General features: G+C 50.5%; 58 protein-coding genes, 7 tRNA genes and 1 rRNA gene (1 of these 66 only partly in view). 35 read left to right on the forward strand and 31 right to left on the reverse strand.

Features of this window, described 5'->3' with window-relative positions; genetic code table 11:
• From WCV85_06335 to WCV85_06370, 8 genes are all read left to right on the forward strand, one after another.
• Positions 1-705: ribosomal RNA gene (locus WCV85_06335) — 16S ribosomal RNA — on the forward strand; the annotation flags it as partial.
• A gap of 292 nt (positions 706-997) precedes the next feature.
• Positions 998-1,074 (forward strand) — tRNA-Ile (locus tag WCV85_06340).
• 92 nt (positions 1,075-1,166) lie between these two features.
• Complete coding sequence (locus WCV85_06345; protein MFA6474463.1) at positions 1,167-1,418, forward strand: GIY-YIG nuclease family protein; 252 nt, start codon at positions 1,167-1,169, stop codon at positions 1,416-1,418.
• Positions 1,409-1,485 (forward strand) — tRNA-Val (locus WCV85_06350). The genes WCV85_06345 and WCV85_06350 overlap by 10 nt, the downstream gene beginning before the upstream one ends.
• Before the next feature lie 161 nt (positions 1,486-1,646).
• Positions 1,647-1,721 (forward strand) — tRNA-Phe (locus tag WCV85_06355).
• A gap of 74 nt (positions 1,722-1,795) precedes the next feature.
• Positions 1,796-1,872, forward strand: a tRNA-Pro gene (locus tag WCV85_06360).
• 134 nt (positions 1,873-2,006) lie between these two features.
• Complete coding sequence (locus WCV85_06365) at positions 2,007-2,693, forward strand: class I SAM-dependent methyltransferase (GenBank protein MFA6474464.1); 687 nt, start codon at positions 2,007-2,009, stop codon at positions 2,691-2,693.
• Between the two features lie 13 nt (positions 2,694-2,706).
• On the forward strand, positions 2,707-3,042 hold the full coding sequence (locus tag WCV85_06370; GenBank protein MFA6474465.1) for an RNHCP domain-containing protein: 336 nt from the start codon (positions 2,707-2,709) through the stop codon (positions 3,040-3,042).
• Between the two features lie 58 nt (positions 3,043-3,100).
• Here the strand turns inward: WCV85_06370 and WCV85_06375 are convergent, their stop codons facing one another.
• From WCV85_06375 to WCV85_06390, 4 genes are all read right to left on the reverse strand, one after another.
• Complete coding sequence (locus tag WCV85_06375; protein ID MFA6474466.1) at positions 3,101-3,652, reverse strand: hypothetical protein; 552 nt, start codon at positions 3,650-3,652, stop codon at positions 3,101-3,103.
• A 269-nt stretch (positions 3,653-3,921) separates the two neighbouring features.
• The gene (locus WCV85_06380; protein MFA6474467.1) at positions 3,922-4,356 is read right to left on the reverse strand and encodes a hypothetical protein; all 435 of its coding nucleotides are present in this window, start codon (positions 4,354-4,356) and stop codon (positions 3,922-3,924) included.
• A gap of 116 nt (positions 4,357-4,472) precedes the next feature.
• Positions 4,473-4,916, reverse strand: coding sequence for a hypothetical protein (locus WCV85_06385; protein MFA6474468.1), 444 nt, complete (start codon positions 4,914-4,916; stop codon positions 4,473-4,475).
• A 54-nt stretch (positions 4,917-4,970) separates the two neighbouring features.
• Positions 4,971-6,581, reverse strand: a complete 1,611-nt coding sequence (locus tag WCV85_06390; GenBank protein ID MFA6474469.1) for a hypothetical protein — start codon at positions 6,579-6,581, stop codon at positions 4,971-4,973.
• Positions 6,582-6,710: 129 nt separating this feature from the next.
• Between WCV85_06390 and WCV85_06395 the strand changes: the two genes are divergently transcribed.
• From WCV85_06395 to WCV85_06410, 4 genes are all read left to right on the forward strand, one after another.
• The gene (locus WCV85_06395; protein ID MFA6474470.1) at positions 6,711-7,133 is read left to right on the forward strand and encodes a PspC domain-containing protein; all 423 of its coding nucleotides are present in this window, start codon (positions 6,711-6,713) and stop codon (positions 7,131-7,133) included.
• Between the two features lies 1 nt (position 7,134).
• A complete protein-coding gene (locus WCV85_06400; protein MFA6474471.1) occupies positions 7,135-8,154 on the forward strand; it encodes a DUF5668 domain-containing protein in 1,020 nt (339 codons plus the stop codon).
• Position 8,155: 1 nt separating this feature from the next.
• The gene (locus tag WCV85_06405) at positions 8,156-8,722 is read left to right on the forward strand and encodes a hypothetical protein (GenBank protein MFA6474472.1); all 567 of its coding nucleotides are present in this window, start codon (positions 8,156-8,158) and stop codon (positions 8,720-8,722) included.
• 153 nt (positions 8,723-8,875) lie between these two features.
• The gene (locus WCV85_06410) at positions 8,876-9,265 is read left to right on the forward strand and encodes a hypothetical protein (protein MFA6474473.1); all 390 of its coding nucleotides are present in this window, start codon (positions 8,876-8,878) and stop codon (positions 9,263-9,265) included.
• 55 nt (positions 9,266-9,320) lie between these two features.
• On the opposite strand, the gene WCV85_06415 is transcribed toward WCV85_06410, so the two are convergent.
• Together WCV85_06415 and WCV85_06420 are read right to left on the reverse strand one after the other, a co-directional pair.
• A complete protein-coding gene (locus WCV85_06415; protein ID MFA6474474.1) occupies positions 9,321-10,091 on the reverse strand; it encodes a histidine phosphatase family protein in 771 nt (256 codons plus the stop codon).
• Positions 10,092-10,373: 282 nt separating this feature from the next.
• On the reverse strand, positions 10,374-10,724 hold the full coding sequence (locus tag WCV85_06420; protein MFA6474475.1) for a hypothetical protein: 351 nt from the start codon (positions 10,722-10,724) through the stop codon (positions 10,374-10,376).
• A gap of 438 nt (positions 10,725-11,162) precedes the next feature.
• Here WCV85_06420 and purL point away from each other — a divergent pair, with 438 nt between their 5' ends.
• From purL to WCV85_06435, 3 genes are all read left to right on the forward strand, one after another.
• Positions 11,163-15,089 carry a phosphoribosylformylglycinamidine synthase gene (gene purL / locus WCV85_06425; protein ID MFA6474476.1) on the forward strand — a complete coding sequence of 1,309 codons (3,927 nt, stop codon included), beginning with the start codon at positions 11,163-11,165 and terminating at the stop codon, positions 15,087-15,089.
• Positions 15,090-15,178: 89 nt separating this feature from the next.
• Positions 15,179-16,921, forward strand: coding sequence for an ABC transporter ATP-binding protein (locus WCV85_06430; protein ID MFA6474477.1), 1,743 nt, complete (start codon positions 15,179-15,181; stop codon positions 16,919-16,921).
• A 100-nt stretch (positions 16,922-17,021) separates the two neighbouring features.
• Positions 17,022-17,975, forward strand: coding sequence for a D-alanine--D-alanine ligase (locus WCV85_06435; protein MFA6474478.1), 954 nt, complete (start codon positions 17,022-17,024; stop codon positions 17,973-17,975).
• A 67-nt stretch (positions 17,976-18,042) separates the two neighbouring features.
• On the opposite strand, the gene WCV85_06440 is transcribed toward WCV85_06435, so the two are convergent.
• A complete protein-coding gene (locus tag WCV85_06440) occupies positions 18,043-19,170 on the reverse strand; it encodes an AIR synthase related protein (protein MFA6474479.1) in 1,128 nt (375 codons plus the stop codon).
• Positions 19,171-19,428: 258 nt separating this feature from the next.
• On the opposite strand from WCV85_06440, the gene WCV85_06445 reads away from it, so the two are divergent.
• The 6 genes from WCV85_06445 (at position 19,429) to WCV85_06470 (ending at position 25,078) form a co-directional block, all read left to right on the forward strand.
• Entirely contained in the window at positions 19,429-19,875 is a 447-nt protein-coding gene (locus WCV85_06445; GenBank protein ID MFA6474480.1) for a hypothetical protein, read from the forward strand.
• 4 nt (positions 19,876-19,879) lie between these two features.
• Entirely contained in the window at positions 19,880-20,605 is a 726-nt protein-coding gene (locus WCV85_06450; GenBank protein ID MFA6474481.1) for a hypothetical protein, read from the forward strand.
• Between the two features lie 75 nt (positions 20,606-20,680).
• Complete coding sequence (locus WCV85_06455) at positions 20,681-23,479, forward strand: FG-GAP-like repeat-containing protein (protein MFA6474482.1); 2,799 nt, start codon at positions 20,681-20,683, stop codon at positions 23,477-23,479.
• A 99-nt stretch (positions 23,480-23,578) separates the two neighbouring features.
• The gene (gene cutA / locus WCV85_06460; protein MFA6474483.1) at positions 23,579-23,914 is read left to right on the forward strand and encodes a divalent cation tolerance protein CutA; all 336 of its coding nucleotides are present in this window, start codon (positions 23,579-23,581) and stop codon (positions 23,912-23,914) included.
• Entirely contained in the window at positions 23,907-24,500 is a 594-nt protein-coding gene (locus tag WCV85_06465) for an alpha/beta fold hydrolase (protein MFA6474484.1), read from the forward strand. Before cutA ends, WCV85_06465 begins: the two co-directional genes overlap by 8 nt.
• Complete coding sequence (locus WCV85_06470) at positions 24,497-25,078, forward strand: RNA methyltransferase (GenBank protein MFA6474485.1); 582 nt, start codon at positions 24,497-24,499, stop codon at positions 25,076-25,078. Before WCV85_06465 ends, WCV85_06470 begins: the two co-directional genes overlap by 4 nt.
• Before the next feature lie 28 nt (positions 25,079-25,106).
• Here WCV85_06470 and WCV85_06475 read toward each other — a convergent pair whose 3' ends face one another.
• Positions 25,107-25,790, reverse strand: coding sequence for a hypothetical protein (locus tag WCV85_06475; protein MFA6474486.1), 684 nt, complete (start codon positions 25,788-25,790; stop codon positions 25,107-25,109).
• A 300-nt stretch (positions 25,791-26,090) separates the two neighbouring features.
• On the opposite strand from WCV85_06475, the gene WCV85_06480 reads away from it, so the two are divergent.
• Entirely contained in the window at positions 26,091-26,954 is an 864-nt protein-coding gene (locus tag WCV85_06480; protein ID MFA6474487.1) for a hypothetical protein, read from the forward strand.
• Between the two features lie 162 nt (positions 26,955-27,116).
• Here the strand turns inward: WCV85_06480 and WCV85_06485 are convergent, their stop codons facing one another.
• The 13 genes from WCV85_06485 to WCV85_06545 all read right to left on the reverse strand — a co-directional run bounded on the left by WCV85_06485 (position 27,117) and on the right by WCV85_06545 (position 37,708).
• The gene (locus WCV85_06485; protein MFA6474488.1) at positions 27,117-28,943 is read right to left on the reverse strand and encodes a transketolase; all 1,827 of its coding nucleotides are present in this window, start codon (positions 28,941-28,943) and stop codon (positions 27,117-27,119) included.
• A 208-nt stretch (positions 28,944-29,151) separates the two neighbouring features.
• The gene (locus tag WCV85_06490) at positions 29,152-29,637 is read right to left on the reverse strand and encodes a hypothetical protein (protein MFA6474489.1); all 486 of its coding nucleotides are present in this window, start codon (positions 29,635-29,637) and stop codon (positions 29,152-29,154) included.
• An 884-nt stretch (positions 29,638-30,521) separates the two neighbouring features.
• Positions 30,522-31,151, reverse strand: coding sequence for a class I SAM-dependent methyltransferase (locus WCV85_06495; GenBank protein ID MFA6474490.1), 630 nt, complete (start codon positions 31,149-31,151; stop codon positions 30,522-30,524).
• A complete protein-coding gene (locus WCV85_06500; GenBank protein MFA6474491.1) occupies positions 31,151-32,428 on the reverse strand; it encodes a Glu/Leu/Phe/Val dehydrogenase in 1,278 nt (425 codons plus the stop codon). Before WCV85_06500 ends, WCV85_06495 begins: the two co-directional genes overlap by 1 nt.
• A gap of 278 nt (positions 32,429-32,706) precedes the next feature.
• On the reverse strand, positions 32,707-33,681 hold the full coding sequence (locus tag WCV85_06505; protein MFA6474492.1) for an NAD(P)/FAD-dependent oxidoreductase: 975 nt from the start codon (positions 33,679-33,681) through the stop codon (positions 32,707-32,709).
• Positions 33,682-33,685: 4 nt separating this feature from the next.
• Positions 33,686-34,009, reverse strand: a complete 324-nt coding sequence (gene trxA, locus WCV85_06510; GenBank protein MFA6474493.1) for a thioredoxin — start codon at positions 34,007-34,009, stop codon at positions 33,686-33,688.
• 12 nt (positions 34,010-34,021) lie between these two features.
• Positions 34,022-34,399 (reverse strand): helix-turn-helix domain-containing protein, encoded by a 378-nt coding sequence (locus WCV85_06515; GenBank protein MFA6474494.1) that lies wholly within the window; start codon positions 34,397-34,399, stop codon positions 34,022-34,024.
• A 527-nt stretch (positions 34,400-34,926) separates the two neighbouring features.
• Positions 34,927-35,136: a hypothetical protein gene (locus WCV85_06520; protein MFA6474495.1), complete on the reverse strand. Its 210-nt coding sequence runs from the start codon at positions 35,134-35,136 to the stop codon at positions 34,927-34,929.
• Between the two features lie 24 nt (positions 35,137-35,160).
• Positions 35,161-35,496: a DUF488 domain-containing protein gene (locus WCV85_06525; protein MFA6474496.1), complete on the reverse strand. Its 336-nt coding sequence runs from the start codon at positions 35,494-35,496 to the stop codon at positions 35,161-35,163.
• Between the two features lie 204 nt (positions 35,497-35,700).
• A complete protein-coding gene (locus WCV85_06530; GenBank protein ID MFA6474497.1) occupies positions 35,701-36,444 on the reverse strand; it encodes a hypothetical protein in 744 nt (247 codons plus the stop codon).
• Positions 36,445-36,972: 528 nt separating this feature from the next.
• A tRNA-Ala gene (locus WCV85_06535) sits at positions 36,973-37,048 on the reverse strand.
• Between the two features lie 202 nt (positions 37,049-37,250).
• Positions 37,251-37,324 (reverse strand) — tRNA-Ala (locus WCV85_06540).
• A gap of 309 nt (positions 37,325-37,633) precedes the next feature.
• Positions 37,634-37,708: transfer RNA gene (locus tag WCV85_06545), tRNA-Arg, on the reverse strand.
• Between the two features lie 310 nt (positions 37,709-38,018).
• Here WCV85_06545 and WCV85_06550 point away from each other — a divergent pair.
• A complete protein-coding gene (locus tag WCV85_06550) occupies positions 38,019-38,381 on the forward strand; it encodes a polymer-forming cytoskeletal protein (GenBank protein MFA6474498.1) in 363 nt (120 codons plus the stop codon).
• A gap of 3 nt (positions 38,382-38,384) precedes the next feature.
• Complete coding sequence (locus WCV85_06555; GenBank protein ID MFA6474499.1) at positions 38,385-39,131, forward strand: diacylglycerol kinase family protein; 747 nt, start codon at positions 38,385-38,387, stop codon at positions 39,129-39,131.
• A 46-nt stretch (positions 39,132-39,177) separates the two neighbouring features.
• On the opposite strand, the gene WCV85_06560 is transcribed toward WCV85_06555, so the two are convergent.
• From WCV85_06560 to WCV85_06570, 3 genes are all read right to left on the reverse strand, one after another.
• The gene (locus WCV85_06560) at positions 39,178-40,278 is read right to left on the reverse strand and encodes an amino acid--tRNA ligase-related protein (protein ID MFA6474500.1); all 1,101 of its coding nucleotides are present in this window, start codon (positions 40,276-40,278) and stop codon (positions 39,178-39,180) included.
• Between the two features lie 522 nt (positions 40,279-40,800).
• Positions 40,801-41,103: a hypothetical protein gene (locus WCV85_06565; GenBank protein MFA6474501.1), complete on the reverse strand. Its 303-nt coding sequence runs from the start codon at positions 41,101-41,103 to the stop codon at positions 40,801-40,803.
• Positions 41,104-41,140: 37 nt separating this feature from the next.
• Positions 41,141-41,575: a hypothetical protein gene (locus WCV85_06570; GenBank protein ID MFA6474502.1), complete on the reverse strand. Its 435-nt coding sequence runs from the start codon at positions 41,573-41,575 to the stop codon at positions 41,141-41,143.
• Positions 41,576-41,731: 156 nt separating this feature from the next.
• Between WCV85_06570 and WCV85_06575 the strand changes: the two genes are divergently transcribed.
• The 3 genes from WCV85_06575 to rbfA all read left to right on the forward strand — a co-directional run bounded on the left by WCV85_06575 (position 41,732) and on the right by rbfA (position 45,336).
• A complete protein-coding gene (locus tag WCV85_06575; GenBank protein ID MFA6474503.1) occupies positions 41,732-42,484 on the forward strand; it encodes a helix-turn-helix domain-containing protein in 753 nt (250 codons plus the stop codon).
• A 354-nt stretch (positions 42,485-42,838) separates the two neighbouring features.
• Entirely contained in the window at positions 42,839-44,830 is a 1,992-nt protein-coding gene (infB, locus tag WCV85_06580; GenBank protein MFA6474504.1) for a translation initiation factor IF-2, read from the forward strand.
• Between the two features lie 131 nt (positions 44,831-44,961).
• Complete coding sequence (gene rbfA / locus WCV85_06585; GenBank protein ID MFA6474505.1) at positions 44,962-45,336, forward strand: 30S ribosome-binding factor RbfA; 375 nt, start codon at positions 44,962-44,964, stop codon at positions 45,334-45,336.
• Positions 45,337-45,416: 80 nt separating this feature from the next.
• Here the strand turns inward: rbfA and WCV85_06590 are convergent, their stop codons facing one another.
• The 3 genes from WCV85_06590 to WCV85_06600 all read right to left on the reverse strand — a co-directional run bounded on the left by WCV85_06590 (position 45,417) and on the right by WCV85_06600 (position 47,051).
• The gene (locus WCV85_06590) at positions 45,417-46,010 is read right to left on the reverse strand and encodes a hypothetical protein (GenBank protein MFA6474506.1); all 594 of its coding nucleotides are present in this window, start codon (positions 46,008-46,010) and stop codon (positions 45,417-45,419) included.
• A gap of 510 nt (positions 46,011-46,520) precedes the next feature.
• Positions 46,521-46,841, reverse strand: coding sequence for a hypothetical protein (locus tag WCV85_06595; GenBank protein MFA6474507.1), 321 nt, complete (start codon positions 46,839-46,841; stop codon positions 46,521-46,523).
• A 36-nt stretch (positions 46,842-46,877) separates the two neighbouring features.
• Positions 46,878-47,051: a hypothetical protein gene (locus WCV85_06600; protein MFA6474508.1), complete on the reverse strand. Its 174-nt coding sequence runs from the start codon at positions 47,049-47,051 to the stop codon at positions 46,878-46,880.
• A 178-nt stretch (positions 47,052-47,229) separates the two neighbouring features.
• On the opposite strand from WCV85_06600, the gene WCV85_06605 reads away from it, so the two are divergent.
• Entirely contained in the window at positions 47,230-48,027 is a 798-nt protein-coding gene (locus tag WCV85_06605; GenBank protein ID MFA6474509.1) for a helix-turn-helix domain-containing protein, read from the forward strand.
• A gap of 43 nt (positions 48,028-48,070) precedes the next feature.
• Here the strand turns inward: WCV85_06605 and WCV85_06610 are convergent, their stop codons facing one another.
• Both WCV85_06610 and WCV85_06615 read right to left on the reverse strand, forming a co-directional pair.
• Positions 48,071-48,838 (reverse strand): methyltransferase domain-containing protein, encoded by a 768-nt coding sequence (locus tag WCV85_06610; protein ID MFA6474510.1) that lies wholly within the window; start codon positions 48,836-48,838, stop codon positions 48,071-48,073.
• A 115-nt stretch (positions 48,839-48,953) separates the two neighbouring features.
• Positions 48,954-49,517 (reverse strand): hypothetical protein, encoded by a 564-nt coding sequence (locus WCV85_06615; protein MFA6474511.1) that lies wholly within the window; start codon positions 49,515-49,517, stop codon positions 48,954-48,956.
• Between the two features lie 175 nt (positions 49,518-49,692).
• On the opposite strand from WCV85_06615, the gene WCV85_06620 reads away from it, so the two are divergent.
• The 5 genes from WCV85_06620 to WCV85_06640 all read left to right on the forward strand — a co-directional run bounded on the left by WCV85_06620 (position 49,693) and on the right by WCV85_06640 (position 53,666).
• The gene (locus tag WCV85_06620; protein MFA6474512.1) at positions 49,693-50,466 is read left to right on the forward strand and encodes a helix-turn-helix domain-containing protein; all 774 of its coding nucleotides are present in this window, start codon (positions 49,693-49,695) and stop codon (positions 50,464-50,466) included.
• Between the two features lie 60 nt (positions 50,467-50,526).
• Positions 50,527-51,108: an isochorismatase family cysteine hydrolase gene (locus WCV85_06625; protein MFA6474513.1), complete on the forward strand. Its 582-nt coding sequence runs from the start codon at positions 50,527-50,529 to the stop codon at positions 51,106-51,108.
• Positions 51,105-51,935 carry a class I SAM-dependent methyltransferase gene (locus WCV85_06630; protein MFA6474514.1) on the forward strand — a complete coding sequence of 277 codons (831 nt, stop codon included), beginning with the start codon at positions 51,105-51,107 and terminating at the stop codon, positions 51,933-51,935. Before WCV85_06625 ends, WCV85_06630 begins: the two co-directional genes overlap by 4 nt.
• A 65-nt stretch (positions 51,936-52,000) precedes the next feature.
• Positions 52,001-52,978 (forward strand): DHH family phosphoesterase, encoded by a 978-nt coding sequence (locus WCV85_06635; protein ID MFA6474515.1) that lies wholly within the window; start codon positions 52,001-52,003, stop codon positions 52,976-52,978.
• Positions 52,979-53,363: 385 nt separating this feature from the next.
• On the forward strand, positions 53,364-53,666 hold the full coding sequence (locus tag WCV85_06640; GenBank protein ID MFA6474516.1) for a hypothetical protein: 303 nt from the start codon (positions 53,364-53,366) through the stop codon (positions 53,664-53,666).
• 35 nt (positions 53,667-53,701) lie between these two features.
• On the opposite strand, the gene WCV85_06645 is transcribed toward WCV85_06640, so the two are convergent.
• Positions 53,702-53,935 (reverse strand): hypothetical protein, encoded by a 234-nt coding sequence (locus WCV85_06645; protein ID MFA6474517.1) that lies wholly within the window; start codon positions 53,933-53,935, stop codon positions 53,702-53,704.
• A gap of 14 nt (positions 53,936-53,949) precedes the next feature.
• Positions 53,950-54,213 (reverse strand): hypothetical protein, encoded by a 264-nt coding sequence (locus WCV85_06650; protein MFA6474518.1) that lies wholly within the window; start codon positions 54,211-54,213, stop codon positions 53,950-53,952.
• 467 nt (positions 54,214-54,680) lie between these two features.
• On the opposite strand from WCV85_06650, the gene clpP reads away from it, so the two are divergent.
• Positions 54,681-55,265: an ATP-dependent Clp endopeptidase proteolytic subunit ClpP gene (clpP, locus tag WCV85_06655; protein ID MFA6474519.1), complete on the forward strand. Its 585-nt coding sequence runs from the start codon at positions 54,681-54,683 to the stop codon at positions 55,263-55,265.
• On the forward strand, positions 55,265-55,551 hold the beginning of the coding sequence (locus WCV85_06660) for a dockerin type I domain-containing protein (GenBank protein MFA6474520.1). The gene runs 1,621 nt beyond the window's last position; 287 of the gene's 1,908 nt are visible here — the first part of the coding sequence; its start codon is at positions 55,265-55,267; its stop codon lies off the right edge, out of view. The genes clpP and WCV85_06660 overlap by 1 nt, the downstream gene beginning before the upstream one ends.

The following is a 55,551-nucleotide window of genomic DNA, read 5'->3' on the forward strand; positions in this document are numbered from 1 at the left end:
ACTAGGCATTGCGGGATTCGACCCCTGCAGTGTCGGTTAGACGAGTTAACACGTTAAGTACCCCGCCTGGGGAGTACGGCCGCAAGGCTAAAACTCAAAGGAATTGACGGGAGCCCGCACAAGCGGTGGAGCATGTGGTTTAATTCGACGATAAACGAGGAACCTTACCAGGTCTTGACATCCCGGGAAGTCTCTAGAAATAGAGATGTGCCGCAAGGAACCCGGAGACAGGTGCTGCATGGCTGTCGTCAGCTCGTGTCGTGAGACGTTGGGTTAAGTCCCCTAACGAGCGCAACCCTCGTGTAATGTTACAATATTCATTACAGACTGCCGGCTTTAAGCCGGAGGAAGGCGAGGATGACGTCAAGTCAGCATGGTCCTCTGACGACCTGGGCTACACACGTGCTACAATGGGGTGCAACAATGGGCCGCCAACCCGCAAGGGGGAGCCAATCCCACCAAACCACCCCCCAGTTCAGATTGAGGGCTGAAACTCGACCTCATGAAGCTGGAATCGCTAGTAACCGCGCATCAGCCATGGCGCGGTGAATACGTTCTCGGGCTTTGTACACACCGCCCGTCACGCCAAGAGAGTCGGAAATGCCTGAAGCCTCCACGTTCGTGGAGACCAAGGCAGGTTCGATGATAGGGGCGAAGTCGTAACAAGGCATCGGTAGCGGAAGCTGTCGATGGATCACCTCCTTTCTAGGGAGATACGGTGTACGCTCTGCATATGCAGGGCACACAAATATCAGTCGTGCTGGACTGTTCACTTTCCTTTCGAGGAGAGACACAGACCAGCAAATTGCCTCGTAGACGAGGCTTGATGTTCCGGCCGATCGGTCGCAAGACCGGTAGGCTGTACTTACCACTCTTTAGTTGTTAACTCGAGCCCAGAGGGTCTGGCCTATTGCGGCCAGACGTTTTCTGTTACAGTGGTGAAGTTCCCAGGCTCATTCCCAACTGAAGGTAAGCGGGTAGGTAACCCCCCTGTGATGGGCGACTAGCTCAGATGGTTAGAGCGCGTCACTGATAATGACGAGGTCTCAGGTTCGATTCCTGAGTCGCCCACCACAGGGGAGCTAGTACGTCTTGGCTTACGGGCGGTTAGCTCAGTTGGTTACCCGCCCGAACGTACCGTTCGGTACGGGCGGGGAGCGCAAATAATGAAATACCCAATGTATATTGTCTATGTTTTACAGGATAGTAATGGTAGATTCTATAAAGGGTTTACTTCAAACTTGCCGAGAAGATTGGTTGAGCATCAAAGTGGAAAGACTCGGACAACGGCAAGAATGGAGAATTTGAAAGTCGTATGGCAAGAACAATATCCAACAGTTGCAGAAGCAAGAAAAAGAGAAAAGTATTTTAAATCAGCGGCCGGCCGGAAGTATTTACAAAAACATTTGGGCGGTTAGCTCAGTTGGTTAGAGCGTCACATTGACATTGTGAAGGTCAGAGGTTCAACTCCTCTACCGCCCACCAGCTCGTTTCGCGCTCAGAACTGCGCGTAGACGTTGCTTCGTCTCCGCTCCGCCCGTCGCACGAAGCCTCGCTTTGCCCCACAAACCCGTGCTCACTTCGTTCCGCTTCGTGTTTGTGGGGACCCCAGAAGAGGCGCATTGAAATTTTAAGTCGCAGATGGAGCCGAGTTAGCTCAGTGGTAGAGCGCAGCCCTGAAGAGGCTGGCGTCGTCAGTTCGATTCTGACACTCGGCACCATCTGCGACTCATCGAGCTTTTGTTGCGAAGTGTGTTGGTGACGGAGAAGTAAGTTAAGTATTGTCAGCAGTGGTCGGGGTGTAGTTCAGTTGGCTAGAACGCTCGCTTTGGGAGCGAGAGGTCCCCGGTTCGAGTCCGGGCACCCCGACCACTGTTCGTAATATATAGTACGTCATGCCTGTAGCATCTGAGCGGTACTCACATTTTTATGATAAACGGGGGTGGTCAACCGCCTATAGTTTTTGGCACAAAATTATAGATCGAGGGGAAAAGCAGGTAAAAATTTTGAGTAGCAATATACGAGAACTGAACAAGTCAAATGTTCGGATTCTTGATGTTGGGTGTGGTGAAGGTGATGAGCTCTATACTGCGCTTTCTTTGCTTCCACAGCAGCAGGTTGCAATAACGGCAAATGATACTTCTTTAGAAGCCTTACAGAAGTACCAACAGCGGTTTGGTACAAAGGTACGCAAAAGCATCGCCGCCCCGCTTGAGAAGCTCGCAGAGCACCTGGATGTAGGTGGGTATGATCTCATTCTGCTTTCACATTGTTTATATGGGATTAAGGATGTTGCGCCGTTGTTACAAAAGTACCTGGAGCATCTTTCAAACAATGGGATACTCTGCATATTCCAAGATGCTGGGGATAGTGATTTGACGAGTGTACAAAAGACTTTTTGGCCCCAAATTCATGGCGTCACTTTTGATGAAACTCGTTCCGATGATATTATGCACCAGCTTCATTTGGCGAATGTACATTATCAAAGTCAAAATTTTCCATATACCATTGATCTACGGAAATTGGAGTTAATGCACCCTAATGGCATAGCTGAACTATTTTTACCTTTCGCACTTCGTGTAGAAAAAATCTCATCAAAAGAACTCCCTCAAATAGAAGCTTTCCTGTCACGACTTGCTCCAGATCAGCAGTTACATAATTGGTTTTCTAGTATCATCCTTCGTAAACCATAAGTACAGAGAAAAAATGAACGTACTGCAGTCAAAGAAGTTCCAACGCCGGAAAGAAGATTTTACCTGTGGCCACTGCGGTGCACAGGTTGTTGGTGATGGCTACACCAACCACTGCCCCCAGTGCTTGTGGAGCATGCACGTGGATATTGATCCGGGTGATCGGCTGGCAACCTGCAATGGGCTGATGCCTCCCATAGATTTACTCACAGTGAAGAATGAGGACATTCTCACCCATAAGTGCCAGGTATGCGGGCACACCAAACGGAACCGCGTGGCAAAGCGGGATAATCGAGAAACGTTATACGCCTTTGCCGTGGCTTTAGCCAAACGACGAGCATCACGGGCGTAAGTCATTTAAAGACGCAAAAAATGCCAGGCGATGTTCGCTGGCATTTTTCTGTTTCAGCTTACTGACTATCGACTGTCCGCACAACTTCTTCTGGGTTGGTTGGCTTGCCCAGCTTGAAGATTTTGATAATGCCCCAGGTGAGAATGATGTACACAAAGGCAGCGACCAGCGTTGACCATTCAAAGAAAGCTGTGGTTTCCACTCCTTTGGCCGTGGAGGCGCTAAAGAGACTGGAGAACGGACTAGAAAATGGCGCACTCAGACCGTACACGAATTTGGAAAATCCCGCTTCAGGGTTTGCGCCCAGGAGTTTGAGGGCGAACCGGAAAGCCAGCACAATTTCAATGAAGCCAAAAATGTACCAGACAATTTGGTAACTATGGAAAAGGGTTTTCTGCTGGCTGTACGTTTTTGTCGCACCGGCGGAAGCGCCCACAGTGCGTTCAGTCTTTACCGAATTACTGGTGGGTGTTGTGGTTGAGGTAGAGATGGTTTGGGCGGATTGGTTTTGGCCGGTTGCCGTACTTTTTCTAATGGTTTGTTCAGAATTTGCATCTGACACCTTGGTCAGTTCATCTTCGGTATGTGAAGGGGGAAGGTTTGGATCCATATGAGTATTCATTAAACGCTGCTGAAATTCGCACTTGTCACTACAAAAAAGGTTGAGTGAATAATTCCTCTCCTCGAACGGTTTCCTGGGTTAGCTACGCACCCGTAGACACGGGCACAACCTAGCGAATACTAGGGTATGTGCAGTATACACCCTTAAGGCGCCAATAGATAGCATGACAAATGGGCAAATAATTACGAATAGGAAAAAATAAAAAAGCTGCCCAGATATCCGTGAGGGATCTGCGCAGCTTCCAAGGTTCGAGTTTCTTATGCCTCGATTGGGTTTGGCGGTGATCCTTCACTGGCAGCTCCTTCTGCGTCTACAATCGGTTCATCTTTCACAAGTACACCATCGTGGATCGTGTACACCCCATGCACATTTCTCCCTTCTACAGAGAACCAGACGAGGACGTCGTACGGCACATCAAGTTGCATACGCTCGGGTCCGTACATGTCCACGCGCAGACAGTCAGGCAGGAGTTGCAGGTTTGTAACCAAACCGGCGTAGATGCCGCGACGTGTGTCGAGGAATCTTGCCAGGCAAAGGCCATTCCCATTCGGTGCACCAAAGGTTGGTGACACAGTAAGTCTGAGGGATTCCAGTCTTCTTTGCAGGATGTGGCCAAATGGCTTGCGGTTCACGTCCGCCATTGCATTCTGCACTTCGACTAGGAAATCAGCAAAAGTCAGCATTTCGCTCATGATTATCACCTCCTCGTGGCGAAAAGGACAGTTTGTATTTGCTCGTGCAGTATGGGCGCAATTTTTGGGATGTCAAGAGCTCAGCGTTGGCTGCTGAGGTTACCCCTGCACCGATACTACCAGCCGAACTGTACGAAGAATATGCCAATGGGTATGGCGAGCCAGTACCCAAGCGGCAAACCCAAAAACCAGCGTGCGTGCCACCAAATATGCTGTGGCCGAAATTTGGTAATGCCAAAATGCGGGTTGCAAACAAACCACAGAAAGTCTTCCAGGGTGAAGTGGAGAATGCAAAAACCCAGCACCAGTGCTTCGCGCTCCCAAGTCCACGGTTGGGCAAAGAGGATTGGCAAGTGTGCCAGTGCCAGCACCGTCGCGGTCATGGTGAGGTGGTATCCAGTCAGCGGCACTCCTAAAATACTCTGCACCAACTTCCCGTCAAACTTTTTAGTTGGCAGCTTTGCCGCCCACCCATCCTTGCCTTCAATCTGAATTTCCATCAGCGCATGTGCTGTGGCTGTGCAAAGCAGGAGAATAAGGAAAGCAGGAATGGAAATCATACTTTCAAGCAGCGCAAGGAAGATGAAAACAGCAAACGATAAAGAACATTCTCTCTATATTCCAGCCTCAATTGGTTCTTCTTTTGGAATGCCGGTTGCTGAATCAATACAATAGGTAGAGGTTTGTCCGCCTTCTGTTTCTGGTTCTAGCAGCGCGCAGATGGTGTAGGCGGTATTCTTATCACGGGTTTCGTAGCTGTACTTTTCATCTAGTTCAGGTGGTGGAGGGAGCCGGGAAAGATACCGGTTTGGACTGTCAACAAGCTCGGTTAGGGACTGTGGGTATTGGTTACGATCATCGTAGAACAAAGCAAGACCGGTACGGATTTGTCCAAGGTCAGATTTTCGTTGGCTGTTCCGAGCTTGGGCACGCGGGCCGCCCAGAAGATCCGAGAGTGCTTCCTCAAGTGAGGTTGCGTTTTTTGGAACCTCAACAACTGGCTCTTCATTAATATGCCCGAGCATGACACCCAGGGAGAGGTTCAGTTGCTGGTCAGCTTGCCCAGAGACTTTTGGTAGAGCAACGAGTGAGGTGAATTGCATTTTCCGCGGCATCGCGCTGCCACCTTCAACCCAGATGCTGAGCGTCGCCCCATGTGCCACAGCAGCGAATTCCGCATTATTCTCAAACGCGAAAAGCTCCTGCAGGCTTTTGGTAATGCTACTCCCTTGCTTCCCGCGTTTCGTCACGTCTGCCACGTACGCTGCCTGAAAGGCGCTCCACTGTTCCGGTACGATCCGCGCGTCAATGCGCGTGGTGGACACATCTGCAATGGTTTCTTTTCCGTTCACCTTCAGGGTGATCGCCTTTTCTTGCAAGCCTACCTTCAGAAAGGTCGCGATTTCTGCTTGTGCATCTTGCAACATGGCATCTGAACCCGTGTTTGCGTTTTTTGCAGTCTGCCCTAACTCTGCAGTGAGGGAATCTAAGAGTGGGTTATTCGTCATCTCAACCACATACCACTTGCCAGCAAATGTTGTGAGATCCACTATTGGAATGTACGGTAAGGTCCCGGCGTAGAGGTACAGCTTGCCATCAAGCATGCGGAGTTCAAGATTGCCACGAAAGGATGATCCGCCCAGCGTTACATCACCCTGGAGTTTTACCACAGCCTTCGCTTGCTTCAGGAGTTCGGGTATATCCGTACCCTCAATCGTTTTGGCAAAGGAGGAAATGCTGGCGTGAACGGCAAAGGGATTTGGCAGGTCTGCTGTGAGTGCATCCTGGGCATCGGCGGGGTAGGTGGCGGCCGCTGGTGTCAGAGGTTCTGTGACTGCATCCACGTAAAAGGTAAATTCTCCGCCCCGGACAGTTTGTAAGGCGGCAAAGGACTTTTCCAGAAGTTGCTCTGGTTTCGTTATGCCGGGTACGGGAATGTAACCTTTCCACGCCCCAAAAGCCACTCCGCCCAAAATGAGCACGCCCAATGTCGCACCCAGAGCGGTGAGCAATGTACGGCGTGAAAAATGCTTCTTTGGGGTCTCGTTCGGTAAGATGGTTTGCACAACTGGCGGCGCAACGGGCGTCTGCGCCTGAAGGAGAGCGGCGGCCTGGTAGTCCTTCCAGCCACTTTCAATAAGTTTTTCCTGAATGGCGGTATCAGAAAGACCGGCTGCACGTGCCTGCGCTATCCATGTAGCTATTGCTTGGTTACCATCCTCCATACATTTTTTATTAAGTAATTTGCTTATATTCTAGCAAAAAAATGTGAGTTTGTCAACTAACTTCTACCTTGTCGGATAAGAATGGGTGGGTATAGAATAGAGCTATTCGCAGGTAAATTGCCTAAAAATATGGAAACCCAGAAAAAACTTTACCGATCAAAAACCAACCGCGTCATTGCTGGTGTGGCCGGTGGTTTAGGCGAGTATTTTGCCATTGATCCGGTCATTTTTCGGGTGCTGTTCGTCGCGCTCGCTTTTGCGGGTGGGTCTGGGCTGCTCCTTTACATCATTGGCATGCTCGTCATCCCCGAAGCGTCAGGCGTGACAACCGCGCAGTCAGAGGTGGTTATTGATAAGGAAGGAAAAGTGCAGAATACCGCCCAAGGCTGGTTGGTTGATCGCCGGAACCTCATTGGCTTGCTCATTGTGGTGGTGGGCATCATTGCCCTTTTGAATCAGGTAGCCCCCCTACACTGGTTCCGCTGGGACTTCTTCTGGCCAATTGTCATCATCATCGTGGGTGCATACCTCATCATGAAAAACCGACGCTAATATGGATATTACGAATCAAGAGTCAAAAACACAGAACCCGGAACCAGAAAAGCAGGAGCCAAAGGTGGAACCCAAACCGAATCCAGAACCGCAAGTTGTGAAAGAAGTGCACCACCATCACTACAAGCGCGGGTTCAATCCTGGTAGCATGTTCTTCGGTCTACTTATCATTGTCGTGGGTGTGGCTTTTTTGGGCCGGAACGCGGGCTGGTTTGACTTCTCCTTTCAAGTAGATTGGAACATCATTTGGCCAGTCATACTCATTTTGGTTGGTCTGTCTTTCTTCAACCGGCGGGGTTGGGTGTCTGGGGTTATCGGCGGCATCATCACAGTTATTGTGGTTGGCTTAGTGGCGTGGGCAGTGTTTGGCGGAACCGCGCACCGGGAAACCACTACAGATACCGTGTCCATTCTGAAACAAGAGAAAGTTGCGGAGAGCGTGGTCAATATCAAGACCGGCGCAGGCAAACTCACCATCAACGGTAGTATCCCAGCCTCAAGTACGTCACTCATTACTGGTACGCACACGACGAACAATCTGAGTCTCACCAAGGAGAGCTCATTAAGTGAAACTACACAGCACACAACCTTGAGCACGAAGTCCAGCGGGAGCTGGGTCTTCAACCATCGTAATGAACTTAGCTTGCAGCTGGCGAAGGATATGCCAACCAGTCTCATTCTGGATACGGGCGCCATGGACATGACCTTGGATCTTTCTGAGATTCAAGCGAAACTAGTGGATGTGGACACGGGCGCTTCTACGCTCAATCTTACCTTAGGTGATCTGCTGGAAACTTCTGAAGTGCGGGTGGATGCCGGAGCGAGCACCATCAACCTGACGTTACCCAAAACCCTGGGGGCAAAATTGTCTTTGGACTCAGGTGCAACGTCGAAGAGCCTCGCAGACTTTACCAAAATTGATGAGCATACCTACGAGTCTACCAACTACAGCTCAACTAGTAAGAAGGTAAACCTGGATTTTGACCTGGGGGCAGCCACCCTGGATATTCGGTGGAAGTAAGATGATTCCTCAGAAACTCCTTGATGAAGTGGTCGCAGTTGCTCGTCAGCAGGCTGTGGATTTTGGCACCCCACCATTTCCGCAAACTGAGTACATTAGTATCCAAGGTCAAAATTTAGTAAAAAAACATGGGGCGAATGGAGAAATTGTCTTGGTTGGAACGTATTTGATGGACGTCATGCTTGGCAAAGCGTTAGCGGAAGGCCAGCGTGAAGAACATATTCAGTGGGGTGAGGATATTGCTACGAAACTCTTTTTGCAATATTCAGAAATGACAATTGATGAAAAAGAGAACATCCTTTTATGTATTCGCCAGCACCATGGCGGCGTACAATTTCAAACAATCGAAGCAGAGATCTGTTGTAATGCAGATTGCTATCGTTTTCTCTCAGTACAAGGAATGCTTATTGGTTTAACGAACAGTCGGAAAATGCCAATTGATGCACTGGTGAAATTGTACAAAGAAAAGGTTGAAGAAAAGTGGCATGCATTGACCTTGCCAGACTGCAAAACTGCATTATTGCCGCAGTATCAGGCAATTGCAGCGATGCTTCGTGCGTTTGTATAGTATTGTAAGAGTCATTTGCAAGAAATTGATTCCTGCGGCATCCTGAAAGGTATGCCGCTTCGCGTCTACCCAAAAAGAAAACAGATGGTTTCAACCCGACGACTTCTTGGCTTTGGGTTTGGTGCTTTCGCAATCGTATTGCTTGGAGTTTCGTTGTACCCTGAGAACAAACCAGTAGCAGTTGAAGCACAATGCGATACGGTTTCCGTAGCGCAGCAGTATGCCGCGGCTGACCTTGTCCTCACCGGCGAAGTTTTTCTGGTTGTGCCGGATGGTGTTGAAAACGCAAAGGTGCTCATTACCCCTAGCCGTTTGTATAAAGGTAAAGTACCAGCAATAGGTATTGCCATTGCCGCCAAAGCAGGAGCCAACAAAGTGGAAAGCGATGTGGCCGGGGAGCTGCACTTTGCTTCAGGCCAACCGCCGTACCTACTCTTTCTCAAGACGGGCGAAAACGGTGTGTACACAACCAGTCGCTGCATGGGGAGCCGGTTGCTAGGCGAGGGACTGACATCTGAAGAACGAAAAGCGTTTGGTATATAGCAAAAGTGTGTCCTGGTAAAAAAAGAGACCTCTATTGCGAGGTCTCGGTGTTTGCTTATGCAAACGAACGGTTGTAGTAGGTCAGATCTAGGCGCCCGTTGCTGCCCTGGTCTGGTATACCAGTGTAGAGCGTAGCTCCGCAGTTGATCGGTTTCTCCTCCTCATCAATTCGGTTGAACTCATGTTCATCCAAGCGCTCCAGATTCGCGCGTAAAGCTAGGATGGTTAAGTGGTGACTGACCACGAGAATTTTTTTCCCGGAAAAGTCGCGCGTAAGGGTGTTCAACCAGGAACGGACTCGTTCCCGTACGTCTGGAACATTCTCTCCCTGCTGCCAGCGAAACCAATACGGGCCTTCCTGTTCGTACAAACGCCGTTGCTCTGGGTAGAAAGCAAAGTATATACGCCAGTCGTTGTAGAGCAGTGATAATCCGTGTTCGAGTTCTCGAATACGTTCTTCCTCAACCATTTTTACGTTTGCAAGTTCTGGCCAACCTTTCTGTAAACCGACTAGCGTGCTCTTCGTTCGTTCGTATGGTGAGCAGAAAATGAGTTCAGGTGCCGCTATTTGGTCTCTTAGGTTTTGACCAGTTATTACCGCACGTTTTGCTTCAGCGTCTGCAAGGGGCGTTCGACAGTCCGCTACTTCCAATTTATACCGAAGATGCAAAAGCATAGCAAGCGCGCGCGTTTCCGGAGATTCAGGATTTTCTTCGTACGCTAGTTTGAAGCGATCATACTCCGGGTCTTGCGCCTTCAATTCCCGTAGTCGGTTGAATTTTGACGTGTCGTGCCGGAGGAACAATATGTAGTTCGGCCATTTCATGTCTTTCTCCTTTTCAAGGTAACTGTGTGTTTCATTGCACCTTATGCTATTCCGTTTTTCTCGTCAAGATAAAAAAATCGGGGACCACAGTGGTGCTCTGAGATTTACCGACGAACCAGGTTTTGCCGAAGTGTTTCTTAGGGAGTAACGCAGCTAGAATTATTTTTGTTTAGCGTAGGGAATGTTACGACGAATAAGTTACAAAGCTTCTTTGGTAATTCTCTTAAAAAGAAAAGCGCCGTACCATATGGTCGTGCGCTGTGTCAATTTTTGTTCACTGTCTTATCGACGTAGATCTCGCATATCTTCAGCGACTGAAGTTTGGTTGGGGAAAGTGATGTCGAATGGAGTGCCGCTACTGTAGAGTGTCCCAGCAAAGCAATCTTTTGCATTTCGCCCAACTTCCCCGAGGACGTACCATTCACCATTTTCGACGCGTAGGGCGCCTCCAATTTTTAGGTGCCCCTCCGGAAGCAACAATGCAGCTTTGATAACGATTTCTAGTTGCTCTGTACGATCGCCACCGGTATGAGCCGTACATACGATAGGCTTCCCATCGGCAAAGGCGTTAAGCATTTCCTTTACCCCGGGTGTTATTAACAGGTTGAGTGTGTCTCGATCGTGGATCTGCATACGTTCCTTTCTTTTTAAGTTACATTGTATTGTTTTAGTTTCCAGATAGTATAAAGCCATTTCATATTTTGTCAAACGGATAAAAAAATCGGGGACCATGTGGTGCCCCGAGATTTGCCAACGAACCAGGTTTTGCCAAAGTGTTGTTTGAGAGTAACGCAGCTAGAACTATTTTCGTAAGCGTAGGAACGTACCTAGCTGAACGTTTGTTCCATCCAGACCCAATGCTGGTAGGAAGATGATGACCTCCAGGCAAAGCTGGTGTCATCACAAAGTGCGATTTTTTCCTGACTCGGTGCAAGGTGAAAATAGCACGTTTTTTTGTCCTTTTTCAAGGGGTCGCTGGTTTTTGACGGCAGGTTTTGTGGGTGGTAAGGTAAGCAACTAATACACAGATCCAAGTAAATATCGAAACTTAACAAATAGAGGAGGTAGCACATGCTATTTCGTTTTTATCGAAGCCCGGCGCTTTCGGCGATGCGCAGCACCGCACTGCTCCAGAAGGCGCAGGCTGAAGTGTCAGCGGATATTACGGCGGTTGAGACCGAGTGGGTCTATACCGTGGCATCAACCCGTACCCTAAAAACGCAGGAGCGATTGATCCTGGAATGGATCCTGCGGGAAACTTTCCAACCCGAACGTTTTGGTTTGCAGAGCAGCATTGTCACAAATGGCCACATTGAAGTTGGGCCGCGGCTGGCAATTGTTTCGCCTTTTTCCACCAACGCCGTGGCCATTTGCCACGCGTGTGGGTTGCAGACCATAACCCGGGTGGAGCGTTCTCGACGTTTCGTTTTCAAACGCGCCGACGGCACAAGCCTTTCTTCAGCAGAGGAAGCGCGCCTGCTCCCCCACCTGTACGATCGGATGACGGAGGAGCGGTACGGACAACCACCCAAAAGTTTTGACCAGGAGGTGAGGCGTCAGCCACTTCCGTTGATCCCTATTCTCGCTGAGGGGAAAGCAGCTTTGATACGTGCAAGCAAGGAGATGGGTTTAGGTTTAGGTGATCAGCTCGTTACCTACGCAGTCGACCACAGCTTGCATACCTTGCAACGGGATTTGAGTGACGTTGAGGTTTTTAAGTTTGGCCAGCTGAATTCCAACCACTGTCGGCATTTGGTTTTTTGTGCCGAGTACACCATTGACGGTGTGATTATGCCGCATCCTCCCATGGAGATGGTACGTTTGAGTTTGGCGGGTAATCTTGGAGATATAATCAGCGCGTTGCGGGATAATGCCGGGGCAATGGCGCCACATTTAGTGCGTGCTTTTGTGCCAAGCAATCCGGGCCAGCCTTCGGCCTACCACCTGGAGGAGGTGGAGTACTGCATTATTTTGAAAGTGGAAACCCATAACCACCCAACGGGTGTTTCGCCCTACGCTGGCGCAGCCACTGGGACGGGCGGAGAAATTCGTGACCGGCAAGCAAATGGTCGGGGTGGGTTACCACAAACTGGTTTGGCGTGCTACTACGTTGGTAACCTTTTCTTGCCTGGGTACCGCCAACCTTGGGAAATGGAAATTGGCCAACGTTCACCTTCCATGGCGCCAGCGTTGGAAATTCTCATTCAAGCCTCAAACGGTGCCTCAGACTATGGCAACTGTTTTGGACAGCCTCTCATTCTCGGGGCGACTCGATCCTTCGAGTTTCTCTTGGATGAGGAGTGGCTGGGGTATGTGAAGCCAGTAATGGTTGCAGGGGGTGTGGGTTTGATGCGTTCGGACCATGTGCAGAAGCAAAAGCCAGAACCCGGCTTCCTGGTTGTGCAAATTGGCGGCGATGCTTACTGCATTGGTCTTGGGGGTGCGGGCCGGTCAAGTGTGGACAGCGGTTCGGCTGCTGACTTGCACCTTGATTTTGCTTCGGTGCAACGCGCGAATCCAGAAATGGAGCAGCGCGTTGATCGGGTCATCCGTGCCTGTGTTGCCTTAGGCCCGCGTAACCCAATTGTGACCATTCAAGATTTGGGTGCGGGCGGAGATTCAGTTGCGGTGCCGGAAATTGTGCACCCAGTAGGTGCGCGGATCCAGCTTCGGGCTATTCCTTCTGGTGATCCAACTATGTCCGTGCTTGAGCTCTGGTGCAACGAGAGCCAAGAACGGTTAGTGTTGATTCTTCGACCAGAAGACCTTGAGCTTTTCATCGCGATCTGCAATCGGGAGCGATGTCCCTTTGCGGTTATTGGTGTGTGTACCGGGGATGGGAAGATTGTCGTGGAAGATGAGGATGGGACGACGCCAGTTAATCTAGGTTTAGATTTTCTTTTGTCCGATTTGCCCCAGAAGCAAATTACGTCTGAGCGTGTTGCTCGGGCATTCCAGCCTTTGGTGCTACCCGACGGTCTGACGGTTCGCGCTGCGTTGGAGCAAGTTTTTGGGTTTGTGGACGTTGGCTCCAAAGCCTTTTTGACGCGGAAGGTTGACCGTTCTGTGGGTGGCTGCGTGGCGCAGCAGCAGACCGTAGGTGCGTTGCAGCTCACTCTTGCTGATCTTGCAGTAACGGCAGATAGTTTTGATAGCCTCACGGGTACTGCTCAAGCCATTGGTGAGCAGCCAATCAAAGGCATTTTGGACAGCGCAGCGGGTGCCCGCATGTCTGTGGCCGAAGCCTTAACGAATCTCATGTTCGCAAAGGTTACCGGCCTGGACAAGGTTAATTTCTCTGCCACCTGGCAGTGGCCGGCGGGTCATCCGGGTGAGGATGCACGGCTGTACGATGCCGTACACGCGGTAACCCTGGGTCTGCAAAAGGATCTCGGGGTACGCATCTTCGTGGGAAAAGACTCACTCTCCATGGCGACACGTGCGGTGCGTGAAGGTGTGGAAACTGTGGTCAAGGCGCCGGGGACTGTTCAGTTTGTGGCGGTTGCACCTATGGCAGATGTGACTCGGAAAGTCACCCCAGCATTGCAATATCCTGGAATCAGCCAGCTGTTGTTCCTGGATTTGTCCGGTGGGCAGCAGCGGCTGGGCGCTTCGACCTTGGCGCGGGCGTATAACCAATTGGGTGATATGACCCCGGATCTTGACGATCCAGACTTGCTTCGCCGGGGCTTCCTGGCGGTGCAAGAGCTGCTACGGCTGGGTTTGATTCACGCCGGGCACGATCGTTCGGACGGTGGACTCATTACCACGCTGCTAGAAATGGCTTTTGCTGGAAACTGTGGGCTTCGCGTGCACTTCACGCACCCAAAATTTGGCACCAATCCATTTTCCCTCCTCTTCAATGAAGAGTTGGGCGTCGTGATGGAGTACCAGCCGTCAAGTTGGCCAATGATTGAAAAAGTTTTGGCCAGCTACGGTTTGCTGGATCAGTGCCAGGACATTGGGCGAACACTGGTGGCCAAAGAGATTACCGTGGTCGGTCCAGATGGCATTATCCTCGCTGAGGATATGCGAGTGTTGCGTGATCTGTGGCAAGCCACATCGTATGAGTTAGATATGCGTCAGACGCATTCCACTTTGGTGGAGTCTGAACGGGAAAGTAATTTTGACCGTTTCGGGCCCACGTACGCTCTCACCTTCCAGCCGACGCATCGTATGAGCAGCGACACGGAGCAAATCCCTGCTCCGAAAGTTGCAATCTTGCGAGAGGCGGGGACGAATGGCGACCAGGAAATGGCCAAGGTGTTTCAGCTGGCCGGGTTTACGTCGTACGATGTCACCATGACTGATTTGGCGGACGGTCGGGTGAGCCTGGCTGATTTCCGAGGTCTGGTACTGTGTGGCGGTTTTTCCAACCGTGACGTGCCAGATGCGGGGAAGGGCTGGGCCGCCACCATTCTGTTCAATGAGCAGGTGCAAGCGCAGTTTAAGGCGTTCTTTGCGCGGCCAGATACGTTCTCTCTGGGAGTGTGCAATGGCTGCCAAGTCATGACGCTCCTGGGTATTGTGCCTTGGCCAGGGATTACGGCGGCGCAGCAGCCGCGTTTCGTGACCAACACTTCCGAAATTTTTGAGTCACGGTTCAGCGCGGTCAGCATCTTACCCAGCCCGTCCATTTTCTTCACGGACATGGCGGGTTCAACCTTGGGCATTTGGGTGGCGCATGGCGAAGGCCGCTTGCACTGTTCCGCCGACATGGTGGCGGAGATTGAGCGGCTGGGTTTAGCGCCTGTGCGGTTTGTGGATGATCAGCGCAGTGTTACGGAACAATACCCGTTCAATCCCAATGGTTCGCCCTTGGGTATCACCGCGTTATGTTCGGTAGATGGTCGCCACTTAGCCATGATGCCGCACGCTGAGCGACTGTTCCTCCCCTGGCAGTGGCCCTACTGGCCGCAGAGTTGGGGTGGGCTCAGGGTCAGTCCGTGGCTCCAAATGTTCCAAAATGCGTACGCCTGGTGCGTCCAGCATTCCTAAGCACTTTTTATAAGCTCGTATGGAAATTCCGTACGAGCTTTTTGTTACCTTGCGTCCACGGGGTTTTTCCCGCACAATACACCCTACGTATGCGCCTGCTTTGGACCTACCTCAAAAAGTTTAAGAAACTCCTGCTTTTTGCCTTGCTCCTGGCCATGATCAACCAGGTGTTCTCCTTATTGGACCCGCAAATTATGCGGCTGCTGGTTGACCGCTACGCTAGCCGGGTGAGTGAACTTAGCCGGGGTGATTTCTTGCACGGCGTCATTGTGCTGGTTCTCCTCTCCATGGGTACGGCCTTGGTCTCCCGCATCGCTAAGAATTTTCAGGATTACTTTGTGAACGTCATTGTACAGCGCATGGGCGCTCGGTTGTACGCGCACAGCGTGAGCCATTCCTTCTCCCTCCCCTACCAGGCATTTGAAGATCAACGGTCGGGTGAGCTCCTGCAAAAGCTGCAGAAGGCACGAACAGATGCGCAAGCTTTGATTACCAGCGCTATCGGCATTCTTTTTTTCTCCCTCGTCGGCATCATTTTCGTTCTCAGCTACGCCTTCACGGTGCACTGGTCCATTGGTCTGGTGTACTTTTGCATGATTCCCATTTTGGGTTTCATCACGTTTTTCATTAGCCGGCAAATTAAAGTTGCGCAGAAGCAGATTGTAGCAGAAATGGCGTCGCTCTCCGGTTCCACCACCGAGACGTTGCGGAATGTGGAGCTGGTGAAGAGTTTGGGTTTAGATCAACAGGAGATCGAGCGCTTGAATGCCACCAACGACCGGATTCTGCAGTTGGAGCTGAAGAAGATCATTCTGATTCGGAAATTCAGTTTTATCCAAGGAACGCTCATCAACACCTTCCGATCCGCTTTGCTCGTGCTCATGTTCTGGCTCATTTTCCAGCAAAGCATTTCTCTGGGTGAGTACTTCACTTTGCTCATTTACTCCTTCTTCATCTTCAGTCCGTTAGCGGAACTTGGCATGGTTGCCCAGAGCTACCAAGAAGCGCGCGCCAGCATGGAGCAACTGGAGAAAGTGTTGCAAACACCCGCTGAAGCGAAACCCGAACACCCTCAGCCAATTGCTGCCCTCACCCGCGTTGCCTTTACTCAAGCTGGGTTTGTGTATGCGACAGCGCCTCGACCAGCAATTGATAATGTCTCCTTGGAAATAACGCAGGGACAAACCGTGGCATTTGTGGGTCCGTCTGGTTCAGGAAAGACAACCCTGGTAAAACTCCTCTCTGGTTTGTACCAACCGACGACTGGGACATTACAGTTCAATGCTGTGGATGCGAAGCAAGTGGATTTCCCCGCCTTCCGGCGCAGGATTGGCTTGGTGGCGCAGGAAACTCAGCTCTTTGCCGGGACTATTCGGGAGAACCTACAGTTTGTGAAACCAAATGCCACGGATCAAGAATGTCTGGCCGCTTTGGAATCCGCTGCAGCTGGAACCATCCTTCGGCGCTCCAGCCAGGGTTTGGATACGAAGATTGGCGAAGGTGGGCTCAAACTCTCTGGTGGCGAACGTCAGCGCTTGGCCATTGCCCGTGCCCTGCTGCGCGACCCAGACCTGATTATTTTTGACGAAGCCACCAGCAGTTTGGACTCACTCACGGAGCAGCAGATCACGGAGACGATCAAGCAGGTGTCCAAGATCAAGCCCAACCTCATGACTGTGCTCATTGCGCACCGGCTTTCCACGGTGAGTCATGCCGACCGGATTTTTGTGCTGGAGCAAGGCAGGATCGCCGAGCAGGGTACACATACCGAGCTCCTCGCAAAGGGTGGGCTGTATTCTGCCATGTGGCGACAGCAGGTGGGGGCGAACTAGATTGAGGGTTTGGGTGTGGCGGTGAGTATAGAGGGAAGGTAGGGGTGAAGAGGCGGCATAGGTAACGACCTGCCATTTTTTGTGAGGTATACTTAGGCATATGCAAACCATTGCCGTGCTTATGGGCGGACCTTCAACAGAGCATGAAGTGTCTCTGGCCTCAGGTGAGAATGTATGTGCCAATCTAGATCGAAAAAAGTACCAAGTGCTTCCAGTGCGTATTTCCAAAAAAGGTTTGTGGACATTTGGAAATGCAGCGCGCCACTACCCATTACTCGCAGGCATTGCTGAGTTGCAGCGGAGGAAAATCGCCGTTGTCTTCATCGCACTGCATGGCGTTTTTGGTGAAGATGGAAAGTTGCAGGCGCTATTGGAAACAGCAAACATTCGGTACACGGGCTCTGGACCCGCAGCCTCAGCGTTGGCAATGGATAAGAAGTTAAGCGGTTTGCTTTTCCAGGCAGCTGGTTTGCGGGTACCAGCCTTCACACTTGTTCGCCAGGGGGAGAAAGGAAGACTGTCAAAATTCCCGGTGATTCTCAAGCCCCGATTTGGCGGTTCCAGTGTGGGTATTACGATTGCAAAAAATCCACAAGCGTATACCCATGGATTACAAAACGCCTGGAGATATGAGCCGGAGGTTGTTGTGCAGAAGTATATTTCTGGCGTTGAGTTAACCTGCGGGGTTATTGAATCAGTCAGTGGCAAACCCCAAGCACTGTTGCCCACGTTGATTCGGCCCGTGACTGCACATTTTTTTGGCTACAAGGCAAAGTACACTCCGGGTATGACGGAAGAAATTACCCCGGCGCCACTGCCCAATGGAGTGTTACGAAAAATCCAAGCGCAGGCTTTGCTGGCACATACGACGTTAGGCTGCCGTGGCTTTTCACGAACCGATTTCATTATCCGGGGACAAACTATGTACGTGTTAGAAACCAATAGTATCCCCGGGTTAACCCAGGAGAGCTTGCTGCCCAAAGCGGCCCGGGCGAGCGGTTTACCTTTCGCACAATTGCTCGACCGGATTATTCGCGCTGGGGTGAGGCGGTAGGAGGTTAGGACGGAGAGGGCTGCAGCATAAAAAAACAGGCAAACATGTGTTTGCCTGTGTGGTGGAATTATTTGCCCGGAGGACGCAAGAACCGATTTTTTTCAGGTCCGAAAATGACCCCGCGTCGCCCTGTAACGACTTTGCCGAGTTCAAACATTTCGTACCCGGAAGCAACGCCTGCATCTATAGCGAGGTTGACCATTTTGCGTGGCACAAAGGCACAGTAGCCAATGCCCCAGTTAAAGGTCTTGAGGCAGGTTTTGAGGTCAACACCGAGTTCACGCATGAAGCGAAAGATGAGTGGGATATCCTTTGGCCAGCCGTCCTTGCTGATGACGTATGTGAATGAGCGCTGATCAAATGCCATTTTGCTTACGCCATCGCCAGTCATGGGAGCCAACGCATGGATGTCAACGCCATATTCCTGCATTTTTTCAACCCAGGCAACATACGATCGGGTCGGTATCAATGTTTCATCACCCAAAGTATTACCGTTCGGCAGTTTGGTTAAGAATTGATCCTGCAAGGTAAGCGCACGTTTGATAATCAACGAAATGCCGTTCGCGTGTACACCGGAAGACGTAGCACCAATAATGACGTCACCCACACGTAAACGTTTTCCGGTAATACGTAGTTTCGGATTCGTGATAATACCAAGTGCACATCCAGAAAGCGACGGCGCGCTCTTGACCGGCGGTTCCGCTTTAATCAGGTAGCGCAGCGATGGCGATTCGCCAGCCGGCAATGCCATCCCCGCTAGCTTGCAGATTTGGTAGAAGCTTTCTGCTAGTACCTTCGCGCGCTTTTTGTCGCTGAACCACTCGCTGTCTCCTGCAGCAACTTCATCGGTATATCCGAAAGGCATAGCGCCTTGGGCAATGAGGTCGTTTACCGCCATGAGCGCAGCATCGATTCCGATGCCTTCATAGTAGGTTCGTCCAGTACCCGCATGTTGGTACATCCATTCGGATATCCAGTTCTTGTTGCCCAATCCCTCAGTGGTCTGGACAAGAATCGACTTGTTCGTCCAACGGCTAAATCGGTACATTGCACCATGCGCGTGCGGGGCATGGACAACAAACACGCCTCGACGATTTGGGAAGCGCAATGTTCGTTTTCCCGTTTCTTGCATCATGTGCTTGAATGGGTCGATTTTTCGGTAATTGACGCCAGCAAGGGCGTATTCGTTTTTCAATGAACACCTCCTACGTAGATGGTTTAGTTTCAGTCCAACCTTACAATATCCTCCTTTTTTGTCAATTTTTCTCGTAGTTCTTTGGAAGTAGCTGGAATCGTGCTAAGTACATTCCCCCTTCCCTCCTGAACTTGCCAGGGGTATACTTTTTATGCCCTTCAGAGTTCTTTAAACCGTGTCTGATTTGGCAAACCGCCTTTCGCAACAGAGTAACTGACTGTACGTGAGGCGGTTACTTTTTTCACCAAAACTCACCCTATGAAGAGACAGTTTACCTATGTGCTCATTGCGATTTTCAGCGCTGCCGGGGCAGCTTTGTCAGGCTACTTATCGTACATTAACCTGTGGGGAACCGGGTGCCAGCAAGCCGCGCTTTCCTGCGGTAATTCGGGTCCGGTGATGATCTTTGGCTTGCCAAACTGCATTTACGGGTTTGGGATGTTCACGGCGGTCTTCGTGCTCAGCATTGCTATTCTGCTCCATACGACAGCAGCAGTGCTGCCGAAAATTGTCTTTTGGTTTAGCGTGGTTGGCACGGCGTTTGCGCTGGGGCTAGTGGTGTACGAGTACGGTTGGTTGAAAGAAACCGGCATCCCAGCTTGTGTCTACGGCCTCATTTTCTACGCCCTGATTTTCATTCTTGCAATCATGCACCGGAAACAAGCGAATGCAGTATCAACTCCGCCCCTATCGCCTAACGCGTAAACGTATGGACACCCAACCAAGCGCCTCACCAATTATTGAGAAGACGTCATCCACAAAACCCACCCATCATCATCGCTGGCTGTGGTGGCTCATTGGGGTTGTGGTTGTGCTGCTCGTTATCATTGGTGGCATTGGGATAGTGCAGGTGCCTGTGGTGTCTGCAGTGCTGGGCGTAGCCAAACCCGTTGACCTAGGTGTGGTTGCCAGCGAGCAAGCATTGACCAGCCTGGAGCAAAAAATTCCTGTGAAGGTTGTTGGTAATCCAACAGATTTTGTGGCGGGTGGTAATGAAACATACACCGGTTCTATTTCAGTGGACACCACAACAACTTCAGAAGAAGTTACTTCTTTCCTACAGCTTTTTCCGCGCGGCAACAACAGCGTCTTTAAAGACACGCAGGTAAAGAAGGTGGAAGGCGGTGTGGAAATTTCCACCATGCTGGAAAAGTACGTGCACGCGCCAGTATACGTCCGCGTCAACATTAGCAAACTGACGAACAAGAGCGTGACCCTGGATATCCAAAGCGCAAAGCTTGGTCGTATCCCGGTTCCCGCAAAGTACCTGCAGCAAGCGGAGGAGTACATCCAAGATTTGGTGAATGACCGCATTGCGCAGGTTGATGGGTTCACCATCGACACGCTGCAGTACCATGATGGGTACACGACTTTTAAGGGAACGTATCCAGCAGAAGTGAAGTCTGCTGCTGGGCGGTGGATCGAGTTGTACTAGTCTGGTTCACATCAATGAGAACGCGAATAGCCTACCCTCGACAGGGTGGGTTTTTTGCGCTATACTGAACCACTCATGATGTTCCAAAAAGCACCGGTAATTTGGCAAAAGTTCACTTCCCCCCACGCTTTCTTGGCGATTGGAGTGTTTGTGTTGGTGGGTACGTTTACGTGGATACTGCCAACTCAGGCGGCTACGTACTACGTGGATAATACAGACGCTAGTTGCAGCGATTCATTCACCACGGCGCAGAACTCCACGACCCAGCCGTGGTGTACCATTACCCGGGCAAATAGCGCGCATGCGGCGGGTGATACGGTTGTGATTAAAAAAGGCACGTACCGCGAGTCTATTATCCCCAAAGCCGGAGTGAGCAATACCCAGCGGACAGTGTACTCGGGTGCCAGCACTGATCCCTCACAAGTTCTTGTGCTGGGCAGTGATGCTGTCACTGGGTGGCAGCAGTACTCGGGAAATATTTATCGGGCGCCGTTTGTGGGTGGCAACCAGTGTCGGGATCCAGGGGACGGCACTACGGTGGTGAACACGAACTGCTGGGTGGACCGGAGCACATGGTTGTTGCGCGGCGCCTTGACGAGTTCTGGCGATAGCCTGTCTGACCTGAATGCAGCGGGTGAGTTTTTCTACGATGCGAACGCCCATTACGTTTACGCCTGGATGCCAAATAGCGACAGCCCGAGTAATCACCTAGTTGAGTGCTCCAGACGGAATGTTTTTGAAACTGGTGCGTACACCCCAAATCCCGAGGTGTACAACTTTACGCTCCAGAATATTACGGTGATGCAAACTCTGGGGCGAGGGCTGACCTTTGGCTCCAATCCGCACCGGCCGGGCAACATAACTATTCAGAATAATGAAATTGCCTTTACCACTGGGAGCAACTTTTGCGCTGACAATCCCGCCGCCATATACCATGGGAATAGCGACGATTACAGCCCAGACATTCCGAACATACAGATTCTGAATAATACGATCCACGATGCTGGGAGTCACGGCGGCCCACCTTCTGATGATCGGATTCCAAATACGCACAAGGGTGCAGGAATCGAATTTTACACGGTGAAAGATAGCTTGATTCAAGGGAATACGATTTACAATACCTACGGGCCCATTGGTATGAAGCGCGGCAATTCTGGCATTACCATTCAAGACAATGTGGTGTGTGACTCGTGGGAAGGGATTTGGGTGGGCCCACCCAATCTAGATGGAACGACCAGTACCGAACTGAATGCAACCGTCGTGGGGAATGTGGTGTACGATTTGAATAATTACGGCGATGCTTGGGGTTTCTACAGTAGTAATGGGAACACGACATTCAAACTCATAAATAATACTTTTGTCAATACGACGGGCATCCACATTTCTACCGATAAAGCTTCGGACAATGACTATCGGAAAGATAATGTGCATGCCACGGTGGCCAATAATGTGGTTTCCAATCTCAAGCGTTTCCCGTATACCCAGCCCGGGTACCGTTTCCTCTCAGTGTATTGGAATGCGGTAGCAAACCTTACGTCACACAACAATCTTTACTACGATCCGACCAACACCAATTTTGGGGCGACGGCCGTTGGGGGTCGTGACACTACGTACACGAATTACACCTCATTGCAGCAATGGCAAACTGCAACAAGTAAAGATGGTCAGAGCATTTTTAGTAATCCCCTATTTGTCAATTTCACTGGCAAGAATTTTCAACTTTCTGCAACGAGTCCAGCGGTGAATCTTGGGTCTGTTATTTCTGGAGTGCACTGCGCGCAATCTGACGACGTGAATCCAACCCAAACCGGGTGTCGACATTGGAAAGGCGCAGCGCCAGATATTGGCGCGCATGAGTATGGCCTGAGCGTCACTACCCCAGCCACGCCAGGTGGTTCCACGCCCACCAGCACCCCTGGAACGGTGAGTGTGCCCACCACGCCGGATACCGCTGCAAGTTTCGTAGTTGCGGTAGACGGCGGGGCTAGTCCGGCAGTGCGCGTCATCACAGGTGGCACGTTCCAGCGTGAATTCTTCGCCTTTGAAAAAACGTTCCGTGGTGGCATGAGTTTAGCGTTTGGCGACCTGGGAACTGACGGCCAGAAGGAAATTGTGGTTGGCGCGGGCATTGGGCGGGTTGGTGAAGTGCGGGTATTTTCTACTACCGGTTCACACGTAGCGACCTTCTTACCCTACGGCAGCGCGTTTCGGAATGGTGTGAACGTGACACTTGCAGACGTGAATGGCGATGGTACCAAAGAAATTATCACCGCCCCCATGCGTGGTGACCAGCGCGTGCGAACTTTTGGGTATCGCAGTGGTCGGTACACCCAGGTGCAGCCTGAATTTGGCAGCGGCTATTTGAGCACGAGCTTGGCAGCCGGTGATTTGAATGCGGATGGTAAAGCTGAAATTGTGGTGATGTCCGAAGCGGCAGGCAGCCCAACCATACTGGCCTACGCGTTGCGTGGCACGCGGTACCAACGCATTGCCGCGCTGCAAGGTGTGTTTAGCACGCGTTACCGAACAGGCTATAGTCTGGCCGTGGGTGACGTGCAGGGGGACGGCATTCAAGATATTGTGGTTACCCGTTCGTCTATCACCGAGCCGGAAGTACGGACGTTTACACTTCGCGGGAGCAGCTTCCGTCAACAGTCAGTGTTCACGGCGCTTGGGAAAACTGCGCGTGGTGGTGGTCGCATTGCTGTTATGGACTACAATGGCGATGGGGCTGACGATATACTGCTTACCCGCAATATTCCCGCCGATCCAAAAGTCTACATCTACAGCATGGTTGGCGGCGTACGGCGCATTGGCACATTGCAGGCATACCCAGCGAACCGTCGCTTTGTGCTGGTGCCGGCGGGAAAGTAAGGAACCTCAGTTTTTACATCACCACCAAGCCGCAGCTTCTCCAAGCTGCGGCGTTTAGGGCTATAGATTGAGCTTTACCACACATGGTACACTACAGCCATGCGCGTAACCTGGGTCATGGTCATGTGTCCAACCAAGGGCGAAGCCGAGACAATCGGCAACGCCTTGCTTCGGGCTAGGCTGGTTGCCTGCTACGATATTTTCCCCCGCTGGAAGGCTGGGTACTTTTGGCCACCGAAGAGTGGGAAAATTGAAACAGCAAAAGGCACCATGCTCGTCCTTGATACGCTGCCAGCAAAAGTTGCAGCGGTTCGAAAATTGGTCAAAAGTGTACATAGCGACATGCTCCCCTTCATTGGGTCTTTTGCCATGACCGTGGAGCCGGCGTACTATCAATGGGTTCGAAAAGAACTAACTGGTAAAAAATATGAGTAGCAAATTTACACGCGCGGTGATTGTTCATGGTTGGGATGGGAGTCCGAATGGTAATTGGTTTCCTTGGGCAAAAGCCGTGCTTGAGCAGCAAGGCATCAGCACGGTGGTGCCGTCCATGCCGCACCCCAGCCAACCTGAAATTGGAACTTGGGTTCCCACCCTAGCCGAAGCTGTGGGAGAGCCATCCAGTGAACTTGTGCTTATTGGCCACAGCATGGGTTGCCAGACGATCATGCGGTACTTGGAAACGCTCCCGGCTGAGCAACATGTGGGTGCTGTCATCCTCGTCGCTGGTTTCTTTCACCTCACAGGTTTGCAAACGGATGAGGAGCGATCCATTGCGCAGCCATGGTTGGTAACACCTTTGGATTTTGCAACAATCCAAGATCGGGCGCAGCATATTACCGTCATTCTCTCTGACAATGATCCATTTGTTCCCGTGGCTGAAAATAAGCATGAGTTTGAAACCAAACTTGGAGCCCGAGTAATAGTGCTACATGGGAAAGGGCATTTGAATGAAGAAGCTGGGATTAGCGAGCTCCCGCTTCTTTTGGAAATCTTAGCCGAATTGCAGCAGGTGCAATGACCAAGGCACGGCAGCAAAAATTGGAAGTTGTGGCCAAGCAACGTCAGGCTGGGTTCATTGTTGTGCTGGAAGACATTCACGACCCGCATAACGCCGCGGCGATTTTGCGTACCTGCGATGCTTTTGGCGTGCAGGATGTCTGGTTCATTTTTGCTAAAGAGAAACGCTACAACCCACGTCGGGTAGGCAAATCCAGTTCGTCATCTGCAAATAAGTGGCTGGACTTCAAGGTGTTCACTTCAGTTGCAGAATGTAGCGCCGCACTGAAAAAATTGAAGTACGAATCCGTGGGCACGGTACTGCATGACAAGGCCAAAGACTTTACCAAAGTGAGACTCACGAACAAGCGGATTGCTCTGTGGGTGGGGAACGAGCACGCTGGATTGTCCGCTGAAGCCGTGAAAGCTTGTGACCGGCTACTGCTCTTGCCCATGCGAGGGTTTGTGGAAAGTTTAAATGTGTCCGTCATGACCGCCATCTGCGTGTACGAAATTTCCCGGCAGCGTGCTGGGCAGAGGGGGTATGAGCGATCTTCATTAGAGGTGAAGAAACTTACAAAGCAATTTGTCCAAAAATAAAAGCGCTCCTGATGAGCGCTTGTGAGATTTAGGCAGTCCTGTGGAAAACTGTGGTTTTCGGCATACCCTGTTGTTTGCGAACTCGGTTGCACGCGTAGGTGAGTTCATCGGTGAAGTAGCCTGATAGGTACTGGAATCGTTTTGGTACTATCGTCGCAAAGTTTTCAATGAGCACTGGAAAAATTTCCTCTGTCTCCTTCAATTGCTTCAGTTGGAATGCTTTGGGTTCTTTGAGAATCGTTCGCATATTGTGCAAACGGTCTGCAAGTTTTACTAGGATGATCCACCAGTCTTTGGGTTCAACAGACTGCAAACCCCAGTAGTAATTCTTGCCCTCTTCCTTCGTGAGTATGCGCAAGCCACGGTACACATCTTTCCCAAAGACATGCTCCACGCCCCACCAATTGAGAATGCGTGAATCTTCGCCAAGGTCGTGGGTGAGGCCAACGCATAATGGCCGGAAGAGAAAAACCTTGCATTCCAACATGATTATGAGCGCAACACTCTTGCAGTGGTCAAAGTAGCGGGTCTTCAGGTCATGTCGGAATTGATTTTTATGGCCGTACTTTGCCAAACGGTACGCCAGCATCACTAATTCAAACTCCTGGGAGTAGAGCTGGGTCTGGGCGATCCGTTCGAATGTTGGCCGGTCAAAAATCCTCTGACTGTACCCAATCCGAATACGTCTGGGCTTCCCGGTAGTTGGTGCCATTGGCTCCTCCTTGTGTAGGTTCGATATTGATGTTCAGGAGAGTGTATGAGAAATGAGTAGGACTGTCAAACGTAGTATTGACAGTACGTGATGGGGATGATAGGTTTTGGGGAATAAAAGATAAGTAAAAGTGAAACCTTCACAAAGGAGTGTATTGTGGATTACCCAGGATTGTCAGCGTTTTTTAGTGGGAAAATTGCATGGCACCTTCAAGCTACCGTTTTTTGCTGTATTGGGCTCTCGGTACTCATGGTAGTTGCCGTCGCATTGTTTTTCACTTTTGATCGAACAAGAAGGCTCTTGAATACCATTTGGTATGTCTGTACAATCAGTGCTTTTCTTGGACTTGGCTATGTTCAGGTTCTTAACTGGCAAGATTATAGTGAGAAGAAGGCGAATATTGTCCAGCAAGATAAGGCAAATTGGGAAACAGCCATGCTGTTCAATGAGAAGTACGTTGCACTGGAAGCAATGCTTGCGCAAATTGTGGAAACCCCTGATCCAAATGTCTTAGAGGGTAGCGGTGCGTATTTGGACATTTTTGAACCTGCTCAGTTACGCCAGTGCAGGATCGTCACTGTGGAAGCACATAACTTCACCAAGATTTCTGGTACCACAAGCGGGTACGTGCCACACGGTGGAATCTTTAGCAGTTACGGATGGGTGAACTTGAATCAGGACGCGACAGCTGCGGTTGATCTGCGAGAAGGTCAGGCGCTCGTTCTCTCGGTTGAACAGGGTGGTGCCTACCGACGGTTGGTTTTTCCAAGTACAATGTGGCTTGACCAACAGCGGAAAGACCTCGAACAGAAGTACAAGCTTCGGGACAGTGAGCATCAAACTCACATTGATGAAATTTTCACTCAGCACACTAAAGTGATTGATAGCCTGTTTGTAGGAGCGAATGGTTTATCTACCGGAAGCGTGAGTAGCCTCTGGGCATTGCTTCAAGATAGGCGTAATCAATCCGAGGATATCATCATTGATGCTACGGCGCTGACTGGTTCCTTTGGCCAGGATGCATATTACGTTGATGAGATAACAGTTCAGCAGGCGAGTCATTGCCCAGAGGGAATGCAAAAGCCAATTGTTAGCCCGGGCGCGTTTGCACTGCAGGCGTACACAGACATCACTGAGAGGTACATGCAGCAAAGGCCACACTAGTTCAACATTCCCAGCACATTTCAGGCTCCTAGCAATAGGAGCCTTTTTCATATCTTTAAATTTCCTAGCGACTTTCGTCGCATTAGATGATAGTAGTCAAAGTTGACGCGACTAAAGTCGCTTTGAAGGAGATAGGGACTAGCCGTAAGTGAGGGTAGTTACTTACCCGCGTTTCACTGCCCGCACAATTGCCTGGCTATCAACCCCCTCGTACCGCAGGAGTTGCTCGGGTTTGCCACTATGCGGGGTTTTGCGAACCGCGAGTGTGGTGAGTTGTACATCAATCCCAGCAATTGCCTCACGGACTGCTTCACCAATCCCACCCTGGGCATAGTGATCTTCCACTGTGATCAGGTGTTTGGTTTGCTTGGCTGCTCGGCGGAGGGTTTTTGTGTCGATTGGCTTGACGCAGTAGAGGTCAATCACCCGAGCGCTAATTTTTTTCTTCGCTAGTTCAGCCGCGGCTTTCAGGGCTTCATGCAAGGTAATGCCAGCTGCAATAATTGTCGCCACATCATGCCGGTTTTCGCGTAGGGTTTTGCTGCCGCCAATGGGAAATGCCTCGGTGTTCTTGTACAGCACCGGGGTTTTTTCTCGCGTGGAGCGGAGGTAGACAATGCCTTTCGCTTTCGCAGCTTGTTCCACTAATTTCTCGCAGCTTACTGCATCACTGGGATAGAGCACGACGCTGTTCTGTAGCATGCGGAACATACCAATATCTTCCAAGCCCATTTGCGATGCGCCATCCACGCCAATGGAAACCCCGGCATGGGAGCCACAGGCCACCAGGTGTGTATCGCTGTACTGCGCCATGCGGAACTGGTCAAAAGCCCGGGACAAGAATGCAGCGAAGGTGGAGACAAACGGCAGTTTGCCGCGTCCAGCCAAGCCCAACGCCACGCTCACCATATTCTGTTCGGCTATGTACATTTCCAGAAATTTCTTTGGGTAGGCTTTTTGGAAATGATCAGCGAAGGTGGAATTGCTCACTTCTGCATCTAGCACAGTCAATTGTGGAAAAGTTGGTGCCAGGCGGACTAGAGCATTCCCATAGGCTTCGCGGGTGGCAATGAGCGCGCCCCGAGTGTAACTCACTTTTTTTGCGGGTTTGGCATTTGCTACTTTGAGCGCACGGCGTTTTGGCAGTGAGACAACGCCTCGAATCTTGCCGTCATACTTCCCAAGTTCGTGTAAGGCTAACCGAAGCTCGAATTTTGGTAATGCTTTGCCGTGCCAACCATTCTTGTTCTCTAGGAACGATACGCCTTTCCCCTTCAGGGTTTTAGCAATAATGGCTGAGGGTTTGCCTTTCTCGCGTAGAGCTTTTTTGTATGCCTCAATGATCGTTGGAATATCATGTCCGTCAACGATAAAAGTTTGCCAACCAAAAGCCTGTAGCCTTTTGGCGTAGGCGGCAACATTATGGCCCAGCATCGTTTGGCCGCGCTGACCCAGCCGATTCACATCAATGATGGCCGTGAGGTTGGAAAGTTTTTGGAACCCGGCATACTGCACTGCTTCCCACACTTGCCCTTCAGCCATTTCACTGTCGCCCATGAGCACGAAGGTTCGGTACGTGAGCTTGTCCATCCGGCTGGCCAGCGCCATGCCCACACCCACAGATAGACCTTGGCCCAGTGAACCAGTGGCAGCTTCGGTGTATGGGAACGCTGGGGTGGGGTGGCCTTCCATCCGGCTGCCAAATTTCCGAAGAGTCAGGAGTTCGTGATCAGCAATTTTTCCCGCCGCAGCATACAACGCGTACAGTAGGGGCGCGGCATGGCCTTTGGAAAAAATGAGCCGGTCGTTGTTTGGGTACTTTGGGTTCTTCAGGTCAGCATGAAAAAAGCCGCCAAAGAAAAGTACGGCCATCAGGTCAGCTGCAGACAAGCAAGAAGTAGGATGGCCAGAGCCAGCCGCAGTGGTTGAGCGCAGTACATCAGCCCGCAGGCGAGTGGCAAGTGCTTGCAGTTTGGTTTGGGAAGTCATGGTACTTCCATTGTACCACTCTCACCTCTCCTGTCATTGCGAGGAACGAGTCCGCGAGTGACGCGGCAATCCCGAAGTACGTAAGAACCAAGGTTATATGCTTGTCTAGTACCGTGTTACAACGGGATTGCCACGTCGTCCCAAGACGGGACTCCTCGCAATGACAGAAAAATAAAAAGTACCGTCCAAATTGGACGGTACAAAGTTTTTAGGTAACAGCTGAGGATTGATTGGCCGGAGTTCTTTTTTTTCGAATGAAGATGCCAATGGAGAATCCGATAGCACCGACGAAACTTGGCCACAAGCCAGGAATAATTTCCCAGGCAACGGATATCCAAACCCAGAGCGCAAAACTGAATCCGACAATTAGACTCGTTAGGTCGTTGCCCGCATCTTTCCATCGGCGCGAAAGCCCAGCGAAGACTCCAAGCACACCAATTGCTCCCCACCGCCAATTATCTGGGAATGTTGCAGCCTTGGTAAAAAGCATTCCAATGAGTCCGATCATACATCCCAGCCCAACGCCGATCCAGAAATCCTTCCAGCCAAATGAGCTATCCTTCTTTTGCTCTTCTTCCACTTTCCCTCCTTGGGTTATATTGTGTTTCACCGTATCTTGGCATGGGTTTTGGTGGCCGTCAAGCGCTGCCTGGACGGTCAGGAAGTCTGGTGGTAGGGTAGAGAAAAGAAACATTTATTCAGGAGGTGAACCTTGAAATTTTACGTCATTACAGCATGCGTCACTGCGGCTATCATGTTGTTGCTGGTTAGCGTATTGCCCGGCGACTTGCTTACGCTTGTAGCATCGATGCTAGTCCTTAGCGGGATAGTACCCCTTGCATTTTTGGTTTTCGTTTTTGAAGGTGGGGGCGAGGTGTTTACTCCAGCTTTAGTCTGGCACCCGCCGGCCGTTTGTATTCTTACGACAGCCGCATACTTCCTAGTGTCCAGTTGGTCCTGGCTTCTGCTTTTTCTCATTCTTGGGAGTTTAGTTGCGTACGCCTTGCACCGAATTGTTGCTAGCGAATTTCCAATGCAACGCTCTTTCAGATTCCTTTGTACAGGAGCCGCACTCTGCGCCACAATATTTGTATCATTAGTAACGCAGTATCCAAAGTAGACAGCATCGTTTCCAAGGAGGAGAATGTGGAAGACCTATGTAAGTGTGACTGCCACACACAAGGTGCATACAACGGCGGTCTTGAGAATCGGCATCTGTGTAACTGTACCCTGTGTGCGTACTGTGGGCAGTACATCAAAGCCGGGTATTGGGAATCGCACAGTGAAACTTGCATAGCCCGACTAGCGCTACAGCAAGTGCAGTCCGGTTGTACAGGGCCTGACTTCTGGGAATGCAGATGCATGTGCCATTCCAGTGGCGGGGATCATTGCAAGCCCTGTTGCACACCCTGTTCGAATTGTGGCAAAAGGATTAGAACAGGATTTGAGAGCGATCATCTGACGAAGTGCAATCCTCGGTTTCGGATTTTGGCAGCTCCTGGTCCTACTCTTGCTCCATAGCACTTTCCCCTCACTCAAAAGAGAGTGAGGGGTTTTTCGTACAGTTACATTCATTTACTATCGTTTTGTCGCGGGTTTCACCGCTTCAATGCTCAGCCAGCGTACTTCGCGGCGTTTACTTTCATCGGCAAAATGTTGAGATGCTTGAATGCGGAAACCTGCAGTACGCAGAAGGCTGGTCATTTCTGCTTTGGTAAAGTAGGTGAAGAAGCGGGGCTGAGGGGCAAGTTGGTCGGTCACCCAACCAGAATCGCGTCCAATTTTTACGCGGACATGGAGAAGCCCACCAATCCGGAGGATGCGGAAGAAATGTCGCAATACCCGGGGAATGTCCTTTCTTTGCAGATGCAGAAGAACGGCATTTGCCCAAATCGCATCAAAGGTTTGCGGGCGAAAAAGTATTTTTCGTGCGTCCATGACTTTGAATACTGCTTTTGGCACCCGAGCTTTTGCAATTCTAATAAAAACCGTACTTGAATCAATGCCAGTCAGCCGAAAACCCTGCTGGACAAAAAAATTCGCATCTCGTCCACCAGCGCACCCAACGTCAAGAATATGTGCACCTGGGGTTAGATGCTTCGCAAAAGTTTTTCGCTCTGGTGGGGCGAGTGATTCCACTGCTGCGGTATACAAACGCCCAAGCGTGTTGTACGCCTGGCGCGTTTTTTGGTAGACCGTGTTTGGCATTACTTTACCAACCCCCGGGCTTGCATGGCATCCACAATGCGCTGGATGGCCAGCACGAAAGCTGCGGTGCGGAGGGAGATTTTCTTCTCTTGTGCAATGGCCCACACTTGGTCAAAGCTCTTTTCCATAATTGGCTGCAAACGACGCAGTACCTCGGCTTCCGTCCAACGGTCGCCCTGGTTATTCTGCACCCACTCAAAGTAGGAGACAGTCACGCCACCCGCATTAGCCAGCACGTCTGGCACCACCGGGATCCCCCGCTTCTGCAGACGCTCATCCGCATCGGGCGTCAGCGGGCCATTCGCCATTTCGACAATCGCCTTCGCTTTGATTTTCCCCACATTGTCTTTGGTGATGGCATTCTCCAGCGCCGCCGGCACCAGCACATCCACATCCAGTTTCAAAAGTTGTTCGTTGGTAATTTGCTGGTAGTGCTCGCAGTCGCACACTGTACCCACGCAGTAGCAGCCATCAATGAGCCCTTTCTCCTTCTTCGCATCCATAATGTGCTTGGGATCCATGCCCTTGCGGCGCTTGTCCAGAATGCCACCGCGAGAGTCAGACACGGCAATCACTTTGTACCCAGCAGCGTGCAGCTTCTGGGCAATGAAGTAACCCACATTCCCAAAGCCCTGGATTGCAACTGTGGTCTTCCCAGGTTTCAGTTTCAGTTTTTTTGCCAAGGCTTCAAACACGTAGAATCCCCCTTGGCCAGTTGCTTCGGTGCGGCCTTCGGAGCCACCGATGGCAAGTGGCTTCCCGGTGAATGTTCCAGGTTGCCATTCGCCAGTCACCCGGCTAAATTCATCAACCATCCAGCCCATGATGGTGGGGTTGGTGTACACGTCTGGCGCCGGGACGTCACGGTTGGGACCCAGGTACTGGGCAAACGCTCGTACCCATCCGCGGGAGAGTTGCTCCAGTTCATGCTGGCTCAGTTTTTTTGGATCAACCGTCACGCCGCCTTTCCCTCCACCAAAGGGAATGCCCACCACTGCACACTTTACCGCCATCCAAAATGATAATGCCTTCACTTCATGCAAATCCGTTTTGGGGTGGAATCGAATGCCGCCCTTGAATGGTCCGCGGGCATCGTTGTACTGCACCCGGTAGGCTTGGAACACTTTGGTGGATCCATCATCCATCCGCACCGGTACGCCGGATTCCAGTATGCGCGTGGGTCGTTCAAGTTGTCCCCGAATGTCTGTTGAGAGGTTGAGGATATCCGCAGCTTTTTTCAACTGGCTCATTGCACTGGTGAATGGATTGGTAGGCATAGTAGTTACGAATTACGAATACGGTTACGAATTACGAAATAGAGACACGTCACCGCTCTGAGCGGGATCCCGCCTTCTTTAGCTCAGGTGCAGAAAGTGGCGGGAAAAATACGAATGGGGAAAGATTAGATAGAAGAAGAGCTATTGTCCTTCACCCAATCCGTTCTCCCCTTACCAAGGGGAGGGGCGGAGGGATAACCCTACTGAGAAAAACCTGACCCTTAAAAGAAAGATTATTACAACTGGCGTGATCTCTACAGCTCTATGGCTTTACGGCTCTACAGCTTTTTCTTCGCGCCCCAGTCAATGAAGACTGCGGGTTTCCCCTGGGATTTTTGAATATACTCAAAAGCTTTCAGTGCAGCCTTTGCGCCTTCACCCGCGGAGACAACAACCTGCTTAAACGAGATGGTGGTCACATCCCCAGCGGCAAAAATACCTGGAACACTGGTTTCACAATCTTTCGAAATGACAATTTGATTTCGCTTATCCAGCTCCAGCAAACCTTTTACCAAGTCTGGCTTTACCACATATCCAATTTCTGGGAATACTCCATCCACAGCCAAGCGCTGCACTTTTGTTGGATCATCTGCTCTGGCAACGACTATCTCTTTTACCATTTCATCTCCAACAATCTCCAAGACGTTTGAAAAAGGAGTCAACTCAACCGTTTCCGCGGCCACCACTTTTTGCGCCAGCGTGGCTTCGCCAACCGGGCACTCGCCCAAGCAAATGAGGTAGACTTTCGCCGCAACGTTTGAGAGTAGTAACGCTGAGTCCATGGCCGAGTTGCCGCCACCCACTACCGCCACAGTTTTCCCGCGGAATTTTTCCGCATCGGCATACGCGCTGTACGAAACGCCATGGCCAATGAGCGCATCTTCACCCGGGACATTCATATGCTTGTGTGACAAGCCGTACGCCAGAATGACTGCACGGGCAGTGAATTGATTCCGAGCAGTGAGCACGTGGAAGAATTCATCATCAGCTTTCTCCACTTTGCGGACTTCGTCAATTTTCACCACCGCGCCAAATTTTTCCGCCTGCTCCCGAAACAGCGTGGACAGATCTCGCCCATGGATCATGCCCATGCCGGGGTAATTCTCAATGTGCGGCGTGGTGGCTGCCTGACCGCCAATGTCTTGGGAGATGATGAGCGTCGACAAACCCCGACGTGTCGCAAAAATGCCAGCCGTTAAACCAGCTGCTCCACCCCCAACAATGATGACGTCCAGCACTTGCTCGTCGGCCATATACTTACATGAAGCGTTTTACTTGTTCCAGAATTGCCGGCTTCTGCTGCAAGCCCGCAGCACGCCATACTTCTTTGCCGCCTTTGAAGATGGCCAACGTTGGAATGCTCATAATGCCATACTGCTGTGCGGTGGCGGGGTTTTCATCAACATCCAATGCTCCAACAGTAGCCTTATCCCCAAGTTCCTTCGCAATTTCTTCAATTATTGGTCCCTGCACCTTGCATGGCCCGCACCAGGTAGCCCAAAAATCAACCAATACGGGTTTTGCCATTTCGCCCAGTACATCACTCTGAAAATTCTGATCTGTAAACTGTCTACCTGACATAGGAGTTATTCATTAAGGATGAGAACGTTTTGATAGTATAGAGGGGTCTTTTGTCCTGGGCAAACCCGTTTGTTTTAGATACTTTGATGACCAGCTGGACATGGCAATGAGGACTTTGGTAAAGGCCTTGCCGCTTTGGGTAAGGCGGTACTCAACACGGGGTGGGCGTTCCGCAAACCGTTCTTGGGAAATGACCCCACAGGCAGCCAAGGTTTTTAATTTCACGGTGAGGGTGCGAGTGCTTACGGGTGCAACTGCTTGCAGTAGCTCACTGAAACGTTGGGGCGATTTTTCTCGTAAACGTTCTAAGATGACAAATGATGCCCGGTCACTAAAAGTCGTGCATAGCCGGTCTACCTGGCAAACTGGAGCTTGTTTTAATACTTTCATAAGTAAAGTGTAAGGCGCTTCGTGTTAGGTGTCAAGCTTGAGTTTGGATCATTACGAAATACGAAAAAAGATACGAATATACGAATTACGAAATAAAGGAGATACGCCCCGCGGAGCGGGGTCCGGCTTCGCCGGAAATATACGAATATACAAATGGGGAGAGGACGGGGGTAACTCCGAGTGCGGGTCTCTGTGCCCGCAGCTCGACCCGGGATGGATTGGAGGATGGGGAGGGTTTGGGTGTAGAGGCTTGTTAGGTTGGAAGGTTAGGGTATGGGCTTCAGAAGGACAGACCCTTTCTTCCAAACCCTACACCCTAACGAGCATCCATACCCTTGCCTACCTCACCGGTCACTTTCCGAGCCGGCCACCGGCCCGGAGAGTGACCGACCCAGGTTCCACCCCGGGCTCCCTCCGGGGCAGAGCCCGCCCCAGAGGGAGGGAGGACAGAAAAGCCACGCCTCGTTGCTACTATGGCTGCAAAGCCAAACAAAAAACTGCCAGCATTTCTACTGGCAGTATAGGTGTTACGCCTCTCCGGTGCCATTACACGTTTGGCACGTCCCAGTCCCGAGGCAAAAGGTACAAGGTCCATTCTCTGACGGAACCAGTTCTTGGTCGCCAATGATTTCATGAGCATCTCCAAGTTGCTGGCCGCTTCCGTGGCAGTGACTGCAAATGCCGCTGCCTTTCTGATCAGCCACATGCTCGCCATCGCAGTCTAAACAGTTCGCCATACTTTCCTCCTCAGGGCATTACCACTACGCAATGCGTATTTCCACACTTGGGTTTCTTCGCTTACACTCTTCGGCAAGTAATCGCCGATGACAATGTGTTGCCGACTCTTCCACACATAGGACCGTCACATTTTCCACTAGCGCTAATCCAATAAGCTGTGCCATTCGTTTATTTGCAGGTCCAGAGCTTTGCAAATACGCTAGGTACCGCTGTTCAAACTCGTGCCAGCGAAGCTCACTTCGGTAGTATGCACCCACCAACTTTGCTGGTGGTGCCAATTCAACCCAATGCCCGTCCAAGGAAGTAACTGGAATTGCCGGGTCTGGGGTCTGTCCGTCGGGAAGAGTGTGACGGCTCATAACAGAGTAGTGTCGTCCATCATGTTCTGAAAAGGGATTTTTTATACATTTTGTAAGAAGCATTATTCCTCCCAGGGCTACTTTGCTTTAGCATATCTCCGCTGGAAAACTTTCTCAAGGAAGAAGTATGCCTTTTAATACTTTACTAATAAAAGTATTAAAAAAGACCAGGGCATGTACTGGTCTTTTAAAAAATACTGAGCTTTAAGTTGCTAGCAATGCGAGTGCCTGCTGAACGTACGTTTTTGCTTTACGAAGATCCAAATGGTCATTCGCGTCACGGAGCCTTCCCTGCGCGTCAATGCTGCAATCCGCAAAAGTTCTAAACAACTTCTTGAGCGTGCTGAGATTATTTCCCTCTAATCCACCGGCGACCCCCATCCCATAATTGCCTAAGGCTTTTTCGGTAAACTTCCAGGCAAGTTCGGGGTCAATCGCTTTCCCCTCTCCTCCACTAAGGTCAAAAAGTATATCAGTGGCTATCCCTTCGTACTTCTGTGTCTCATCTGCACACGCATCAATATCCCTATCGAATTCCTGCAGCGCATCGCGCCCAATTTGGAGCACCAGCCTTGCCTTCGGGTACACTTTTCGAAACCTCTGCAGTACCCGTGAGTCTGGCCAGGCGATATTCAGCTGCAGCCCGTCGCAGTCTTTCCCTGCCAGCTCATACGCGTAGGCCATTTGGTGAAAAAGTCCAATGCTGTCGCTTGTGTAGTAGTGAAGAAGGTTCAGAATACCTTTTCTTTTTGGAAAAATCTTTTCAATTTCCAATCGGGATGGTGTTTGATTTGGGAAAAGGTCTGGCTCACCAGCCAGGGTTTTGTTTGATGCAAGCACACCAAGCATCAAGTCATGGCTACATACTTCAGGCAATAGTCGAGCCAAGGTCAAAGCCTGGTGCCTTGATGTAATGCCTGTTACACCAATGTACGGTCTATTATTCATGTAAAACTCCTTTGTTGGTTTCTTTTCTTTCACCCTAAAGGTGATATCAGAAAAAAGCAATTGTTCCACGTGGAACAATCAAATTTAAATCATTCACGTGTATTAGCATGTACGATCTTTTTTCTCAATCGGGGACAAGCCAATAAGACCACCATTCTCGATTAGGCAGTTATTAGTGCTGCATTAAAATCTCTGAATCTTGGGGTCCCCGCGAACGTGGCGCGCAACCCCGCTACGGGGTGAGCACGCGTTTGTGGGGTAAAGCGAGGCTTCGCGCGGAGTCCGGAGTGGAGTCGTAGCAACGGCTACACGCAGGGCGGAGCGCGAAACGAGTAGCTGCCCTTCGACTCCTCGTCTGACTCGTCGCTCAGGGCGCTCGACTCGAAAAATGGCTTGCCGGCCGAAGCCCGAGGAGGATCATTAGTCCTCCTACGCTCAGAAGCTTCGGCCTACGCCGACCGAAGTCGGCTCTGGCCGACGTAGGTCGGAGGACAGCCTTCGCCCTCGATAATGCTCGAGGGCGAAGGCTGGTGGACCTCAGGAGACTCGAACTCCTTACCTCTTCCATGCCATGGAAGCGCTCTACCAGATGAGCTAGAGGCCCATATTGGGCGTACTTTAACATACCTACCATAATTGTTCCACGTGGAACAATTGTAACTAATCCCTGGATCCCGCGAACGTGGCGCGCACCCTGAGCACAGCCGAAGGGGAGCACGCGTTCGTGGGGAAAGGGGCAACCTTGTGGAGGGTGTAGTGGGGTGGACTTGCTCTGCCACACGAAACCCGACGCAAGGATTGACCCGTGGTGGACCTGGGGAGAATCGAACTCCCGTCTCAGCAATGCGAATGCCGTGTTCTACCACTGAACCACAGGCCCATATTTGGCTTAGGTAAGCGTTATTTTCTAATTGTTCCACGTGGAACAATTAAATTTCAATAATTTGGCTTTATCCTGACCCAAAGCCACCTTCTCTTAGCCTGGGTCAAGGGACCCAGGCCACCCACTTTTGAGCTATTCTTTAAGAGTACTAAAATCTTCGGGGGTCCCCACAGATGTGGCGCGCAGTCTCCCGAGCGTAGTCGAGGGGGACGAGCACGCGTCTGTGGGGTAAAGCGAGGCTTCGTGCGACGGGCGGAGCGGATTCGGTAGCAACCGGATACGCGCAGCTCTGAGCACGAAACGAGCTGGTGCCCCCGGAGGGAATCGAACCCCCATCTCTCCCTTAGGACGGGATTGCTCAATCCATTGAGCTACAGGGGCAAAAAATCCCTTATTTTAGTTACTTATTAGAGTCGCATTATGTAAACGAGCCGCTACCCTATCGACAAAACCATTTCTATGGTCAAAGTAGAGGACTGTACCAAAAGCAACAGCGATGAGAATGAGAAGAATGTAGAGCTTCTTCAAATCCTTTTTGATATATTGTGCTTGGTCCATAGGCGTTGGTTATGCGTAAGGGATTGTACAGATGGTTTTGGTTTTCATCAATGCCAAAAGCCCTCAGCCTTTCGTTTTCCCAGTAAATACTATACCTTGAAAGTGTCTTCCTTTTCACATTGACGATATTCCTATGTTCAAGAATGACGCAGCAGCAAGTAAAGTTGGCGACACAATTATTGGTCCTTCAGTGAAAGTCGAAGGTCATTTTGTTGGTGAAGGAAATGTGTCTGTAGAAGGCCAGTTGCAGGGCAGCCTGAAAACCAAACACAACGTCGCAATAGGTGCGGCTGCGGTTGTGAAAGCTGATGTTGAAGGAGTGGATATTTTTCTCGCTGGTGATCTCACTGGTAATGTGAAGGCAACGGGCAAATTTACTCTCACAAGCAGCGCCCGGCTTACGGGGAATGTTGAAGCAGCAAGCTTGAGTGTAGAAGAGGGTGCCCGCATTTCTGGAAAGTGTTCCATTGGTGGCGGTGCCAAGGAAGTGAAGTAGCGCATGTACACGTACATCATTGAGGCAGAAGCTGCCGCGAAGAAGTACGAAATGGAGCTTGCAAGAATTGAAGCTCGAACTTTGGAGTTGCACATGCCCGGCCGTTTTGAAAAACTTACTATTCTTAAAAGTCTTCGCGAAATTATTGCTGATGCTGTGAAGCAGAAGGCTGAAACGATTGTGGTCATTGGTAGCGACAAAATTGTGAGTTTAGCTGTAACCGAAATTGCGCCACTTGGTGGAACGCTTGGCATCATTCCAGTTGGTGGGCCGTCAAACATCGCGCATGCGTTGGGTATTCCCGACGGCGTGGCCGCGTGTGATACGCTCTCCGCCCGGATTCGGGAGCAGCTGGATTTAGGCAAAGTGAATGGCCGGTACTTTCTGTTTGGCGTAGATATTCCAGATGCACCTTCACTCACCTTAGAGTGCGATGGACAATTTCATGTTTCCACTGCTTCGCCTTCCTCCATTTCCATTCGAAACTTTGGTGATGACAGTGACCCATGCGATGGGCGTTTGGAGGTTGTGGTTCGGCCCAAAGTAGAAGGTGGTTTTTTTCAGCGGTTCAGCCAGCGGACATTTTCCAAAGCCAGTGTTTTCCCTTTTAAGAAAGTGACCATCCGCTGCCCTGGGGATAGTGTTCCCATTCAAGAAGCCGGACAGACGATTGTGAAAACCCCAGCGACGGTGGAAGTTGCTCCTGCAAAGCTAAAAGTTATTGTAGGGAAGCAGCGATCGTTTGCATAAAAAAAGAGATGCTGGGAGCATCTCTTTTTTGCAAAGGGCGGTTTTTTTAGTACACCCGTTCGTGGTTGGAAGGAAACGGCACCACTTTGGTAATGTCGTGCCGGCCCAGAATGTACTGGAATATCCGCGACATGCCAAACCCGCAACCAGCATGTGGCACTGAGTGGTAGCGCCGGAGCGCTTCAATGTACCAGGCAAAGCCCAGTTTGGCATCCGGGTCTTTTTCCAGTAAGCGTTGGAACATCAGGGAGCTGTAGAGACGTTCCTGGAACACGTCTACCTGGTGCACCCGGGCGGCCGAACCCACGCACTCACCGCCAAAGGGCACAATGCAGTCCGCGCTCAGGACGTACTCCGGATTTTCCGGATCGGGCTGCATGTTGAAGAACTTGATGGCTTTGCCGTTGGGATCGGCGGCCAGCAGTGCTTTCATGCGTGGATGTTCCGGGTTGGGGAAGTGGGTAATGAAAATTGGCCCGCCACATTCCGCTACCAATTCCTGCTCCTGGGTTGAGGACAAGTCATTCCCCCAGGGAACGTTCATTCGAGCGATAGCTTCTTCGTACCGAAGTCGGGTGAAGCGAGCTGGGTGATTGGACAGGTGCGTCAACTCCGCAGGGAGACCATATTGGGCTCGCTCTGCAGAAGGGATCGCCATTGCTGCATCCACCAGGGCAGTGATTGTCCCTTCAATGTGCTCCAGCAGCTGGGTGAAGCTGAAGGCACCTTCAATTTCCACCATCTCGAATTCAGTCAGGTGCCGGGTGTCTACCCCGCGTTCTGCGCGTGCCGATGGCCCCACGCAGTACAGGAGGGGGTTCTGCGGGTTGCCCAGCAAGGATTCCAGGTAGAGCTGACCGGTCTGCGCAAAGTACACTCGCTTCTTCATGGGCTGTCCTTCAGCATCGCGCACAATGAACCAGTGCGGATCATTGCCCACGAAAATTTCAAACAGCGTGTCCACGTTTTCACACGCGCCAGCTGCCGGGACAATGCGGGGGACAGTTACACGCAGGAAGCCCAGCCGCCGAAGGTGGGCTTCACAGGCCTGCATCATGGCGTCACCAAAGCGAATGACGTCGAAATTCGGTTCGGCAAAAGGCGTGGCGGTCACCAACGGCAGGGTGGTTTGGGTGGAAGATTCCATAGTAGTACTCCTTTCTGAGTATTCGGTTGTTCAAGAACAGTTTTTTGGGGGTATAAAAAAATACCCCGTCAGTTGACGGGGGCTTTTGCAATAAATCCGGCACAGAGCCGGAATTTCTTCTTTTCCAGTACGTGGTCTCGCCAGTGATAATCGGTGTGGCGGGTCTGCATACTGGGGTAGATGATACAGAAGCTGGGGAGAGGTGTCAAATAGGGTTACGAATTACGAAAAGATACTACGAAAATACGAATGTACGAATGGGGATACGCCCCGCGGAGCGGGGTCCGGCTCCGCCGGAAATTACGAATGGGGAGGGTGGGAATACGGGACTCAAGATTGTAGAGTGTCTCCCTCGCCCTCTGAGGGAGAGAGAGGGTTGGTTATGGTTCCCAGCGCGGGTGTCCCTGCCCGCGCTGGACTGGGGATGGTTGGAGGGTGAGGGGTAGGTAAAGAAAACCCCACCTCGTGCAGAAGTGGGGTTATGAAGATTACCAACGAAAATGACTATTCGATGCATGAAGTTTAAGAAGCGAAATGTTTAAAAAATTGAAAAACTATGTTCAACGCTCCGGCCATTAACCACTCGACACAAAAAATAACACCACCTTTTTGCACCCAAAGAGCTTCATCAAACTCATCAACTTCCCTACTAACAAAGGTAATGATTCGAAAACTAAATGTTACGTAGGTCAATGTTCCAATCACACACCACCATCGCGGTTCATGGGTATAGTACGCGGGGAAGTAAAAACCCAATAAGCAAATCATTGCGATGGTAACGATTATGCCTATAATCCACACTAGAAATTGATCTTCTTTTGGCAAGATTCCTACCTTTCAGAAATAACTCTTCTTTAAAAAATTATTTCACTAATATCCTAAGGATGAGTACGGGTATGCCGAACACAATCCCTAAGACAAGCAGTGTGAGTCCAACAGCAAGCACGATATTGAAAGCAAATGCAGCGATTGGAGTTACCACAAGAACTTTCCAACTCTTTGCAAAACCTTCCCAAAAACTGTCGCCACCCTGCCATCCACCAATTTGGACAACTCCGTACATTGTAAAAATGTACAAGGCTGTCCAGTAAGGTATGTAAAACAAAGGCGCATACGGACCGAGTGCGTTTGGATGACATGGATCCGAAGGAACGTGGATAGTGAACCCCAGAATTATGACCCCTAACCATACTGGGACAAAGCCAACAAAGAAACGGAAGCGGTAATGAGGGAAGAGGTCCTTATATAACTGGTGTAGCTGGTACAATTTTCTTCGTAAAAAAATAGGTGCTGGCATGCAACCTCCTTTATTCAGTTTTCAAAGTTTTTTGTTATTAACCAAGCAGTATATTATTGAAAGTGCATTTTGTCAATAATCTTCTTATGAAATGTTGACAAATTATCAATATTCTATATAATATATACATTATTGACGAAAATATTCGTCATCAATATGACTGAGCTGCAAACCCAATTGCGTACCCTTGGTTGGCCGGATAAGCAGATTACTGTGTACTCTGCCCTTTTGGGCTTAGGATCCGCAGGTGCGTCAGAAATTGCTGAAGGAGTGAAGCTCCCCCGGCAGACTGTCTATAGCCTTCTCTCCGAACTCCTGGAAAAAGAAGTTATCGAGCAAAGTGACCAACAAGGGGTGAAGCAGTTTGTGGCAAATCCAGACGCGTTGCTACTTCGTCTAGAGAAAGACCAGCTACAATTGCAAAAAACCAAGACCGAGTTAGCTGCAGAACTACCCAAGATTCTTGCCAAGCAACGTCGCAAACCTTCTTACCCGCAGGTGACGTACTACGAAGGGAAAGAAGGTTTGAAACGATTATTCAACGGCATTCTCCATTTTTACCAACGTGATGGCGAAAAAGCCTTTCGGGGCTACGGCGTAAACTTCATGAAGCCTGCCCTGGGTGATTTTCTGTACACGTTTGTGAAGAAGCGGAGTGAGTATGGAGTGGACACCAAGCTCTTCATTGGTCTGGGGCCAGATGATTTTGGGATAACTGGACCAGAGAACCAACTCCAGCGAGATATCAAGCGTCTGAACATGCCTGCGGCGAAAGCGGGGGTGTATTTGGTTGGTGATCGGGCGTACCTTTTTTCTTTTGTAGACAATGTGGGTGTCATGGTAGAGAACCCGGCAATCGTTGAACTCCTCAAGCGTGCTTTTGATGATCATTGGAAGAAATCCAATTAACAAAGTGTTACTTGCTTGTTCTTGCCTTTTCTCAATAATTCTTTAGACTGCAAACAAGAGGAAAGCAAACACGGAAAGGAGAAAAAATGGCTCTCAGTGATTATTGTCCCCCAGACTGGAGTTACTGCAAATGTGAATGTCATATGACGGCAAGCGATAGTTGCGGGTGCAATTGTCAATTTTGTAACGCCTGTAAGCGCTACATTGCTGGACCTTTCGAAAAACATCAGCAAGAGGTACACCCAAAAACGGTCTCTCAAAAATGCTGTTCTGGACCAATCTCCATAGTCTAGTTCCTCGAAGCGCCTCTCCATTGACGGAAAGGCGCTTTTTTTGTAGAATCATGGCACTCCTATGAATGTTACCGAACTCGCCCGCCGCCTCCGCATTCCTGTCCAAGACCTTCGCCATGCCTTGCCGAAGTTGGGTTTTGGTATTGGTTCCAAGGCGCACAAGGTTTCCGACGTGGTAGCAACAAAAATTATTGGGAAGCATAAGACTGAGCCTGAACTCTTTGCCCCGGAGAAGGAAGAGGACGTTATTGAAGTAGCAGAAAAGGCTGCACCGGTTGGCCGCATTGCCATTCCATCTCGCATTACGGTTCGGGAGTTTGCCGCGCGTCTGAACAAGCCAGCTTCACTGGTTATTTCTCACCTGATGAAAAATGGAATCCTGGCCGCGCTGAATGAGGAAATTGATTTTGATACCGCCTCCATTGTGGGAGCAGATTTTGGTGCGGAAGTGCAGCGGCAGCAAGAGCAAACCACGGCCGAGCGGGAAACTGCCATGGCGGATAAAGTTGGGACGCTCATTGCGGCGGATGAAAAGCGAACCACGGTGCGCCCACCGGTCGTGGTGGTCATGGGCCATGTTGACCATGGGAAAACCAGTTTGCTGGACGCGATCCGAACGGCCAACGTCGCCGGCAAAGAGCACGGTGGTATTACCCAGCACATTGGCGCCTACCAAGTGACGTTGAACGACCGAGGGATTACCTTCATTGATACGCCGGGGCACGAAGCGTTTACGGCCATGCGTTCCCGCGGCGCGAACGTGGCGGACGTGGCCATTGTGGTCATTGCTGCCGATGATGGGATGAAACCTCAGACTCGGGAAGTGCTGAGCATTGTGGAACGGAACAAGCTCCCATTTGTGGTGGCGATTACGAAGATTGATAAAGACGGTACGAGCGTGGACAAAGTGAAAACGGATTTAGCGTCAATCAACCTCCAACCGGAGGACTGGGGTGGAAAAGTCATAACCCAAGCGGTCTCCGCGAAAACCGGGAAAGGCATTCCTGAACTTTTGGAATCTGTTCTACTGGTTGCGGATTTGGAAAAGGACACGCTCCTGGCAAACCCGGATGGGAAATTGGTTGGAACTATTATTGAATCCCACGTGGACCAAGGTGAAGGCCCAGTGGCCACCATGATTGTGCAGAACGGTACCCTGCGCCGTGGGGATTTCATTGTGGCTGGCCCAGTGGTGGGGAAAATTCGGAGTTTGAAAGATTGGAATGGGAAGATTGTCGACGCCGCAGGTCCGTCCATGCCGGTGGTCATCCTGGGACTCAAAGCCGCGCCGTCCGTTGGTGATGTGGTGGAAGCGCCGGAAGATGAACGGGCAGCCAGAAAACTCATGAAGCAGCAAGAAGCCACGCTGCGCTTGATGCAGGTGAAAGCTCGGGAAGCCTCGCAAACTGCGTCGGTGATTGGCGGCAGCGTGGACACCAAGGACGTGAAGAAGCTTCCACTCTTCCTGAAAGCAGACAAGGTGGGTTCTTTGGAGGCAATTGTGGAAAGCATGAAAGGCTTTGCCTACCCAGATGTGCAGCCCGTGATTGTGGGCCAAGGTTTGGGCGATATTACCGATGCGGATGTGATGCGCGCCGAACAAGCTGATGCCTGGCTCCTGGGGTTCAACGTGGACGTTGGCCAGAAAGCTGTGAGCAATGCGCGCGTACCCGTGAAAACCTTTACCGTCATCTACCAGCTGCTGGATGAAATTCGGGACGGCCTGGCTGCCAAACTTGGAGTGGAAATTGTGGAAGAGCCCATTGGCCAAGCTCGGGTGCTCAAGATTTTCCGCCAGGAAGGGAAGGTGACCATTGCCGGCGCCAAGGTCACGGAAGGTGTGGCCAAAGCAAAGGCACGGGTCAAAGTCTTCCGCAGTGGGAAAGTGCTGGGCGCTGTATCCCTGGATCAGCTGCAGCAGAACAAGCAGAACGTGGGTGAGGTCGCCACCAACCTGGAGTGCGGTCTGAAACTCAGCGGCCTGGCCGGGATTGTGGAAGGGGACACCTTGCTGTTCACGGAAGAGAAGCAGGTAGCGAGGAAACTTGAATAGCGAACAGATAGAAGGTTTGGTTTTCGATAGCGGTATAGATTGAAGGCAAAGGCGAATGAATACCCGTTACCAAAACCGTCCACCATCTACCCATACAATAATCCAAACCCAAACCTTCTACCCCTGCAACCATGCCCTCCAAGCGCGTGAACCAACTCAATGCACTGCTCCAGCAAAAACTGGGCGAACTTTTTTTAACCGAAATCAACTTTGCCGCAGGGACGTTAGTGAGTATTACCCGCGTGGAAACCACGGGTGACATTCGGCACTGCAGCGTGTTCCTGTCCGTGATGCCAGAGGAGTATGGGAATGGTGTGCTCAATCTCTTGCAAAAGCGCCTGCCCTTTCTGCAGCACGAGCTCATGAAGCGGCTTACCTTGGCGCGCATTCCGTCGCTCCACTTCCGTCTGGATATCCGGGGCCAAAATGCCGCGCACATGGAAGCATTGCTGGATGAGGTGAAGAAGACGTTGCCGCCGGAGGAAGAAGTCCAACCGGAAAAGTAAACTTATTTTTTTGAAAGGAAAAAGGCGAATGCTTGTCAAAAAAGCCTAAGGTGTTCCCTAGGCTTTGCTCACTCGTTTACTCATGCGTTTACTGCATGTGCATTAAATCTTGGTACAGGCTTTGGAAGTTCTTGCTCATGGACCAAGCTCCAGGAACGGAATTCCAAGCAGCCAATAGGAGTGTACGTCTCTTCATCCAGAGTATTGAAGAACTCCCTCCGTCCGGTAAAATCCAGAAAGTCCCCCGTATTTTTCGATTGAATGTACACGCATGGCAGGCCACCACCACCCATAATCCCGATGGATCTGCGCATCGGCTCTCTTTGCAGTACATCCAACAGCTCAAAGTCCACCACGGCCTGTAATTGACTGGGGAACGTGCCCTGGTAGTGCATAGTCCAGACCGGCGTGCCGTCCACGTAAATGGTCATGGTGCCGGTGACATTTCCTGAGACCTCATTCCGGGAAAATGTGTCCCACATCTCAAAGCTTCTTGGTTCGGGCGGGAAGAAGTACTTCTGGTGATGGTAGTACCAGACGCCTGGCTCCAGGGGGTGTGGTAGTGCTTTGACCCTCTCTGGATCACGCATTCGTCGTCGTATTGCCTCGCGAAAGAATTCTCGCACCTCGTATACCATGGCGCGGAAGACTTCATTTGCATCATTGTCCGGCATTGTGTCCTCAACTTTCAGTTTGTGAACGTTCAGTATGTTTAGAGCTATCCTAGATTGCTGGGGAATGGTTTGTCAAATAAAAAAAAGCGCCAGGTTGTCCGGGCGCTTAGAGCTATTTTTTTGCGAGCACTTACGTGAAGTCTTTTACTCCGAAGGATTCTGAGGGTAGCATGGCCGATAAAGCATCTTGCACTTTTTCTCGGTCACCTATGGCGAGCACTCGCGCATGCCCACCCCAAGAATGCCAATCTACGTGTTTCTTGCCAGTTACTCGCCTGACCTCTTGAATGACACTCTCGAAATCCGGTGGTGTGGATTTTGAGTAGAGTAGAGCTACGCATGAACCAAGGTGCCAAACAAGTCTACTGCACCTGTTTGCTGGCATATATGACCTCCTCGTTACTTTTGTTTTTTCACTGCTACTTTACCACCCACAAACATTGTGTCAATAAAATTGTTTGTAAGTAAAAAGCGCCAGGTTGTCCGGGCGCTTTTTGGAAGGTTCTTCGATTAGTCGGTTTTTAACCACCCGATGTAGCGCTGAAGGATTGGTGCCTGCAGATCTCTCCGATCCAACGCGTCCTTCGCCCGTTGGACAAGTGCTCCTTCAAGAGGTGCACCGCATTCTTGGAGTCTTTTTTCGTACTTCTGCAGCAATGCTCGTAGGGCAGGGATTTCATACGGCTGAATAGCCCTGACAAAGTCTGGATTCTCAGCTTTTTCATGTACAGCAACTAAGAAGTTAGATCTCGTCGTCAGTATTTCCTTGAGTATTCTAAAATTTTCTCTCTCGACTTCTTCTTGTTGTTCAGGGCTTAATGAATAAAACATAACCACGTAGAGCTCCTTTCGATGTTGTTTTTGTATTTAAGCTAATTCTCCTGTTTGAATCCTCCTTTTCACCTCCCTCCATTCTTCAGCCGAGAGCACAATAACTTTTTCGGGTTCACTTGACTGTCGTAGCGCTTTCCCGCCATCTGGAGTTTCTGCAATCTCCAGGCAGCTGCCAATGACACAGCTAAATTTTAATGACTCATGCATTATTCCTCCGATTGTGTTGATGTAAAAAAAGAACCTGTTCGTCTCTACTCTATGAACAGCGGAAGCAGAGCGCCAGACGTGAGAAGCGTTACGAATATTTACCCCTAAGGTTAGCGGAGAATCAGCATAAATAATTGACAATATTCTTGTCACTTAATATCATAAGGTTATGCCACCCATGCCTACAAAATTTTTTCAGCTCCTCAACCTCTCAGCAGTTGAGCAAAAGATTATTCTGCAACTGCAGGTACACGCTTCAATGACGGTCTCAGCATTAGCCCGGGAGATTGCGATACCACGAACAACGACACATTTTCTCCTCAAGAACTTGGAACGACGTGGCTTATTACACCGAGTGAGGGTCGGAAAGCATGGAGAATGGAGCCTTGCGGATTCAGCAGTGATAACCAACCAGCTCCAAATTGGGCTGCAACTATTTTCCCATGCAAAGAACCTGGGCGAGCGGGTTGTCCTGGGAGATAACGTTGTGCAGTATTCTCAGGGTCTGCACAACATTCAAACAACCTACACAGCATTGCTGCGGGCACATGTTGGGGAAAGAATTTACTTTATCCAGGGAACACAATCCGCCAAAATCGCGCTGCAAAATCTTTCACCGGAATTCTTCCAGAAGTTTCATGCGCAGATAAAGAAGCGAAGAATTATCCTGGAAGGGATTGGGAGCACAGAGCTGCTTGCGCTATTTCACACCCTCGATAAAAAAGCGTTGGCCTCACACCAAGGACGCCCATTGATTACCTCGTTGGTTCCCAGCCGTTTTCTTCGTCCGGATATTGATGTGCTCATTTTCCGTTCCACGCTCTACGTCATAAATATGAAGAAGGAAACGCTGCTGACTTTGGAAAGTGAGGAGGTGGCAGATGTCCTCAAAAATTTTCTGGCATACATTCTTGCCGGTGAGCGGCGTATGAATGTGAATGAGTATGTCCAGCAACTGCTTGAGCGGAAGAAATAAAAAAGCACTCGGTTGTCCGGGCGCCTTTTTAGAAAAGTGCAATCTACGGTTTCTTCGCAACGAACTGTATGAAGGCTGGGTGCCCCCACGGACTCCCTGCCCACAGCGCGCTTTTGGCAATGTGCTCTGGCCGGACGTACGTGTCTTGCCGGCGGATAACTTCCAATCCTGCTTCGCGCAGCAGACGTGGGAATAGATCCTCCGGGTGGTACCACACTTCTGAGACGAAGACATCGCCGTGGATATTCATGTAGCGCTCCTCGAACTTCTGCGACCGTGTAAGCGGAACGTTTGGCTCTACTGGTTTGTACTGTACCCATTTTGCATGGCCGGTACGGGTTGGCGATGTGGATTGGTACAAGAATGGGTGCATGATACTCACCACTAGCCGTCCACCTGGCCTGAGGACGTGTGAGGCATTCAGAAAAAATGCTGCACACTCCTTGGGGCTGTCGTGAATAAGTACTGCTGCGCAGAAAACTGCGTCAGCATCATGAACGTAGGGAAAGAGACTTTGGGTAATGTCTCCCATGCAGTAGCCCTCCACTTTTGGGTCAGCTTGTTCTCGTTGCCTTGCTCGGGCTAACATTTTTTCGCTCCGATCAATGCCAACCACGCATGCGCCACTATCAGCGATGACCCGGGTCAGCAGACCTTCACCACAGCCCGCGTCAAGAATGAGCTCACCAGGCTGTGGGTTGAGCAGCTCCACTGCCGGAACGCGACCCAGCCAGTCACCCATGACGGTCCAACCCAGGCGGGATTTCCAGAAGTCAGTCTGCTCTTCGTACGGTTTCTGCGTGTTATCCATTTTTCAATCCTCTCGTTTTTGGTTTTTTATCCTTCTCCCAACCAACAATTTTATTTGCGTTCTGGGAGAAGTCCCCATGTTTTGATAAGTGATCGACAAACATGGGGGTGAATTATTATTTTCTAGAGTTTGGCACTGCAGCAAATACACATTCGTGACAATGGACCGCGTTTAAGTAAAGGCTACACAACCAGGGCTTCTGATGTATCAAACGAATGTAAGGTACAATTTTTCCTGGTGAAATGCTGACAGAATTGAGAGCAAAAATTGGTCGTTCACACAGAATTTTTCGCTGCTCTCCAAAAGCAAGGAGTTCTTGGAGGTTTGCTGGACGATACCCACATTTCTCCAGTAACCATCTCACATCATCAGCATCACCACATTCGGTGTCAAACTGTACTAGCTTCAATGTAATGGAGTGCGTGCCACCGCCGGTTCGTGGAAAGTTCACTTCATGTATTTCCGGATCGACATTACCATATTTCCCGGCAGCGATGTATTGACCAATGGAACGATTCATATTGACTATCAGCCGAACTGAATCAATATACGCTGTGATTGAGTGTTCTGGTTCAGTAACATCTGTTAGGCCAGTGAATTCGACACCATACGTGCCAAAACGGAAGGTTGGTTTTCTTACTCGTCTCGATTTTGAAATGACGATTACTTTTTTGCGCATTGTTGTACTATGCCATCCTTTCACAATGTTTTTTCTTTTATTTCATTTTTAACAAAGAAGTATAAAGAAGAGTTTAGATATTGTCAATGCTTTAAGCAAAATATTAAAGTGGAATTGACAAAATGGCTAAAATAAGCTAAAATTGTGATATAGTATTTGTCATAATCTTCGTCAAATGAACATTCAAGAGGCATTAACGCACTTTGGACTCAATGAAAAGGAGGCTGGGGTATACCTTGCTGCTCTTGCTTTAGGGAGGGCGAAAGGTCAGGAAGTTGCAAGAAATGCTGGGTTACCACGTTCCACCACGTACAGCATTCTGGATACGCTGGTGCAGAAGAAGCTCATTCTTACCCTGGACGACCGCAAAGTGCGTGAGTATGCAGCAGAAGACCCTGACAAGTTGGTGGAACAAAGCGAAGCAGCCTACCGCACCATGAAAGCCGCGCAACCGGATTTGGCGGCGCTGTTCCGGGGGGCGAAGAACCGGCCGCGGGTGCGGTACTACGACGGGTTGCAGGCAATTAAGGGTATGTACGAGGGGATTTTGCTCCAGCGGAAGAAGGGGCTGAAAGACTACCAAGTCATTGCTTCCGAATCCGCTTTCCTTAGCCGTGATCGGGAGTGGTTTACCAATTTTGTGAAGCGCCGAGCAGCGTTTGGCATGCACTCGCGGTTAATTCTGGAAGCCAGTGAAGATACCCGGCAAAAGCAAAAAGAGGAAAAGGAGATTAATTCAGAAATCCGGATTTTGGACAACTTTTACGAACAGCGGAGCAAGGCGGGAATTTACATTTTGCTGAAGAGTGTCATTTTTGTGGAGTACACCAAAAACCCCGTGGCCGTGGAAATGGAGAGTAAAGAACTGGTTTCCATGCACCGCATGCTGTTTGAAGCCCTGTGGAAGACTTTGCCCGCAGCTTCGCAGCCTGCGCTGCAGTCCACGTAAGGTACTTTTTCAGAGTATAGACACTCGTTCACTTCAAGCCGTAGGCGTATACTTCACAATATGAAAAAGCTACTCTGTGTCGTTGACTACCAAAATGACTTTGTCAGCCCTGACGGGAAGGTAGCCAAGCAGCTGGGCAATGACAAGCTACTGAAAGCGCAGGCACTACTGCCAAAAATTCAGCAGCTGCTTGATGCCTGGCACAAGCGTTCAGATCCTGTGCTTTTTCTGCAGTCAGACTACAGCCTGAAAAATTACAAAGCGTCTTTTCAGGAGGGGAGGAAGAATAGTGCGTACAGCAATGCAGCAATCGTTGGCACCTGGGGGCATGCACTTTTCGGGCTGCAACCGGCTGCTTCTGATGCACGCTTGGTCAAACTGTATTTCGATGGTTTCTACCAATCTGCTTTGGAAGACACGCTTGTGAAGCAAGAAATTACCGACGTGTATTTTTGTGGCATTAATACCGATGTTTGCGTGTTCCACACGGCAATTGGTGCAATCGTCCGCGGCTATCGTTCCTACGTCATTGAGGATGCAACCGAGACCGTTTCAAGCGCTGAGCAGAAAGCCATATTCTTGCAATACTTGAAGAACTATGTCGGCGTGCAGATCGTACCCTTACGTGATGTACTTCTATGACTGAAAATTTCCAAGAACTGTACAACCCAGAAAACGCACCAGAGTGGAATGAAGAGAAGACCATGGAGCATGCTTCCGGGATCTGGGGCAGGGATCCAATGCTTCAATACCTCCGAGATGAAGTGATTAAGCCCGGAGATAAAGTCCTGGATATTGGCTCTGGCGCAGGGTACCCATCTGCCCGAATGGCAGAGATGGTAGGAAAAGATGGAACCGTGGTTGGCCTGGAGTACAGCAAATCTATGCTGGGCATTGCTGATGATGAAAAAGGTGAACCAGCGAGTAAGAAGTATGAGGCACTGAAGCAGCTGATGTTCATCAATGGTGATGCCACAAACATGCCCATACAAGAAAAATCTTTTGACGTTGCCACGTCTTTTATGGTGCTGCACAATTTGGAGCTTCCACAAGTGCAGAAAGTACTTCAGGAAACTGCCCGGGTTCTCAAACCTGGCGGCAAGGCAGTGTTTCTTACCATGCATCCGGATATGCTGGAGTCAGATTGGAAATTAGACTTCATGGAATATCCTGACGATGCTATTGCCGCCTACAAGGCACTGGAAGAAAAGGAGGGATTCCGATTAAGCGGGAAAGTGAAAAATGCTGGTGGGGGTGAAAAGCAGATTGGCTTGGTGGTACATACCCGGGAAAATATGCAGCAGGCCATTGCACAAGCCGGGTTAGAGCTTGCACATGAAGAAGGATATTTTATTGATGCCGACACAGCAGCCGAAAAGTTTGGTGAAAATGCATCGCGGGTAATGCCAACCACGCCAACTTTTTGGAAATTGGAATTGGTGAAGCCGGAAAGCACTGAAGCAAGCTAATAATATGGGTGGAGTGTGGGCGGCCCTTGACGCATACGCATTGGTAGGGTACAGTAGCTAACTTTATGACCGACCACACTGCCAGCTACCGCGCAATTCACCGCGCCATTACCGAAGCCAAAGAGGTGCTCCTCATTGCCCACCAGAAACCGGACGGGGATACCCTGGGCGCGAATTTGGCCATGGCTAACTGGTTGCGGGATCAAGGCAAGCATTTCCATATTTTTTGCGCGCATCCGGTGCCGTCACACTACCAGTTCTTGCCCTTGTGGGAGCATGTGAAGAGCACCGAAGAGGAAATTGCCCACATCCCATTCAACGTTGTGGTGGCCCTGGACTCTTCCAGCCTGGATTATGCCGGCGCGACTTCTTTAGTTGCAAAACTAAAAGGGAGTCCGACGATTATCAACATTGACCACCACGGTACCAACCCGCACTTTGGGGATATGAATATTGTGGAACCCACTGCGTCGTCCTGTTCTGAATTGGTGTATAAATTTTTGGATCACCATCGCATTCACATTAGCCAAGAAATTGCTACCTGCTTGCTCACCGGCATTCTCACAGACACGGGTGGTTTCAGCAATCTGGGCACCACCACTGATGCGGTGGAAATTGCTGGTACCCTCATGCGGCGTGGCGCTAAGTTCCGCACAATTACAGAAAACACTGTGCGGAATAAGTCCGTGAACACCCTGAAGCTCTGGGGCATTGCCTTGGACCGGCTGACACAGCATGCGGATGGGCTGGTGAGTACAGTCATCACCCAGGCTGATTTGGATGCGTGTGGTGCAGTGGAAGAAGATATGGAAGGTGTAGCAAATTTTCTCAACGCCCTGCAAGACGCCAGAATGGTGATGGTGCTGAAAGAGCGTGAGGGTGTGGTGAAAGGGAGTTTACGTACGACGCAGGCTGATGTGGACGTGGCCGAGTATGCCAAGAAGCACTTTGGCGGTGGTGGTCACAAAAAAGCCGCGGGCTTTGCCGTGCCGGGTCATCTGGTACAAACGCCGGATGGCTGGCGAGTGCAACCAAATACGTAAGAGACAGCGGAGCGGAAGAATGTACACCCCAGGAATTCTTGGTGATGTTTGGGTTGCATTTGACACCGTCAGGCTGACTGGAACATACTGGCGTTACAAAAAAACATGGTAGGAGGTAAAACCCATGTACCCTGCTCACAACTACTATTGGACCTGCAGCTGTGGCGCGAACCCAATATCAGATCATGCTGATGAGAGAACTGGTGTCCCTCTTGGTCAGGCTCCCACTTGTCCCAACTGCGGGAAACCCATGCAAGGTAGTCCGATGAAACTGGATGGCCCTTTCCCTGAAGATCCAAAACCGCTCTACTAAACTATACAGGAGTACCAACAGGGCACTCCTTTTTCCTTGCACGGGCGTGGCCTGGTATGGAATACTTTATCCATGGAACGCGAACCAGGAAAGCAAGAGCGGGAGGTACACTATCGTGATATAAGCGAGGAATTTTTGAGTATTCCAGGGTATGATTTTCCAGAATTTCTTCGTACGCTAGACCATGAGCCAGCGCTGGAAATAAAAGTTGATTGGAAAGACAAGTACATGGCACGGCGGTTAAAGGCTTTTCTCGAAGATTTTCATGCGCTGGATATCAAACAAAAGCGTCGTGCTACTATACGCGCAACAGAAGCACAGTGGATGGAGGAGCTGAATGTCTTTGCCTCAGGAGTGAAGTGGGAAAAGGTATAAAAAAAGGACACCTTGGGGTGTCCTGTGGATGCGGGCTATTTTTTTGGCGCCTCTGGTTCGGAAGAGGCAGCACGGATTGCTTCCCAATCCAGAATTTCTTGCTGGATGAGTCGGCATGGGGGCTGCTGTGCACCAAGCCGTGTCTTCCGAATGAGCGCTGGCGGGAGCGGACGAACCTTTCCGTTTTTCGCTACATCGTTCATGTAGCTCAGATGCTGTTTGGGATGGCCTTGTTCCGTTTGGTCTGTTCCATCTTTTGTTTCTGGCACTTCTCCTCCTGGAGTTATCTGGTTTGGGGATCTCCCTGGAAACGCTCAAGGAAATTCCGAGGGTCAATTTCATGCTGCAGCACTGCAGGCAGTTCTTCGTGAGGCACGTCTTTGTGCCGCTCGGCCAATATTCCCGCCTGGATTGCGCACGCAACATGTTCATCCCGTTCCAGGGAAATGCCAAAGGTAAACATGGCCTGCAGGATAGTTGGAGCAATCAGCTCTGGCTCACCATTTGCTTTTTTCGCAGCAAAGGCAAGTTTCTTTACAAAGGGCATTTTTCCTCCTACGAAAACGTTTTGCTATGAGCTTCTAGTGTACTAAAAAAATGGTAGAGCTAAAAGTAGCCCTTTTAATCCGCTTCGCCAAGGGTTTTGTGAGGGTTTGTGGTAGAGCAAGGGTTTGGATGCTCGTTAGGACGTTGGGTTGGGAAGGAGGGTGATACATTTTCGAAAAACACACCCAACCTTCCAACTCCACCTGGCGCTTCAACAAAACCTCTTTCCCTCTCCCTTGTTCCCTCTCCCTCAAAGGGCGAGGGAGACGTTCTGCAATCTTGTGTACCGTATTCCTATCCCTCTCCATCTTCATTCGTATCCCTTTTCGTAATTCGTAACCGGGTTGACTTTTCCCCCAAACCGCAGTATACCTTCAAGACGTAGATCGTGCTTCTGCCTTCTCTTCCCCTCAACCAACCCCTCCATCCATACTCGCTTCCACACCCAAACCCTTTACCCCTCCAACCATGTACCTAGTCCCAACCGTCATTGAAAAATCCAACTTTGGTGAGCGTGCATACGACATCTACTCTCGCCTGCTCAAAGACCGTATCATCTTCCTAGGTGATGCCATTGACGATGGCGTTGCCAACACAGTCATTGCGCAGTTACTGCTCTTGGAAAACCAAGACCGAGACAAGGATATTAAAATTTACCTGAACACCCCCGGCGGTTCGGTCACGGCTGGCATGGCGATTTATGACACCATGCAGTACGTGAAACCGGACGTGAGCACCATTTGCGTGGGGATGGCTGCCAGCATGGGGGCGGTGCTCCTGGCCGGTGGCGCGAAGGGAAAGCGCTTCACTTTACCGAATGCAGAAATCCTCATTCACCAAGTTATGGGTGGGACGGAAGGTCAGGCCTCAGATATTAAAATCCGCGCGGAGCATATCTTGAAGATTAAAGACCGGCTGAACCAAATTTTGGCCAAGCACACTGGCCAGTCCGTTAAGAAAATTGAGGAAGATTCAGACCGGGATAAGTACATGTCTGCTGAGGATGCCAAAAAGTACGGCATCGTGGACAAAATAATTTCCAAGGCAAGTTGATGCGACGCATACATTCCACGCTGCTCTTCCTGGGAGGAGCGCTTGGCATTCTTTTGTCGTGCCTCATTTTTGCCGCGCCGGCCCAAGCTGCAGTTTCCGTTGAAGTCATTTCGGCCACGCAGCCAGACCCAAAGTACGCAAACACCCCTGCCAAAGATTTTGTCTCGGATGCGCCGTGGGTCCACCGGCTAGGTGCCAATGCTGACATTCCTGTCATCACCTTCATTAAAGATGCGCAATCAGACAGCGCGCTGCTGGATTACATTAGCTACACGCGGACCGATAC

The organism is Patescibacteria group bacterium (assembly GCA_041665345.1).
Classification (GTDB): Bacteria; Patescibacteriota; Patescibacteriia; order PEXW01; family PEXW01; genus JBAYJA01.

Excerpts from the sequence above, each read along its gene's own strand:
- WCV85_06515 (MFA6474494.1), bottom strand. The coding sequence starts at position 34,399 with ATGAAAGTATTAAAACAAGCTCCAGTTTGCCAGGTAGACCGGCTATGC.
- WCV85_06390 (MFA6474469.1), bottom strand. The coding sequence starts at position 6,581 with ATGGAGGATGGTAACCAAGCAATAGCTACATGGATAGCGCAGGCACGT.
- WCV85_06625 (MFA6474513.1), top strand. The coding sequence starts at position 50,527 with ATGAAAAAGCTACTCTGTGTCGTTGACTACCAAAATGACTTTGTCAGC.
- WCV85_06630 (MFA6474514.1), top strand. The coding sequence starts at position 51,105 with ATGACTGAAAATTTCCAAGAACTGTACAACCCAGAAAACGCACCAGAG.
- WCV85_06455 (MFA6474482.1), top strand. The coding sequence starts at position 20,681 with ATGATGTTCCAAAAAGCACCGGTAATTTGGCAAAAGTTCACTTCCCCC.
- WCV85_06380 (MFA6474467.1), bottom strand. The coding sequence starts at position 4,356 with ATGAGCGAAATGCTGACTTTTGCTGATTTCCTAGTCGAAGTGCAGAAT.
- infB (MFA6474504.1), top strand. The coding sequence starts at position 42,839 with ATGAATGTTACCGAACTCGCCCGCCGCCTCCGCATTCCTGTCCAAGAC.
- trxA (MFA6474493.1), bottom strand. The coding sequence starts at position 34,009 with ATGTCAGGTAGACAGTTTACAGATCAGAATTTTCAGAGTGATGTACTG.
- WCV85_06635 (MFA6474515.1), top strand. The coding sequence starts at position 52,001 with ATGACCGACCACACTGCCAGCTACCGCGCAATTCACCGCGCCATTACC.
- WCV85_06650 (MFA6474518.1), bottom strand. The coding sequence starts at position 54,213 with ATGCCCTTTGTAAAGAAACTTGCCTTTGCTGCGAAAAAAGCAAATGGT.
- WCV85_06450 (MFA6474481.1), top strand. The coding sequence starts at position 19,880 with ATGGACACCCAACCAAGCGCCTCACCAATTATTGAGAAGACGTCATCC.
- WCV85_06435 (MFA6474478.1), top strand. The coding sequence starts at position 17,022 with ATGCAAACCATTGCCGTGCTTATGGGCGGACCTTCAACAGAGCATGAA.
- WCV85_06560 (MFA6474500.1), bottom strand. The coding sequence starts at position 40,278 with ATGGAATCTTCCACCCAAACCACCCTGCCGTTGGTGACCGCCACGCCT.
- cutA (MFA6474483.1), top strand. The coding sequence starts at position 23,579 with ATGCGCGTAACCTGGGTCATGGTCATGTGTCCAACCAAGGGCGAAGCC.
- WCV85_06495 (MFA6474490.1), bottom strand. The coding sequence starts at position 31,151 with ATGCCAAACACGGTCTACCAAAAAACGCGCCAGGCGTACAACACGCTT.
- WCV85_06640 (MFA6474516.1), top strand. The coding sequence starts at position 53,364 with ATGGAACGCGAACCAGGAAAGCAAGAGCGGGAGGTACACTATCGTGAT.
- WCV85_06505 (MFA6474492.1), bottom strand. The coding sequence starts at position 33,681 with ATGGCCGACGAGCAAGTGCTGGACGTCATCATTGTTGGGGGTGGAGCA.
- WCV85_06420 (MFA6474475.1), bottom strand. The coding sequence starts at position 10,724 with ATGCAGATCCACGATCGAGACACACTCAACCTGTTAATAACACCCGGG.
- WCV85_06570 (MFA6474502.1), bottom strand. The coding sequence starts at position 41,575 with ATGCCAGCACCTATTTTTTTACGAAGAAAATTGTACCAGCTACACCAG.
- clpP (MFA6474519.1), top strand. The coding sequence starts at position 54,681 with ATGTACCTAGTCCCAACCGTCATTGAAAAATCCAACTTTGGTGAGCGT.
- WCV85_06475 (MFA6474486.1), bottom strand. The coding sequence starts at position 25,790 with ATGGCACCAACTACCGGGAAGCCCAGACGTATTCGGATTGGGTACAGT.
- WCV85_06405 (MFA6474472.1), top strand. The coding sequence starts at position 8,156 with ATGATTCCTCAGAAACTCCTTGATGAAGTGGTCGCAGTTGCTCGTCAG.
- WCV85_06555 (MFA6474499.1), top strand. The coding sequence starts at position 38,385 with ATGTACACGTACATCATTGAGGCAGAAGCTGCCGCGAAGAAGTACGAA.
- WCV85_06400 (MFA6474471.1), top strand. The coding sequence starts at position 7,135 with ATGGATATTACGAATCAAGAGTCAAAAACACAGAACCCGGAACCAGAA.
- WCV85_06525 (MFA6474496.1), bottom strand. The coding sequence starts at position 35,496 with ATGAGCCGTCACACTCTTCCCGACGGACAGACCCCAGACCCGGCAATT.
- WCV85_06490 (MFA6474489.1), bottom strand. The coding sequence starts at position 29,637 with ATGTTTCTTTTCTCTACCCTACCACCAGACTTCCTGACCGTCCAGGCA.
- WCV85_06520 (MFA6474495.1), bottom strand. The coding sequence starts at position 35,136 with ATGGCGAACTGTTTAGACTGCGATGGCGAGCATGTGGCTGATCAGAAA.
- rbfA (MFA6474505.1), top strand. The coding sequence starts at position 44,962 with ATGCCCTCCAAGCGCGTGAACCAACTCAATGCACTGCTCCAGCAAAAA.
- WCV85_06615 (MFA6474511.1), bottom strand. The coding sequence starts at position 49,517 with ATGCGCAAAAAAGTAATCGTCATTTCAAAATCGAGACGAGTAAGAAAA.
- WCV85_06465 (MFA6474484.1), top strand. The coding sequence starts at position 23,907 with ATGAGTAGCAAATTTACACGCGCGGTGATTGTTCATGGTTGGGATGGG.
- WCV85_06600 (MFA6474508.1), bottom strand. The coding sequence starts at position 47,051 with ATGCATGAGTCATTAAAATTTAGCTGTGTCATTGGCAGCTGCCTGGAG.
- WCV85_06430 (MFA6474477.1), top strand. The coding sequence starts at position 15,179 with ATGCGCCTGCTTTGGACCTACCTCAAAAAGTTTAAGAAACTCCTGCTT.
- WCV85_06620 (MFA6474512.1), top strand. The coding sequence starts at position 49,693 with ATGAACATTCAAGAGGCATTAACGCACTTTGGACTCAATGAAAAGGAG.
- WCV85_06550 (MFA6474498.1), top strand. The coding sequence starts at position 38,019 with ATGTTCAAGAATGACGCAGCAGCAAGTAAAGTTGGCGACACAATTATT.
- WCV85_06590 (MFA6474506.1), bottom strand. The coding sequence starts at position 46,010 with ATGCCGGACAATGATGCAAATGAAGTCTTCCGCGCCATGGTATACGAG.
- purL (MFA6474476.1), top strand. The coding sequence starts at position 11,163 with ATGCTATTTCGTTTTTATCGAAGCCCGGCGCTTTCGGCGATGCGCAGC.
- WCV85_06415 (MFA6474474.1), bottom strand. The coding sequence starts at position 10,091 with ATGAAATGGCCGAACTACATATTGTTCCTCCGGCACGACACGTCAAAA.
- WCV85_06375 (MFA6474466.1), bottom strand. The coding sequence starts at position 3,652 with ATGGATCCAAACCTTCCCCCTTCACATACCGAAGATGAACTGACCAAG.
- WCV85_06445 (MFA6474480.1), top strand. The coding sequence starts at position 19,429 with ATGAAGAGACAGTTTACCTATGTGCTCATTGCGATTTTCAGCGCTGCC.
- WCV85_06345 (MFA6474463.1), top strand. The coding sequence starts at position 1,167 with ATGAAATACCCAATGTATATTGTCTATGTTTTACAGGATAGTAATGGT.
- WCV85_06610 (MFA6474510.1), bottom strand. The coding sequence starts at position 48,838 with ATGGATAACACGCAGAAACCGTACGAAGAGCAGACTGACTTCTGGAAA.
- WCV85_06485 (MFA6474488.1), bottom strand. The coding sequence starts at position 28,943 with ATGACTTCCCAAACCAAACTGCAAGCACTTGCCACTCGCCTGCGGGCT.
- WCV85_06500 (MFA6474491.1), bottom strand. The coding sequence starts at position 32,428 with ATGCCTACCAATCCATTCACCAGTGCAATGAGCCAGTTGAAAAAAGCT.
- WCV85_06595 (MFA6474507.1), bottom strand. The coding sequence starts at position 46,841 with ATGTTTTATTCATTAAGCCCTGAACAACAAGAAGAAGTCGAGAGAGAA.
- WCV85_06370 (MFA6474465.1), top strand. The coding sequence starts at position 2,707 with ATGAACGTACTGCAGTCAAAGAAGTTCCAACGCCGGAAAGAAGATTTT.
- WCV85_06395 (MFA6474470.1), top strand. The coding sequence starts at position 6,711 with ATGGAAACCCAGAAAAAACTTTACCGATCAAAAACCAACCGCGTCATT.
- WCV85_06605 (MFA6474509.1), top strand. The coding sequence starts at position 47,230 with ATGCCTACAAAATTTTTTCAGCTCCTCAACCTCTCAGCAGTTGAGCAA.
- WCV85_06470 (MFA6474485.1), top strand. The coding sequence starts at position 24,497 with ATGACCAAGGCACGGCAGCAAAAATTGGAAGTTGTGGCCAAGCAACGT.
- WCV85_06530 (MFA6474497.1), bottom strand. The coding sequence starts at position 36,444 with ATGAATAATAGACCGTACATTGGTGTAACAGGCATTACATCAAGGCAC.
- WCV85_06575 (MFA6474503.1), top strand. The coding sequence starts at position 41,732 with ATGACTGAGCTGCAAACCCAATTGCGTACCCTTGGTTGGCCGGATAAG.
- WCV85_06385 (MFA6474468.1), bottom strand. The coding sequence starts at position 4,916 with ATGATTTCCATTCCTGCTTTCCTTATTCTCCTGCTTTGCACAGCCACA.